The organism is Paenibacillus sp. FSL A5-0031, from assembly GCF_001956295.1.
Taxonomy (GTDB): domain Bacteria; phylum Bacillota; class Bacilli; order Paenibacillales; family Paenibacillaceae; genus Pristimantibacillus.
The window spans coordinates 2,501-60,171 of the sequence record NZ_MRTD01000002.1 but is presented as its reverse complement, the minus strand read 5'-3'; the positions used below and the strand labels follow the sequence as shown (position 1 = coordinate 60,171).

The following is a 57,671-nucleotide window of genomic DNA, read 5'->3' as shown; positions in this document are numbered from 1 at the left end:
GGTTGTTACCCAACTGCGACGCTGTTAGGGCTTCTCCCAGCTGTCAAAGAAGGCTGGATTGACCCGTCTACCATCATCATTGACGCCAAGTCAGGCGTTTCCGGTGCTGGCCGCGGTGCGTCGCTAGGTACTCATTATTCAGAACTTAATGAAAATTTAAGAGCATATAAGCTAAATCAGCATCAACATATTCCAGAAATTGAAATGGTGTTATCTCATACGGCTAACAAGCCGGTTGTGACTACCTTTACAACTCATCTCGTACCAATGACGCGCGGCATTATGTCTACGATGTATGCTGTCGTTCAAGGCGAGCGGAGCACTAGCGATTTTATTGATCTCTATCGTTCCTACTATGAAGGACGTAAGTTTGTACGTATTCGTCCAGAAGGACAATGGCCGTCTACTAAAGAAGTTTGGGGCTCCAACTATTGCGATATCGGCTTTGCCGTCGATGAGCGTACGAATCGTGTAACTATCGTTTCTGTTATCGACAACCTGGTTAAAGGCGCTGCGGGTCAAGCGATTCAAAACTTGAACCTGATGATGGGCTGGGACGAGACGCTCGGTTTGCAATTCGTTCCCGTTTATCCTTAATTAATAACGAAGACATTCCTACTGATCTTATAACCATACTCATACAGGTGAAGGAGATACGATTTTACGATGGGACAGGATAAAACAGCCTTGTTCTCGGTCGTCGCTGACGGCTCGATAACAACGCCTCAAGGCTTTAAAGCAGGTGGATTGCACTGTGGCCTCAAAAAAACGACGCGTCACGATCTTGGCGCGATCGTATGCGAGGTTCCAGCAGCAGCAGCGGGCGTATATACAACGAATGTATTTCAAGCTGCACCGCTTCAAGTAACTCGTGAGAGTATCGGCGCTGGCGGCGTCCTGCGTGCTGTGCTTGTAAATAGCGGCAATGCGAATGCGTGCACAGGCAAGCAAGGCGAAGCGGACGCATATGAAATGCGCTCTAGATTTGCGGAATCAATCGGCGTATCTTCTGAACAGGTAGCCATAGCATCTACGGGCGTTATTGGCGAGCTTTTGAAAATGGACAAAGTACGCGCAGGCATCGATGGCCTGCCTGTTAAGCTGGATGGAAATCGTACAGGCGCGGATGATTTTTGCCAAGCGATTTTAACGACAGATTTGGTTCAAAAGATGGTATGCGTCGAGCTTGAACTAGACGGCAAACGTGTATATGTCTCAGGTGCAGCCAAAGGCTCGGGCATGATTCATCCGAATATGGCGACGATGCTTGGATTCGTAACGACAGATGCAGCCATTGGAAGCGAAGCGCTTCAGAAGGTGCTGCGCCTTGCGACGGATCTGACTTTCAATATGATTACCGTTGATGGAGATACAAGCACGAACGATATGCTGGTGGCTATGGCAAGTGGACTTGCTGGCAACTCGGAACTGACAGAAGCTCACGAAGGCTGGGCAGCATTTGTAGCGGCTATTCGTCATGTATGTGAGGTGCTTGCCAAAGCGATCGCGCGTGATGGCGAAGGCGCAACTAAGCTCGTTGAGGTACAGGTAAACGGTGCAGTAAGCGAAGATTCAGCACAAGTGATTGCAAAGACGGTTATTGGATCGTCACTTGTGAAATCGGCCGTGTTTGGAGCGGACGCGAACTGGGGACGTATTATTGCGGCAGTAGGCCGTGCAGGCCAGCCGGTTAATCCGGAGACAGTGGACATTCGTCTTGGCGATATTTTGACGCTTGAGCAATCCCGTCCTGTTGTATTTGATGAAGAGGTTGCCTTGGAATATTTGAAAGGCGATACCGTTGTTATTCGCGTTGACTTACATAATGGCGAAGGATCGGCAACGGCATGGGGCTGCGATTTGACCTATGACTATGTTCGCATTAATGCGGCATATCGGACATAAGCAAAGTAGATGCTTGGAGGGTATGGAACAGTGACGGAGCAACGATTTGTAATGAAATGCGGAGGCAGTACGCTAGCGGCGCTTCCTAACAGCTTTTTTGACGAGTTGCGGGAGCTTCAGCTCTCTGGCGTTCTTCCGGTCATCGTACACGGCGGTGGTCCAGCGATATCGGAAACGCTTGGTAAGCTGGGGATCGAGACGGGATTTGTTAATGGTCTGCGTGTAACGAACGATGCTGTGCTTGACGTCGTTGAGATGGTACTTGCAGGGCGTATCAATAAAGAAATTGTGCGTAAAATTCAAATCAACGGCGCGAAGGCACTCGGACTATCCGGGGTGGACGGCAAGCTCATTCAAGCGCAGCCAGTTGCGAATGCTGCCGAGATTGGTTTTGTTGGCGACGTAACCGATGTAAATGCTGAGATTATTGAAGGTGTTATGGGCATGGGTTACATTCCGGTTATTGCACCTATCGGTATTGATGATCAAGGGCAGCGCTACAACATTAATGCGGATACGGCTGCAGGCGCTGTTGCGTCCCATCTCGGAGTAGAGCGAATGATCGTTGTAACGGATGTGCCCGGCATTCTCAAAACAGTAGATGGACAGAAGCAGGTGCTTCCTGTTGTTTCCGTTGCTGAGATCGAAGAGATGATAACGAGCGGTGAGATTTACGGCGGCATGATTCCAAAAGTTCGCGCAGCCATTCAGTGCATCCAAGGACGTGTGCGTGAAGTCGTAATCGTAAGCGGCGAGGAGCCGGGTGTGCTGACAAGGGCGGTACGCGAAGGCGGCGTCGGTACACGAATTGTTCAAATCCATGAAGGGCGGGTGTAAGGTCGATGAGTGAAACGAATGCAACAGCTGCAACTGACCAATCTCTTTTTCCAACCTATGCAAGATATCCAATGGCATTGGTAAAAGGTGAAGGCAGTTGGTTATGGGATGATAAAGGAAATAAATATCTTGATTTTATGAGCGGTATTGCCGTTACAAATCTAGGGCATGCTCCTAAACAAATCAAAGCAGCGCTTGTTAAGCAGCTCGATGAATTGTGGCATGTATCAAATCTGTTCCATATTCCGAACCAAGCGGATGCAGGCAAGCTCATTACCGACAATAGCTGCGCGGATGCTGTATTTTTCTGCAACTCGGGCGCTGAAGCGAACGAAGCGGCTATCAAGCTTGCACGACGTTACAATCAGAAGGTACTGAACAATGGTCGGTTCGAAATTATTACTTTTGAGCAATCGTTTCATGGACGTACGCTAGCTACGCTTACAGCAACTGGTCAGGATAAGGTGAAGGAAGGTTTTGCGCCGCTGCCGGCTGGCTTCAAAACCATCCCACTGAACGATCTAGCTGCGCTGGAAGCGGCTGTATCTGATCAGACTGCAGCAGTCATGCTGGAAATGGTGCAAGCGGAGGGCGGTATTTATCCGGTGGATCCAGACTATATGAAGGAGCTTGTCGCGTTATGTGAGAAGCAAGGCATCCTTCTTATTGTGGATGAGATTCAAACAGGAATGGGACGTACAGGCAAGCTGTTCGCATATGAGCATTACGGCATTGAGCCTGATATTTTCACGATGGCGAAAGGTCTTGGAAGCGGGTTTCCCGTTGGCGCGATGGCAGCAAAGGAAAAGCTTCGTGAAGGCTTTACGGCAGGCAGTCATGGCTCAACTTTCGGCGGAACGCCGATTGCAACAGCAGTTGTAAAGGCAACTCTTGAGACAATTGTTGGAGACAATTTATCGGAGCGCGCAGCGCAAAAGGGTGGTTATCTCATTTCGCAGCTTCGCGAGAAGCTTGCAGGAAATGAATTTGTTCATGAGATTCGCGGACTTGGCCTGCTAGTAGGCATTGCATGCGCAGAGCCGATTGCCGATATTTTGAACGAGGCTCAGACACGTGGTCTGATCGCGATTTCGGCAGGACCCAATGTCATCCGCCTATTGCCTAATTTACTCGTTACGGATGAAGAAATTGATATTGCTGTTGCGTTATTAGTCGAACTATTGGAAGCGAAGCGACCAGTCGTTAAATCATAAATGCTAGAACATTGTTTTAAGCTGAAGGAGGGCTCTACCATGCAAGGAATAGTAAACGAGGATTTGGCGCAAAGCTTGAAGGGGCGCGACTTTCTCATGCTGGTTGATTTTAAGCCAGAGGAAATTCGTTACTTGATCGACCTAGCGATTAATTTGAAGCAAAAACAAAAAGCAGGCGAAACTCACCATATTTTAAAAGGCAAGACGCTTGGCATGATCTTTGAAAAATCGTCTACACGTACGCGCGTTTCGTTCGAAGTTGGGATGTACCAGCTTGGCGGTCAAGGTCTATTCCTAAGTGGAAATGATCTGCAAATCGGTCGCGGTGAAACGATCTGGGATACAGCCCAAACGTTGTCCCGTTATCTAGATGGTATTATGATTCGTACATTTGCGCATCGCAAAGTGGTTGAGCTTGCTCGTGGAGCGACGATTCCGGTTATTAATGGTTTGACGGATCTTTCACATCCATGCCAAGCGCTTGCGGATTACCAAACCATTCTTGAGCAAAAGGGTCGTTTGGAAGGCTTGAAAATTGCCTATATCGGCGATGGCAACAATATGACTCATTCCCTGTTGATGGGCGCTGCGAAGCTTGGCCTTCATATGTCTGTTGCGACTCCTGAGGGTTACGAGCCGGATGCAGATATTATTCAGCAAACGAAGGATCATGCTGCTGAGACAGGCTCGCAAATTCACATTTGCCGCGATCCGAAGGAAGCTATTGCTGACGCTGATATCGTGTACACGGATGTATGGGCGAGCATGGGGCAAGAAGCAGAGCAGAAGGAACGCGAGATTGCTTTTGCGGCATATCAGGTTAATGAGGCGATTACAAAATATGCGAAGAAGGACTATCTCTTCATGCACTGCTTACCTGCACACCGCGGCGAAGAAGTGAGCGAAGGCGTAATCGACGGCGATCGTTCGATTATTTTCGACCAGGCAGAGAACCGTCTTCATGCACAAAAAGCGATTATGGCAGCAATTATGTCCTAGCTTAAACGCTATAAATATATGAATTTATTCGAAGGGAAGTAAAACAATACTATGGCAAAAGAAAAAATCGTACTCGCCTACTCCGGAGGCTTGGATACTTCGGTTATCCTCAAATGGTTGAAAGAAACTTATGACGCAGAAATCATCGCATTTACAGCAGATATCGGTCAAAAGGATGAGCTGGACGGCTTGGAAGCAAAAGCACTGGCAACTGGCGCTTCTAAAGTGTACATCGACGATCTTCGCGATGAATTTGCCAAAGACTTCATCTACCCGATGTTCCAAGCGGGAACGCTTTATGAAGGTCAATATTTGCTCGGTACTTCCATTGCCCGTCCGCTTATCGCTAAGCGTATGGTTGATATCGCTCGTGCAGAAGGCGCAGCTTATATCGCACACGGCGCTACAGGTAAAGGCAACGATCAGGTTCGTTTTGAGCTGACTGCTGCTGCACTTGCTCCTGAGATCGGCGTTATCGCGCCATGGCGCCTTGAAGCATTCCGTGAAGAATTCCCGGGTCGTGCGGAAATGATCGCTTATGCAGAGAAACACAATATTCCAGTTACAGCGTCTGCTGCGAAGCCTTATTCGACAGACCGCAACCTGCTGCATATCAGCTTTGAGAGCGGCATGCTGGAAGATCCTTGGTTCGATCCTAGCTCTGAAGAAAACGAAAGCATGTATGTGCTAAGCGTATCTCCTGAGAACGCGCCGGATAAAGCAGAATATGTTGAGCTTACTTTTGCAGAAGGCAATTGCACAGCTATTAACGGCAAAGAGCTTAGCCCGCTAGAAGTAATGGATACGCTGAATGAGCTTGGCGGCAAGCACGGCATCGGACGCGTTGATATGGTTGAGAACCGTTTCGTCGGCATGAAGAGCCGCGGCGTGTACGAAACACCGGGCGGCACAATCTTGTTCACAGCTCACCGCAAAATGGAATCATTAACAATGGACCGCGAGGTTATGCATCTTCGTGATTCGTTGATTGCAAAATATAGCCAGCTCGTATACAACGGCTTCTGGTTCGCGCCTGAGCGTCTTGCTTTGCAAGCACTTGTGACGGAATCGCAAAAAAATGTGAGCGGCGTTGTTCGCTTGAAGCTGTACAAAGGAAATGTTATCGGAGCAGGCGTACAAAGCCCAGTGAGCTTGTACAACCCTGATATTGCAACGATGGAAGCTGATCCAACGCAAGCATACGATCAAGGGGATGCGACTGGCTTCATCCGTCTGAACGCATTGCGTCTAAAAGTATCGTCGGCAGTTAGCAATAAATAAGGTTTACAAGGGAGTGTTACGAACCAGTGAGTAAATTATGGGGCGGTCGTTTTACAAAAAAAACGGACCAATTGGTAGAGGAATACACAGCATCAATCATGTTCGACAAGGAACTCGCTGAAGAGGATATTCAAGGCAGTCTGGCGCATGTAACGATGCTGGGCAAGCAAGGTATTCTTCCGCTGGATGACGTTGAGAAGATTAAGGACGGGCTGCACCGCGTCCTTCAACGCATCAAACGTGATGATATCGAGTTCTCAATCGGAGACGAAGATATCCATATGAATATCGAAAAGACGCTAATCGACGATGTTGGCTCTGTAGGCGGCAAGCTGCATACAGGACGCAGCCGGAACGATCAAGTGGCGACGGATATGCATTTATGGCTTCGCAAGCGCGTTGTCGAGTTCGTGGATATGCTTTATAAGCTTCAATCTGCACTTATCGAGCAAGCAAAAGCTAACATTGATACCATTGTACCTGGTTACACGCATTTGCAGCGTGCGCAGCCGATCCTGTTTGCACATCATTTGATGGCTTACGTATCGATGTTTGGACGCGATATTGAGCGTTTGCAGGATAGCTACAAGCGCATCAATGTACTTCCACTTGGAGCAGGCGCTTTGGCAGGGACAACCTTCCCAATCGATCGCCATTATGTGGCGAGCCAGCTAAAGTTTGACCGCGTATATGAAAACAGCTTGGATGCGGTAAGCGACCGTGACTTCATTGTTGAGTTTCTTGCGGACGCAGCGATCATTATGATGCATCTTTCGCGCCTTAGCGAGGAGCTCATCCTATGGTCGAGCACGGAATTCCACTTTGTTGAGCTGGACGATGCATTCTGCACAGGCAGCAGCATTATGCCGCAAAAGAAAAACCCAGACGTACCCGAGCTTGTTCGCGGTAAAACGGGCCGCGTTTATGGAGACCTTGTTGGCTTGTTGACGGTTCTTAAGTCACTGCCACTTGCTTACAACAAAGACATGCAGGAAGACAAAGAAGGCATGTTCGATACGGTGAAGACGCTGCAAGGCGCGCTTCAGCTGTTCGCTCCAATGATCGCAACGATGAAAGTGAACAAGGAACGGATGCGTCAAGCCGTTAATCAGGACTTCTCGAACGCAACAGATATTGCGGACTTCCTTGTTGGCAAAGGCTTGCCTTTCCGCCAAGCGCATGAGGTTATCGGCAAAACGGTATTGTATTGCATCGAGCAAAACAAATACTTGCTGGACCTGACGCTGGAAGAGTTCAAAAAGTTCTCATCGTTGTTCGATGATCGCATTTATGCCGTGCTTCAACCAGAACAGGTTGTTAATGCACGTAACGTTTATGGCGGCACAGCAAAAACACAAGTGCAAGATGCGATTGGTCGCGCAGAGGTGGCTCTAGAGCAAACTGCAGCTTGGGTGACCGAGTATCTTGAACGCAGCAGATAATGGACTTCGCTCTTTAGCGAATTTAGGTTTATAAAATAAAAAGCAGTTCAGCGTTGCCTTGGAGGCAGCGATCTGAACTGCTTTTTTTTGCTGTATTCGTTAGCAGCCCGCACTTTGCTTGCACCGTTCTCCTAAAAAACGCCGTCCTCAAGCAGCGGCTCTGTCGTTTGCTGTGGCGGAGTTGGCGTTGCCGACGGCCCCTGGCCGCCTTTCATTGGACCAACCTCGATGATGGTTGGCTGAGCCTTGTACGTATCGCGCGACAAGCGGTCACGGGAGATAACCTTGCCGTCACGCGTAAATGTACGGTATGTTTCTACCACAAAACCTTGTTTTCCTGATTCTACAGTAACCTTCTGGCCTGGCGATAGGCGAGAATTTGTTTTCTCCTGAATGGCAGGGGCAATCGTTTTGAGCGTTACCGATTCGATATCGTATTTTTCGTTTTCTTTCATCGTACCGAACAGCTTGATCGTCAGTTTGCGATCATCTACTGAGGTGCGAATGATGAGATATTTGCCCGTTGTGTTTTTGAAACGAAAGTTAATCGCACCACCTGCATAAGTAGCATCTTGGCCAATAGGCAAATAAGCAACCGGCAAAGAGTGATTGCGCCGCTCAACAATTTCTAGCCCTGCTCGAAGAATAGCGTTATAAAGTGTACTTGAGACTTGGCAAATACCGCCGCCAATACCTGGAACAAGCTTGCCGTTCAAAATAACGGGCGCCTCGCGATACTCATATAATTCCTCTGCTCTCGTAATGAGCTTGTCATAATCAAATATTTCATCTGGCGCAAGCACCCAATCATTGAGCGTTTTTGCCGTTACAGTCACGTTATGGGCACGTCCTTCTGCGCTCGTCCTGAAATCAGTGGAAAATGATATGATTTTTCGCTCAATGCCTTCAGCCTTCAATTTCTCAAGCGTCACTTCCGGATGAATGACGGTAATTGGCAGCTCAGCTTCAAAAGCCTTCTCAACAGGTGCTCCGATATTCTCCCTTTTTATGATAACCCAATCATTTACCTGATCGGTAAGCTTTCCAGTATCCAAGCGAAAAGCATCAACATGCGGCTCGTAGATGACTTGGTCGGTATCTGTGATCCTTCGGACAGCATTTTTGGTAGCACTCTTTTCAATCCAGCTCCACTGCTTGCGAAGTGCGGCATCAAAGGCGTCTGAATTCCAAGCTTGCGAGAGCTCATATTGCTTGGGGAACTGATAGCGGTAAACGGCACGATCCCATATTTCACCTTCGTCCAGTTTCAATAATGCCTCGCGAATGGTTTTGAATTCCGCTTTATACCCAAGCTCGTTTACGGTCCACTGCTTGCTGTCGCCAGCATTAGCAGCCGCATGAATGGTGATGGTGCGCTGCTGCAGCGAGCTCTCATATTCCTCAAGCAGCTTAAGGGCATCTGTTACTTGCATGCCGCCAACAACGATGCCGCCGGCATCAACCCCATCAGGAACTGTTTTTTGCTGTGCATAATTCCAAATAAAGCCCCAACCTACTGCTGCAATAAGAAGCAGCGATGCTGCGATGATAATGCCAATATGGATACGTTTTATGATACGAATCACTCCTTTCTGCGTGTCAAGCAAAAACGCCTTCGGCGACCTCAGGACGCTGAAGCGGTTTTGACGGTGAAATATAAGCCCTTTATAAGCTAACAAACTTATAAATGCTTATATGTTAAAAAAGCAGTCTTATATGTATATGCGGCTTACTCTGCAATTTTGTCTAATACGTACTAGGAGGTTGATTCGACAATTGCTTCGATTATGAGATTTGTGAAAAATGAGGAAAGCGAGCTCCTTATGAAGGAATTCAGCACAAACTGTCGAAATAGTAGTACTGACTATAAACAGGATGTGATAATGTGATTGAGATGCAAGACATATGGAAAACGTACACCGACGGAACGCATGCGTTAAAAGGCGTCTCTGTTCGTATAGATCGCAACGAGTTTGTTTATCTAGTAGGACCATCTGGTGCAGGTAAGTCAACATTTATGAAGTTGATCTATCGCGAGGAAGTACCAACAAAAGGACAGATTTCTGTTAATGGATTTAATATAGGAAAGTTGAAGCCGCGAAAAATCCCATTTGTTCGACGAAATATTGGCGTTATTTTTCAGGACTTTAGACTATTACCCAAATTAACCGTATTTGAAAACGTTGCATTTGCCATGGAGGTTATAGAAGCCCCAACCCGCGTCATTAAGAGGCGAACGATGGAGGTGCTTGAGCTCGTAGGACTGAAGCATAAGCATGCAAGCCTGCCGGCACAGTTGTCGGGCGGTGAGCAGCAGCGTGTATCGATTGCACGAGCGATTGTAAATAACCCATCTGTTATCGTAGCGGACGAGCCCACAGGTAACTTGGATCCTGAAACGTCGCTGGGCATCATGAACTTGCTTGAGGAAATCAACTTCCGCGGTGCAACCATCGTAATGGCTACCCACAATAAAGATATCGTTAACTCCATACGCAAGCGCGTCATTGCAATCGAGAACGGCAATATCGTACGTGACGAGGCTAGAGGGGAGTACGGCTATGAAGCTTAGAACTATACTCCGTCATCTGCGAGAAGGCGCCAAAAACATCATTAGAAATGGCTGGATGTCGTTTGCTTCAGTAAGCTCGATATTTATATCCTTGTTCATTCTTGGCGTGTTTTTATTGCTCGCACTCAACGTCAATTCCATGGCGGCACAGATCGAGAGTCAAGTGCAAATTCGCGTGTTCCTACAGCTAAATGTAGACAAAGCGAAGATAACAGAGCTTCAGAACAAAATCGGCAATTTAACAGAGGTAAAGCAAGTAACATTTGTGTCTAAAGCAGAGGGACTAGAGCTGCTTCGTAAAAACCTTGGTGATGAGAACAAGGATTTGCTGGATGGTTATGAGAAGGAAAAAAATCCGCTGCCGGATTCGTTTACGGTAGAGGTTTATGAGCCGCAATCGATCGAGGATGCAGCAAAACAGATCGATGCGATCAATAAAGCAGATGAGCTTATACCGATTGCCAAAATCAAATATGGACAAGGCACGGTGGAGACTCTTTTCAAAATTACAAATGCTTTGCGTTACATAGGTATCGTCGTTGTTGTAGGTCTATCCGTAACAGCAATGTTCTTGATCTCGAACACGATCAAAATGACCATTATCGCAAGACGCAGAGAAATTGGCATTATGAAGCTGGTTGGCGCGACGAATTCTTTTATTCGCTGGCCGTTTTTCATTGAAGGTGCACTGATTGGAATTATTAGCTCGGTTATTACAACGGTAGCTGTGCTTGCAGGTTACTCACAGCTTGTGAAATTTACGCAAATGGAATTATCGCTAATGATGATTAAGCTCGTCACGGTAGAGGAGTCAGGAATGCTGACTGCCACGCTGCTCATCGTACTCGGAACATTAATCGGCATTTGGGGCAGCACGATCTCGATACGCAAGTATTTGAAAGTGTAGGAGGATGCGAAAGTGAAGAAGAGGAAATGGCTGTTATTCACAGTTACGATGATGCTTGCGGTATTTGTTATGCAACCAACAGGAGGAGAAGCTGCTTCTCTTAGCGAAATAAAGAAACAAATAGCGGCCGCTAAGGCGGAAATGAAGGAAGCGGAGCAACGCGCAGCTAAAGCTGAGCGCCAAGCCGCTAATGCTCATAATCAGGCTAAGACAGCAGAGAATGAGAAGGTAACTATCCTTGGGAAAAAAACAGAAGCGGAAGCTTCTATCGCTAATTTGATGGCAGAGATCGATAATGTCGTCATCAACAAAACAAAGATGCAAGCACAAAGCGATGCGAAGGAAGAAGAACTGCTGCAAACCGGCCTTGAGCTGGAGCAAGCTGAAGAGCGTGTAGTGACACGCGATGAGCTGCTGCAATCTCGCATGCGTCTTATGTATACGAACGGTTTTGTATCATATATGGACGTACTACTGAGTGCGACTAGCTTTACAGATTTTATTGATCGATTCGATGCTCTTCAATCGATTCTGTCGCAGGATCGGGATATTTTGGCGGAGCAAAGAGAAGAGAAGGAGCTTGTTGCTCAGAAGAAAATAGAAGTAGAGAAGCAATTTGCTGAAGTGAAAAAGATTTATGAGAAGCTGGAGCAGTACGAAGCTCATTTAGTGAAGAAAGAGCAAGAGAAAGAAGTTATGATAGCCAGCTACAATACTAATATCAAACAACTGGATAATAAGCTGGTACAAATCGACTCCACGCTAGAGGAGCTCGAGGGCATCAGCAAGGAGCAAGAGGAGCTGCTTATGGCGCTTGCTGCGAAAGTATCGAAGTTGAATGCAGAGAAAAACAAAATATCGAATCCGTATACGGGCGGTAAGCTGGGTATGCCGATTAGAGATAACTATCGCGTAAGCTCAAGCTTTGGCACACGGGTTCATCCGATTACAGGTAAAACACACACCCATACAGGAACGGATTTTGCAGCACCGCAGGGAACAGATATTTTCGCAGCGGAAGACGGTGTTGTACTCGTTGCCCAAAAGTGGAGCACTTACGGAAATTGTGTCATTATTGACCATGGTAATGGCTTGTGGACGCTTTACGGACATATTCGTAATGGTGGAATCAAAGTTGAAAAAGGCGAAACCGTCAAGAAAGGCCAGAAAATTGCTGAGGTTGGTAGTACAGGCAATTCAACGGGGCCACATTTACATTTTGAAGTGCGTAAAAACCAAACTCCTGTTAATCCAGGCGGATATTTAAAATAGGCAATCTTTCATAAAATACATCAAGAGGCAGCCCCTGTGGCTGCCTTGTTTAAAATCAAACATAAAATAAATGATAAAGTGATCATTTTTACCGAATAATGCAAATAATTGTAAGCGGCTTGTCATATACTAGTGTGGTCTTAAATCTAAGACCGTGTAAGATGAGAAGGTGGTGTAGACAGGTGCATTTCAAAGGACGGACAGTATTCGCGTTCGTTATGCTAACGATGATTGCATCCGTACTCGTTACGCTAACGATCGCGGACCAAATGATTAAACCGGACAAGCCAGCAGCGCCTGCTCTTTCAGCAGCGGCAGCTGATGACGGTGATCGCTTCAGGCTTAAAAAAGAAGAGCTGACGAAGCTTAATGCGGTGCTGGAATTAATTGAAACAAAATATTATCAGAAGGTCGATCGCATGGAGCTGCTTGATGGTGCTGTAAGCGGAATGATGTCGTCGCTGGATGATCCCTATTCCGTTTACATGGAGAAGGACGTAGCTAAGCACTTTTCGGAATCGATCGAAGGCTCGTTTACAGGTATCGGAGCAGAGGTTACGCTTGAAAATGGACGTGTTGTCGTCGTTTCTCCGATTAAAGGCTCGCCGGCAGAACGTTCCGGCCTATTAGCGAAGGATATTTTGCTTTCGGTTAACGGCGCGAAGCTCGATGGACTGAATTTGCAGGATGCGGTAGCGAAGATTCGTGGTCCAAAAGGAACCAAAGCGAAAATTCAAGTACAGCGTGTCGGTTTTTCTGATCCGATCCAGCTCGTGCTCATTCGCGACGATATCGATGTGGAAACGGTATATGGCAGCCTGCAGCCGGACGGTACAGGCGTCATTGAAATCAGACAATTTTCACTGCATACGGCAGAGCGGTTTAAGCAGGAGCTCGCGAAGCTGGAGGAGCAAGGGATGAAGGGGCTTGTTCTTGATGTACGCAACAATCCTGGGGGCGTTCTTCCTGTTGTTGTAGAGATAGCCCAAACCTTCCTAGCCAAAGGTACGACAGTCGTACAGGTAGAGGATCGTGAAGGAAACCGGGAAAAAACGCTGTCGAAGGGACAAGAAAAAACGTACCCCATAGCGGTTCTTATGAATAAAGGGAGCGCAAGCGCATCGGAAATATTGGCAGGAGCTTTGCAGGAAAGCGCGGGAGCGAAGCTCGTTGGCGAAACCTCCTTTGGCAAAGGCACTGTGCAAGTAAGCTACAACAAAGCGCTTGGCGATGGAAGCCTGCTCAAGATGACCATAGCCAAATGGTTAACGCCTAAGGGCAATTGGATTCATGAAAATGGCATAAAACCCGATCTTACAGTGCAGCCGCCGGATTTGTATACCGTTGCAAGACTTACCCTTTCCGAAACGTTAAAGCAGGATATGCTGGGCGAACAAGTACGGAGCGTTCAAATTATGCTGCATGGTCTTGGATACCAACCAAAGCGTGAGGATGGTTACTTCGGAGCGGAGACGGCAGAGGCCGTTAAGAAATTCCAATCCGAGCATAGCTTGCCGGCCACGGGACAGGTCGATAAGCAAACGGGTGAAACGCTGGAGAAGGAAGTCATTAAATGGATTCAGGATAAAAAGAATGATAAGCAGCTGCTTGAAGCAATTAAGGCTGTAGGCAGGAAATAATACGCGCATGTCGAATGAATAAGAGGTTGACTCTGTTTAACAGGGTCGGCCTTTTATTTTTTTATGTTTATAAGGATATGGGGAACGAGCGAAGGAGTGTTAGCTTTGGAAACGGCGATCGAGTTATTGGAAATGCTCGGGCAAGCGGCTGTCCAATTAGTTGCACAGCCATTTTATTATATTGCGGTGTTATTCATCATTTTACAGTATACAAGGCAAATACGAGTGGAGAGGCAGATGTTTGCAGTAAAGCTGCATCATTGGCCAAGCTTGGTTTTTAAGGCGATGTTAACGGGTCTTTTGATTGGTGTGGCGGTTTCCATTGCAGGAGCATTCGTTGGCGTATCGTTGACTGGAGAAGCTGTTCTATGGCTTTGGGCAGTTGCGGCTATCTTAATGCTGATTCGAATTAGATACTTATGTTTTGCGTACAGTGCAGGGGTCATTACTCTTCTTCAGTGGCTGCTCGGGTGGACAACGCTTACGGAGCGGACGGATTGGCTCGGGTCATTGGCTGTCTCCCTTGCAGGTATTGATGCTGCTGGTTTGCTTGTGCTCGTTGCGCTGCTTCATCTTGCAGAAGCCGTTCTTGTTCGCTGGCAAGGTGATCGATTATCGACGCCATTATTTCTTGAGGGTAAACGTGGAAAGCTCGTTGGCGGCTATATGCTGCAGGGCTTTTGGCCAGTTCCGCTGCTTATGCTGGTACCGACAGGGGCGAGCGGATCATCTATGACGGCATTGCCGTGGACACCATTATTTGGAGCAGATTGGTCGCAAGGCTGGTCGTTTGTAGCGTTGCCTATGATTATCGGATTTACGGAAATGACACGTTCTTTATTGCCGCGTGAGAAAGCGAAGCATGCCTCGAAAGGGCTGCTGCTGTACAGCATATGCTTAGCTGGCGCAGCAATTCTGGCTTGGTGGCAGCCTATGCTGCTGCCGCTTGCTGCACTGGTTTCACTGCTTTTGCATGAGGCCATTATATGGAGAAGCCGGGCGAGAGAAGCGGCTTTATCGCCATTATATGTGCATGACTCACGCGGGCTGCGAATATTAGGAATCGTGCCTGGCACTCCAGCGGCATTAATGGGGCTTTTGACAGGCGAGATTTTGCACAAGGTTAATGGTGTGCGTGTGCGGACAAAAGAAGACCTTTATGAAGCGCTTGTTCAAAACTCCGCATTTTGCAAGCTGGAAGTATTAAATCTTGAAGGCGAATTAAAATTTGCGCAACGGGCGCGATTTGCTGGTGAGCACCATCAGCTCGGGGTCATTCTAGCTCCCGATGAACAAGCCAACTATTATGCATCGGCTGGGCCAGCGTCCTTGCTGCAGCTGCTGCGCAGCTATCATGCTTCTAATCGGCGCGATGCGCAGGCGGAGAGAATGGACAGCTAGTTATAGCTCGAAATAAAAAGGCTCGAAATAACAAAAAGGTGAATCAGGATGTTCCTGATTCACCTTTTTTGCATCGTTTTAGTCACTTAGCGTCTTGTTCTTCTTTTGACCACAATTGTCGATACACCAACAACGATCATTGCTAGGCCGAGCAGCTGCATAAGCAGGTAGCTGTTCTCGCCTGTTTTAGGCAATACCGGTACGTCTGGTGTTGTGATTCCGCCGCGAGGCGGTTCCTCTACATCGATTTCGAAGAAGATTTCTTCTTCATTGCCATCTTTATCTTTAACGATGATAGAGAATGTATCTTTTCCTTTAAATCCAGGGTCAGGAGTGTAAACCCATTTTCCATCTGGTGTAATGACAACTTTACCATGATCAGGCTTTACGCCTCCAACAGGCACGCTGCCATCAGGGACTTCCACTTCACCTTCAACTGGTTTGTCTACTTCCGTAACTTCCTTTTCTGTAGAAGTAGTCGGCGCAGGCGTCGCAACTGGTGTTGTTGTCGGCTTCGGCGTAGTTGTTGGTTTTGGTGTCGGTGTCGGTGCTATCGTTGGCGTCGGTGTTGGCACGATTACTTTGTTGTTTTTAACCGTGACCGAATTTCCCGATATAGAATTAATGGTGACACTTACTTCGCCGCTGCCGATTATGCTGTAACCAGCAGGTGCTGAGATTTCCTTCAATACATAGTTTCCAAGAGGAAGTCCGGTGAAGGTTACTTTGCCATTTGCAGCCGTCGTTTGTTTGCCGTAGCTCACATTAGAGCTGCTGTACAATTCAAAGGTAGCGCCAGCAAGAACGATTGTTATATTCGCACTGTCTACTTTGGTTACTTCCAACCTGCCAAGAGGATCTCTTGTATTTTTGATCTCTTTTGATACAGCAGGCGCATTGATCGTAACGTTTACTTCGCCATTGCCAATCATGCTGTAGCCGGATGGAGCTGAGATTTCCTTCAGCACATAGCTGCCGTAAGGAAGATCTGTGAACGATATTTTACCGCTAGAAGACGTTGTTTGTTTGCCTAAGCTTACATTAGCGCTGTTGAATAGCTCAAACGTAGCACCAGCAAGAACGACCGTAGTATTATCGTAATCTACTTTAGTGACTTCCAAGGTTCCGAGCAGCTTAGCATTTTTCACTTCTTTGCTTACAATAGAGGCATTAATCACAACGCTTAATTCACCGCTGCCGATGATGCCATAGTTGACAGGCGCTGAGATTTCTTTCAGCACGTAGCTGCCATAAGGAAGACCAGTGAAAGATAGTTTGCCGGTTGAATCCGTTGTCTTTTTGCCTAGGCTGACATTGGCGTTGTTGAATAGCTCAAATGTAGCTCCAGCAAGGACAATGGCAGTATTATCATTGTCTACTTTCGTTAACTCCAAGGTTCCGAGCAGCTGAATATTTTTAACTTCTTTTGATACAGTAGACGCATTAATCGTAACATTTACTTCACCGTTGCCGATGATGCTGTAGCCATAGGGTGCCGAGATTTCCTTCAGCACGTAGCTGCCGTAAGGAAGAGCCGTGAATACTGCTTTTCCGTTTGCAGCCGTCGTTTGTTTGCCCATGCTTACATTAGCGCTATTGAAAAGCTCGAACGTAGCTCCGGCAAGAACAGTTGACGTATGATCATTGTCTACCTTGGTTACTTCAAGGCTGCCTTCTAGCTTTTCATTTTTCACTTTTTCAGATACTACAGCTGCATTAATGGTCACATTCACTTCGCCGCTGCCCATTATTTTGTAGTCTGAAGGTGCTGAAACTTCTTTAAGTACATAAGTGCCGTAAGAAAGGCCAGTAAAAGATACTTTGCCGCTAGTGTCTGTCGTCTTTTGACCCAAGCTTACATTGGCACTGTTGAACAGCTCGAATGTTGCTCCTGAAAGAACGATTGCAGGATTTGCGCTGTCTACTTTAGTGACTTCCAAAGTACCAAATAGCTTTGTATTTCCCACTTGTTTCGTAACAACAGAAGCATTAATCGTAACATTCACTTCACCGTTTCCGATGATGCTATAGCCGGCAGGTGCTGAAACTTCTTTCAGTACATAGCTGCCATATGGAAGGCCAGTGAAAGTTGCTTTGCCGTTTGCGGCTGTTGTTTGCGTACCTTGGCTTACATTCGCGCTATTGAAAAGCTCGAACGTCGCACCGGCCAGAACAGTTGCTGCATTAGCAGAGTCAACTTTCGTTACTTCCAAGCTGCCTAAAAGCTTCGCATTTTTGATTTCCTTCACGACAGGAACGGTCGTTGAATTGATCGTTACCTCGTAGATGCCTGTACCATCAATTGCGTAGCCAGCTGGTGCACTTTTCTCTTTCAAAGTGTATTTACCGTAACGCAAGCCGTTATATTCAAGCTCGCCATTAGCGTTTTTAGATGGTGCGATTACGCCGCCGGTCGAATTGCGAGTTAGTTCAAAAACAGCGCCGGACAGCTTGAGCGTTGGATCATCTTTGTCAACTTTAACTACCTTTAAATCGCCTTTATAGATACTGCCAGTGCCTTCTCCGCCGGATAATGCTATTTTCACCTCTGTCGCATTGTCAACGGGCTTGGAAATACCTCCAGCACCAGTGAAAGTAACCGTATTTGAAATGGTTTCTTTGTCTTTAGCATCAATAATGGATTGGTATTCAAGAATATAAGGCTTGGATATTTCATTGTTGAAGCTGAGCTCAAATGTCTCATCGCTTGAAATAGCTGGATCCGTATTTTCCTTGAAGGTTAGTTTATAGCCATGAACCGGATCTGTAGGGCTAATAGCCGAACCGGTTTTGGTTACATTGCCGTTGCTATTTACGCTTGTAAGATAGAGCTTAAATGATTCTTTGACAAGCGTTTGTTTTTTGCTAGGCACATCATAAATTTTTGCTTCGTCAACAGTGGACTGACCGCGGTTAATATAAATCGTCCAATTGACGGAGTCATCGTTTTGCTGACCTTCTTTGAAAACATATTCACCGGCTTTTGGTATCGTCACGGAAGCAGTAAGATCCTTCGTTGTATAACCAGTACCGCTTAAATAAGCATGATTGTTAATTGTTTTTTCCGTTGCGCCAAGCACTTTTCCATCCACATCCGTTTTGAATGTGATGAGGTAAGGCTCAGTAATTGGATTAGTAAATGCAATCTGCCATTGGTTATTGTTGGCGGTCGTTGGAAGTACAACGCTGTAATTGCCTGTTGGAACAACGAGTGCACCAGGGGTCGTAGAGCCATTGCTGTTGACAGTCAGCTTGCGTACTTCAATCGATCCAGCCACGAGCTGTTGTACCGATTCCAGCGTATCTGTTACGACGGCATTGGCAATCGTTTTGCTATTGTAGTTAATGCCAATGTTCCATGTAATTTTTTTGTCTGTGGCATTATAGCTGCCATTCTTATAGCCGTTATCCTGTGTGTTCTTATTAGGCGTAAAAGTTGACGTTTCGGATTGATTTTTCTCTGATCCAACAGCAGTCTCTTTCCAGATCAGTTTGCCCGTATTTTTGAAAGAGAAATTTGTATTAGAGAAATATGCTCCATCTGTATAGTCATACTTTGTTGTATATGTGATAGTGTAGGTAGCATCGCCATCTGGAAAATTGATTTTGAAGCCGTTTGTAGTGTCAGTTGCACCGGCTGGATCATACGTGATGGTATAAAGCGGACTATTCACGACAATACCATTTTGCTTGACGACCAAGGTGCCAGGTACAAGCTTTAAGCCGCCGCTGACGAAAGTATCTTCAAATTTCAGACCAAACAAATTATATTTGTCTCTATTGATTTCAACATTCCAGTCTATCGTTCTATCTTTGTAGTTAGCATTACTATTTGTTTTATGCAAAAAGTGCTGCTTAACATCTACGGTGACCGTATTGGATTCTTTACTATCCGAATAAACCGTATTTTTAATTGCTTTATCGTCATACAAATTGCCAGCTGGCTTGGTTTGGTACGTTATTTTATAAGCGCCAGTGATTGGGTTATTGAAGGACAGCTTAAAACCGTTCTTGGTGTTTTGATTTTTGGGATGACTGCTTACATCATAGTCCAGAGTATAGTCAGTCGACGGTATTTCAGTTCCTGGCGTGCCAGCAACCGGATCGGCCACAGGGAATACTTTAATGGAACCTGGTACAAGCTCATGGCCTTTATCGAACAAATCAGTCAAAACAGCGCTTGCTATCGTATCTTCGCCAAAATTGTATTTAATGGTCCAATCGATGACTTGAGCAGCTTCATTATATGTACCTGATTTCTCAAGCAGTTTGCCGCGGCTGTTCGTTATCGTGTCTGAAGCAGAAACATCGGTAATATTGCTGCCCTTTAATGTAGCGGTATTTTTGAAGTTTGCTTTTGTAATGTCGGTAACTGCTGTATCAAATACAATGCGATAAACCGAATTTATATTTCCTAAGTCTAGCTGCAATTTATTATCAGGTGAAGCGGGTGCAGTCACTTGATAGTCAGCAGGTGCATTTTGTAGTATTGGATTAGACAGGACACCATCGGTGTCTGAAGTCATTTTGTAAACCTTCAGCGAGCCTGGCGTGAAAGTCAGACCAGCAGGAATCGTATCGGTGACAACGGCTCCTTTAACTTTTTTGAGATCCTTGTTCACATCAACTGTCCAAGTGATATTCTCAGCATTAAAGCTCTTATCCGGTGTTCCCTTTTTGCTAATTGGAGATGTCACACCTTTAGGTGCAATCGGAATGGTGATGGTATCGCCGATATTAAATTTAATAGGTACTTCTGTTTGGTTGCCGACGCTTTGTTTCGTAAAATAGTTCCAAAAGCTTAGGGAACCAGAAACAGGTGTGCCGTCGTTAATCTCCTCGTTAAACTTAAGCGTAACGGTTTTTCCAGTTACCTTATATGTTCCTACGCTAGGATCAGCGCCTTGCAGCGGTCTTTCAGTAAGATTGCCGCTGTACATTTCAAATTGAGCGGGCAGTTCGAACTCAAACACATCGTCTTTTTGATAGGTATGACCTGCAGGAAGCTCCCAATCGTAGTTTAAAGTGAGTACCTGACCAAGCTCTACACGAATATCAGGGTTAACATAGTATACTGAATTATAAACAGATGCGATGACTGTACTTGGCTTTTCTTTATCCGTCAGCTGCATTTTGGTAATAAGGTTGGTAGAAATAGCAGCTGCCTCTACCGGCTTCAAAACACCGGCAAAGTTTACGTATTGAAAAATTAGCAAAAAAGCGATCATGAGTGCGGTTGTCTTTTTTCTCATTTCTTGGTATCCTCCATCTTAAAATGCTCGAGTATTCATTTATTTCTAGTTATTTGGAGCTAGCAGCAAAACATCATTCCTTTCTTTATTAAAATGAGCTTCATGTAGTGATCGGCCTGCTGTTAGTTGGGGGAGTTATGTATATAAGGGTGCTTTGCGAGAAAAGCGCCGACCTGACAGAGAGGTAGGAGTGCTTGATGGCATTTTTGGTTAAAAATGCATGATAACCGTACACGATTTCGGCATATTACGATCTATTCCAACATAGTTCTTATTCTATAGAACAGTACTATACAATTTCTGAACAAGTTAGGTCTTTTTACTCATATATAGTTACAAAAGCATGAATGATTTTGGGAAAAAAGCCGATATGAAAATAGATAAACGAAAATTTCTAATTGTAAACAAATTTGGATGATTGTGAACGTGATAGGAGTGTAGAAAAATGAGGGTTCTTGTAATTGATGATGAAAGACTGGCTCTCGTTCAACTGGAGCGGGTGCTCCGCCAATCGATGGAAATTACGAGCATTGATGTGTTTCAAAATCCAAAACAAGCAGTGGAGCAGGCGATTGAGCTGCAGCCTGATGTTGTTTTTCTAGATATCCATATGCCTGAATTATCTGGCATTCAAGCAGCAGAGCTTATTCAAGAGACATGTCCGCAAGCAGATATCGTTTTTGTCACGGCGCATGATGAATACGCGATAAAGGCATTTGAGCTGAATGCAGTTGATTATTTGTTAAAACCGCTTCAGAAATCGCGCGTGGAGATAACAATTGAACGTTTATTGAAGCGCAGGAGCACAAAACCGTTGTCGAAAGAAATCGAGAAGCAGGAGCAGACCGTTTATTGTTTTAAAACGCTGCGATTTCAATCCTCCCATGGACAGCCTCCAGAGCTGCCGAAATGGCGAACGGCTAAAGCCCAGGAGCTTTTTTGTTATCTGCTGCATCACCGCGGGCAAATTGTACACAAGTCGATACTGCTCGATTTATTTTTTCCGGAGATGGATATGAAGCGTGCGATGACACAACTGTACACGGCTATCTATCAAATTAGGCAATGTCTTCAGAAAATGAACATGAACATAACGATTCATAATTCCAGTATTCAAGAAGGTTATATTCTCGATTTGGGACAAGTCGTTCTAGATTTGGAGCAGTGGGAGCAAGGAATGGTTAAGCTTAGCGGTTCGATTTCTGAGGATCAGGATCAGGCATTGCGGCTGCTGGGTGAATATGAGGGCGACTATTTACAGGATTATGGATATCTATGGGCGGAGTATGAGCGAGAGCGTTTGCGTCAGTTATGGCTGAGTTTGGCGAGGATGTTAGCTGCTTATTATTTGGAGCGCGGCGATCCAACAAGCGATGCATTGCAATTGTATGAAAGAATACAAACGTTGGACCCTTACGAGGTGGAGGAGGGGCTGATCGTGATGAGGCTTTATGATGAGCTGGGCTGTTACGATAAGGTGACTTTCCACTATGAGCGTCTTCTTCAAACGATAGAAAATGATTTGGGACTTACCGTTCCTTTGCAGGTGACGGAGTGGTACAAGCAATGGCAGGAGAAGAAAAACGGCAAGGAAATGCTTTTATGAAAGAGGAACAACAGCATAAATGAGAATACATCAGCACAGGAGAGCAACTGACTATGCTGTACGTATTCTTTTTTTGTTTTCCGACGTTGCGCGACTTTAAGGATAACGTTATAATAGATGGGAACAAACATTCTTATTTTGAAATATCAGATGAAATGAAATGACTATATTTGACTATAATGATAAGAGCATATATTTCGGAATGATGGGGGTGGATGATAGGCGTGAGTGAGCTCGCAAAAGAAACAAGGCTGTTTGAGTTAAAATCGGATTATACGCCGCAAGGCGATCAACCAAAGGCAATCGAACAGCTTCTAGAAGGTATTCATGCAGGAAAGAGACATCAGACGCTTCTGGGAGCAACGGGTACAGGCAAGACGTACACAATTGCGAACATGATCGAGAAGCTAAACCGACCAACGCTTGTAATTGCCCATAATAAGACGCTGGCAGCACAGCTGTGCAGTGAGTTCAAAACTTTTTTCCCTGACAATGCAGTAGAGTATTTTGTGAGCTACTATGATTACTATCAGCCGGAAGCATACATCCCCTCAACCGATACGTTTATTGAGAAGGACTCCAGCATAAACGATGAGATCGATAAGCTTCGACATTCAGCGACGAGCTCTTTGTTTGAACGCCGTGATGTGATCATCGTAGCGAGCGTTTCCTGTATTTACGGTCTCGGATCTCCGACGGAATACGGAGGCCTCGTGCTTTCGCTCCGTGTAGGGATGGAGAAGTCGCGGGATGCGATTCTGCATAAGCTGGTCGATATTCAATATCAACGCAACGATATCAGCTTTACGCGCGGAACGTTCCGTGTTCGCGGCGACATTGTTGAGATCTTCCCAGTCGCCAATAATGAGCGGGCTATTCGTGTAGAGCTCTTTGGTGATGAGATTGAGCGCATTTCAGAAATTGATGTGCTCACCGGCGAAATCATTGGCGAACGCGATCATATTGCCATTTTCCCTGCTTCTCACTTCGTTACTCAAGAAGAGACGATGAAGGTAGCACTCGTCAATATTGAGAGGGAGCTGGAGGAACGACTCGCCGAGCTCCGCGAAGCAGGCAAGCTGCTCGAAGCGCAGCGGCTGGAGCAGCGAACGCGCTATGACTTGGAAATGATGGCGGAGATGGGCTTTTGCTCAGGCATTGAGAACTATTCAGGACCGCTCACTTTCAGAGAGCGAGGGGCAACGCCTTATACGCTGCTTGATTATTTCCCTGATGATATGGTTATTGTTATTGATGAGTCCCATGTATCGCTGCCACAGATTCGAGCGATGTATAATGGTGACCGGGCGCGTAAAGAGATGCTTGTTAATCACGGCTTCCGCCTTCCGTCAGCGATGGATAACAGGCCGCTGCGCTTCGAGGAGTTCGAGGCGAAGGCCAAGCAGCTCGTTTATGTATCCGCAACGCCAGGTCCTTATGAGATTGAGCATACCGACAAAATGATTGAACAAATTATTCGTCCTACAGGTCTAATTGATCCGATTATTGATGTCCGCCCAACGAAGGGACAAATCGATGACTTGCTGAACGAGATTCGGGATCGCATTGCGAAGGATGAACGGGTTCTTGTTACAACGCTGACGAAGAAGATGTCAGAGGATTTAACCGATTATATGAAGGAGATAGGCATTAAGGTAAGGTATCTCCATTCCGATATTAAGACGTTGGAGCGATTGGCCATATTGCGTGACCTTAGGCTCGGCGTTTTCCACGTGCTCATTGGAATCAACCTGCTTCGAGAGGGCCTCGATTTGCCTGAGGTATCGCTCGTTACGATTCTCGATGCGGACAAAGAAGGGTTTCTTCGCTCGGATCGCGCGCTTATTCAAACCATTGGACGTGCGGCGAGAAACAGTGAAGGGCGCGTCATCATGTATGGTGATAAGATTACCGATTCTATGGATCGCGCGATCAAAGAAACGGAGCGTCGTCGTACCATTCAGCTGGCATACAACGAGAAACACGGCGTTACGCCACAAACGATAAAGAAAAAGGTTCACGATGTAATTGAAGCGACGAAGGTAGCCGAGCAGAAAGCCGACTACTTAACCGGTGCTGGCGTGGACAAAATGACCAAGAAAGACCGTCTGGCGCTTGTTCAAAGGCTGGAAGCGGAAATGAAAGACGCAGCAAAAAACTTGCAGTTCGAACGTGCAGCAGAACTGCGGGATGCGCTGCTTGAACTGCGTGCCGAGATGGGCTAAGAAGTAGGAGGAGAAACGATTGGCTAGCGATAAAATAATTGTGAAGGGCGCTCGCGCCCATAATCTAAAAAACATTGACGTCACGATACCGCGCGACAAATTTGTGGTACTGACGGGGTTAAGCGGCTCCGGTAAATCTTCACTTGCATTTGATACCATCTATGCAGAGGGACAGCGTCGTTACGTTGAATCATTATCCGCTTATGCACGCCAATTTCTTGGGCAAATGGAAAAGCCGGATGTTGATTCTATTGATGGGCTTTCACCAGCTATATCTATTGATCAGAAGACAACAAGCCGCAATCCGCGTTCTACGGTCGGAACGGTTACTGAAATTTATGATTATTTGCGGCTCTTATTTGCCCGTATCGGCAAGCCGCATTGTCCAGAGCATGGGATCGAAATAACGTCGCAGACCGTTGAACAAATGGTTGACCGAATTATGGAATACCCGGAGAAGACGAAGCTGCAAATTTTGGCTCCGCTTATTTCAGGCCGCAAAGGCGAGCATACCAAGCTGCTCGCAGACATTCAGAAGCAAGGTTTTGTTCGTGTACGCGTGAATGGTGAATTGCGAGAGCTCAGCGAGAAGATTGAGCTGGAAAAAAATAAAAAGCACAGTATTGAAGTGGTTGTCGATCGTATCGTCGTGAAATCAGATATTCAAACGAGGCTGGCGGATTCAATCGAAACTGCACTGAAAATATCTGAGGGCCGCGTGCTCGTTGATATCATCGATCAGGAGGAGCTTCTATTCAGCTCGAATCTGGCTTGTCCAGAATGCGGTTTTAGTATCGAAGAGCTGGAGCCGCGCATGTTCTCGTTCAATAGTCCTTACGGGGCATGCCCGGATTGTGATGGATTAGGCATGAAAATGATCGTTGATCCAGATTTGCTCGTACCTGATATGAGCAAGTCGATTGCGGATGCTGCTTTCCTTGCTTGGGCGGGCAGTACGTCAAATTATTATCCGCAGTTTCTAAGTGCGGTTTGCGTGCATTATGGCATACCGCAGGATGTTCCGGTATCCGAGCTTGAGCCGGAGCAGATGAAGAAGATATTATATGGAACAGGCGGAGAGCGTGTTCGTTTCCTATATGAGAACGATTTTGGTCATCGTAAAGAGGCCTATGTTCCATTCGAAGGTATCGTTCATAACCTTGAGCGGCGTTATAGAGACACCGCATCGGATATGATGCGCGAGCATATTGAGAACTATATGAGTGCTAAGCCATGTGCAGGCTGTAAGGGACAACGTCTTCGCAAGGAAACATTAGCGGTCACGATCAACGCGCAGCATATTTCCCAAGTTACCTCCTTATCTATTGGAGACGCACAGCGGTACTTTGATTCGTTAAAATTGTCTCAGAAGGAAATAGCAATCGCAAACTTAATCTTGAAAGAGATCAACAGCCGACTAGGTTTCCTTGTGAATGTAGGATTAGAGTATTTGTCATTAAGCCGCGCAGCGGGTACACTGTCGGGCGGAGAAGCACAGCGTATTCGATTGGCAACGCAAATCGGCTCAAGCCTTATGGGCGTCCTTTATATATTGGACGAGCCAAGCATTGGGCTGCACCAAAGAGATAATGATCGCTTGATTGAGACGCTTGAGCATATGCGCAACCTTGGAAATACGCTCATCGTCGTTGAGCATGACGAGGATACGATGCTGGCAGCCGATTATATTATCGACATCGGGCCTGGAGCGGGTATACACGGAGGCATGGTCATTGCAGAAGGTACGCCAGAGGAAGTGATGGCGAATGAAAACTCATTGACGGGTCAATATTTGAGTGGACGCAGGTTTATTGAAGTGCCTTCCGAGCGCCGCAAGACGAGCGACAAATGGTTAGAGGTTCGTGGCGCGAAGGAAAACAATTTAAGAAACGTAAATGTAAAGATTCCACTTGGTGTATTCTCAGCGGTAACCGGTGTTTCGGGTTCTGGGAAGTCGACCTTCGTTAATGAAATTTTGTACAAAACGTTAGCGCGTGATTTGAACAAAGCGAAGACGCGTCCTGGACAGTACAAGGAAATGCGAGGCATCGAGCATTTGGAGAAGGTCATTGATATTGATCAATCGCCAATCGGCCGAACGCCAAGATCTAATCCAGCTACGTATACCGGGGTATTTGATGATATCCGTGATTTGTATGCGAGTACGACGGAATCGAAAGTACGCGGCTACAAGAAGGGAAGATTCAGCTTCAATGTGAAGGGCGGACGCTGTGAAGCCTGTCGTGGAGATGGAATCATTAAGATTGAGATGCATTTCCTTCCTGATGTCTATGTGCCTTGTGAGATTTGCAAAGGTAAACGATATAATCGAGAGACGCTGGAAGTGAAATACAAAGGTAAAAATATTGCGGAAGTGCTGGAAATGACCATTGAGGACGGCTGTTCATTCTTCGAGAACATTCCTCGTATTCATCGGAAAGTACAGACGCTGCTTGATGTTGGTCTTGGTTATATGAAGCTGGGTCAACCAGCTACCACATTATCAGGTGGTGAAGCGCAGCGCGTTAAGCTGGCTGCTGAGCTTTATCGTCGTTCCACGGGCAAGACGCTTTACATTTTGGATGAACCAACAACGGGCTTGCACGTGCATGACATCGACAGATTGTTGACCGTTCTTCACCGCTTGGTTGATTCAGGTGAATCCGTACTCGTTATTGAGCATAACTTGGACGTCATTAAGACGGCGGATTATTTGATAGATCTAGGTCCAGAAGGCGGCAATGGCGGCGGTATGATTGTGGCAACAGGCACGCCGGAACAGGTTATCAAAGTTGAGCAATCGTATACGGGCAAATATTTAAAACCGATCCTTGAGCGTGACCGCGAACGTACAACAGCACGTCATAAAGAGAATCTAAAGGTTGCTGCGGCAGCCGAATAATGAAGTGAATAGAGGGAGCAAGCTGAGTATTTACTCAGTTTGCTCCCTCTTTTTTTTTGCATATTTTCAACCTAAATTTAATGAAACAACGATTAAGAATAAACGAAAGAAATTCTGCTTAAAAAACGTGTGAACAGATAAAAAGTAAAATATGTTCCAAAATACAAAGATCTAATTCTTATGAGCCTCCCGTTTTTTTTCTAAAATGAAGCATATAAACAAAGTTTGAAGGAGGAGCTTCATGAGACAGAAAAAAACGTTAGTCCAGCTCAGTATGGGAGCAAGGGAGCAAATTGCAGGCTATTTATTCGTTGCTCCTTTAATGATCGGACTCGTTGTACTTACATTGATTCCTGTATTAGGATCACTGCTGCTCAGCTTTACGAGTTGGAATTTTGTTGCGGGAATTGATGCAATAAAATTTGTAGGTTTTGATAATTTTGAACGGCTGTTTAATGACTCTGTTTTTATGAAAAGTTTAGTAAACAATCTCATCTTCATTATTACGGTGCCCATTACGATCGTACTGGCATTGGTGCTGTCGATCATTATTGATAAGCATGTGTACTTGAAGGATATGTTTAAAGTCGTTTACTTTTTACCGTACATTTCAAGTGTTGTGGCTGTAGCTATGGTATGGCAGGTGCTCTTCCATCCTTCGTATGGACCGGTAAACAATTTCTTAATTTCGATCGGATTCGAGAATCCACCGAAGTGGCTGGCCGATATCGACTATGCGATGCCATCGTTGATGATGATTCAAATTTGGATTCTGCTCGGCTATAACATTATTATTTTCATAGCTGGCTTGCAGGGCATACCGAAAGATCTTTATGAAGCAGCTGACATTGACGGTGCGAATACATGGACTAAATTCCGTAAAATTACAGTGCCTTGCATATCGCCAACTACGTTCTTCCTGCTCGTAACTGGTATTATTGGTACTTTCAAAATTTTCGATTTGATTCAAGTGTTAACACAGGGTGGTCCCGCTAACTCAACGACCGTTATCGTATATGAATTATATGACACGGCATTCAATCAATTAAAAACAGGCTACGCATCGAGTATGGCTCTCGTACTTTTTGTCATTTGCCTAGCTATAACGGGCTTGCAGATGCTCGCACAAAAAAAATGGGTGAATTATTAATTCAGGAAGGAGGAATTGGCAATGAAAAATGTGAATGTGTCCAAAATCGTATGGACAATTATTATGGCAGCCTTCGGCATGATGTCGCTGCTCCCATTCTTGTGGATGCTGACCACCTCATTCAAGCCGGAAGCAGATGTTTTCAACTTTCCAATTGAATGGATTCCAACGAAGTGGCATCTGATCGAGAATTACAAACAAGTGTGGACAGGAGGGTTTCTCCGGTATTACACGAACTCCATATACATTACTTTAACGACAACCGTGATCAATGTATTCGTATGTGCACTGGCAGCGTTCGGCTTCTCTAAACTGCGTTTCCGAGGCAGAGACACGATGTTCCTTCTTGTTCTTGCCTTATATATGGTGCCGCCACAAGCGTCGTTGGTACCGCAATTCTTATTGTTTAACTGGTTGAACCTCATCGATACGCATATTGGTCTTATTCTTATTAACAGCTTTAGTATTATTGGAGCGTTTATGCTCAGACAATTTTTTATGGGCGTAAATAATGAATATATGGAATCAGCGCGTATGGATGGTGCAGGCCATTTCCGTTCCTTTTTTCAAATTGCGCTGCCGCTCATTCGTCCGGGTCTAGCGACCTACGCGATTCTGCGATTTATATGGACATGGAATGATTACCAGTATCCGCTTATCTTTTTGAAGTCGAAGGATCTATTTACGATTCAGCAGGGCATTAGGCTTTTTGGAGACCAATATGGTGATATTTACTCCCTTATGATGGCTGGCGCTGTATCAGCGATTGTTCCTTTGCTCATTATTTTTGCGATTGGTCAAAAACAGGTTATCGAAGGCATTTCTCTTGGCGGTGTAAAAGGGTAACAAAGTCAAAATAGTTTCTCTTCAGTAAAATATGGGAACTTCGAATCAGAAATGAACGTGGTAGGATTTGTTTGTAGACGTTTTCATAACTAGTCGTGTTATAAATATTAGGAGGGTTACGATGAAAAAGAGATTATCGATGATGTTATTGGGGTTAGCAGTATTCGCATCGGCTTGTTCCGGGGGCAATAATGGTGGAAATTCAAATGCTGGCGGCGCGACAAACGCGACTAATGCTCCAAAAGAGCCAGCAGCAGAGCAAGTAACACTGAAGCTAAGCACGTGGCAAACGGACGGCAAGGCAAAGTGGACGGAAGTTATTTCGGCTTTTGAAGAAAAACATCCGAATATTAAGGTAGAACTTGACCTCTTGAATGAAAAAGGCGATTCCATTGCTTCCATGCAAAAGCTGGATCTAATGGCTGCATCCAATGATCAGCTTGATATTATCGAATTGCCTTACACGAACTATTCACAGCGCGCCGATATTGGATTGCTCGAGCCTTTGGATAGCTATATCGAAAAGGATGGCTATAAATACGAAGACGAGTACCTTGTAGACACGAAGGTAAACGATAAAATTTACGCTTTGCCTTCCTCCATGCAACGTTGGTTCGTGCTACTAAATAAAGAAATGCTCGACGAGGCTGGATTGCCTGTTCCAACGGACTGGACTTGGAAAGAGTTTATGGAATATGCGCAAAAACTAACGAAGGGCGAAGGAACAACGAAACGTTATGGAGCTTATTTGCATAACTGGCCGGATTACTTCCAGCTGCAAATGATGAGCAAGCCTTCGGAAAATACATTCCTGAAAGCGGACGGCACATCCAATGCGACGGACCCTGTGCTTAAAGCTAACTTGGAAATGATGAAAAAAATGATGTACGAAGACAAGAGCGCTAATATGTACGAGGATATTATTTCGCAAAAGCTTGCTTACCGTAACCAATATTTCAACGGTCTAGCTGCAATGCTGCCGATGGGTGACTGGATGGTAGCTGAGTCCGGAGGTACGGATGCCATTCCAGCTAATTTCGTAACTGCATTCGCACCGCTTCCGAAATTGGATGGCGAAAGCAAACATTATTCCCCAGTACAACCGACTTATATGGGAGTTGCGGCGAAATCGAAAAATAAAGAAGCGGCTTATACCTTTGTAAGATGGTATACCTCTGAAGGTCTTGCTGTCAGCGGCCGTGTATTCTCCGGCTGGGCGAAGTCTGATTCCAGCAAGCTTATCGATACCATTGTGGCGGCTGCAAAAGATCCTTCAAAAATCGATGTAGAGTCATTGAAATACACGATGAGCACTACGGTTCCAGGAAATGCGCCAGTACCTGCCAAATATGCAGATGAAGCGAAAAATACAGTTATTCCAGAAGCGGAATTGTATATCTTAGGCAAACAAGACGTGGATACAACGATTGCGAACATTGATAAAAATATCGCAGAGGTTGTTAAGAATAACGGAAATTAATGACGAGTTTTATTGAAATTGATCTTTCGTATTAAAGGGCTTACAATGTTTTGGGACAGAAAGAGCATCAATTTCTGTCCCTATTCTATTCAGATATGAGGCCTGCACTTGTGTTAAATCGACAAGATTCATTACGGATGAAATTAGTTTGGTCAGCGTTGATTTGTTTTGTCATTCCGCTAGCGGTTATTTACCTCGTCACCAACTATTTAACAAAAGATATTATTTTGGACAAAGTGGTCATGAATGCGGAAGATTCGCTCAAGGTTGCTAAATCAGAAATTAACAGCGTGTTTGAGCAGACATTGAATTTATCGAATTTTGTGTTAATGAACGCTGAAATACGTCAAATGCTAATGGTCAACAAAGCTGAGTTAACGCTGCAGGAGCAAAAGCAGGAATATGCGGTTAATTTCAGTAAGCTGTCACGAATTTTGGATGATCTTTTTATTCAGAAAAATGATTTTCAAGTTACGATTTTAGGGGTGAAGGAACCCTTTTATACAAACTATTCACACAGTGATTTGAACCCGAGATTGTGGTATGAGAGAAAATGGTTTCATCAATTAAATGAGCTGCCGATATTTTCTACCTATTGGCTTGGCGAACAAATTCAAACAGACAAGATGACGACAAATTACGTAACGATGGGAAGACCGATCAAGAAGACGGCAAGTATTCCAATTGGCTATATGATCGTTAATATAAATGAGCGCTTAATACGCCCCTATCTTACAACAAACGAAAATCAGGAAATGTTTTTGTTAGACTCAAGCGGCGTCGTGATCTCGCAAGCGAACCCATCCAAAATAGGAGAAAAGCTGCTTTGGTGGAAGCCGGAGGGAATGGGCCGGACGATCGAAATCGAAAGAAAAAAATATGTTTATGTCGAGCAAAAATTAGAGAGCAACGATTGGCGAGTCGTTAGCCTTATTCCAATGTCTGCGGCCATTGATAAGAACAAACAGGTGTTGTTCGTTAGCTTCATCGTTCAAGCCTTGTTCTTCTCGTTATTTTTTGTGCTGTTGACGATCCGAATATCTGCGTTAACGAAGCCTATTCGTGATTTAAGCGTGTTTGTTACGAAAATTGGACGTGGTCAGCTCGACGAGCGCAATAATATACGCGGGCATAACGAGGTCGGTCATTTAGCGAAAACGATAGATTTTATGCTGGATCGCATTCAAGAGATGTTCGAGCAAATTACATTAGAGCAGGCGAAGAAACGAAAAGCGGAGCTAGAAATGCTTCAGGCTCAAATTAATCCGCATTTTATGTTCAATCTGCTCAATTCAATAAGGCTCAATATATTGATTCAAGGGGATCAGGAGAATGCGGAATTAATCAAATCGCTTTCCTCTTTATTGCGAATGACGATTAATCGGGATAACGAGTTTATTCCTCTGGAGGAAGAGGGAGACACCGTGCTCCATTATGTGAAGCTTATGAATTTCCGACATGCCAATCAAGTAAGAGTCGCTTATAACTTTGAGGCTGGCTGCGAGCAAGCATTGGTTCCGCGATTCATGATTCAACCGTTAATAGAGAATGCGATCATTCATGGATTCGAACAATTTGACGGTGAAATATTTATCGATGCGAACAAAGAGCATGACAATGGACGTGAGCTGCTTCGAATTGTGGTGCGAGATAACGGAATTGGAATGACTAAAGATAAGCTGAAAGAGCTTCAAGCGAAAAGTGAGGATGTACGCGACCCGCAGGAAAGCGAAAATAAAAGCTTTTCGGGCATCGGCGTAAAAAATGTGTTTCAGAGGCTGCGGCTCGTTTATGGAGAGTATGTCAAAACCACAATTGAAAGCGAGTCAGGTGTCGGAACGAAGATAACATTAATATTCCCATTCGAGTGTAAGAGAGCAGGTGCGCAGCATGTTGACGGCAATTCTAGTGGATGATGATTATCCGGTAGTACGTTATCTCTCTCAAACTGTTTTGTGGCATGAACTTGATATCCATTTGATCGGCTGTTATTCAAACGGTCTTGAGGCTTGGGAGGCAGCATGCCAGAGTCCGCCCGATATTATACTAACCGATATTGGCATGCCAAAAATGAGCGGGCTTGAGATGCTTGAGAAGTTTTGTGAAATTAATCCAAAAGGCAGAGCCGTTGTTCTGTCCTGCCATAATGAATTTAAATATGCACAGCAAGCGCTGAAATTGAATGTGAAAGATTATATTTTGAAAGAAAGCTTGGATGTCGAGCAATTACAAGCCATATTGAAAAATATCGTGACCGATTTGCAATTAGAGAACAAAAAAGCGACGGATATGGTGTTGTACAAGCAAAAGAATCAATCCGCGTTTAAAGAAAAGTTTTTGAAAGACACCTTGTTTCAATCCTATTGGACAAAGGAAGCATGGTTGGAGCAAGCTCGGACGAACGGTATTTCACTCGATGCCAAAAGCTATATTCCACTAGTCGTTATTATTGATCGCATGTCGACCGTTGCAAGCAACAGGAAGTTGAACGATTATACGATTGCATTCTCCGTTGAAAACGTCCTGCACGACTTATTGGATGCTTCACGTTGGGTGACCTTTCGTTATAGTAATAAGCAGTTAGTTATTTTGTACGGCAGCAATGATCCAGCCAAAGAGCAGCAAGAGATTTATTATGCGATGCAGGAAGCTATTGCTGTTATCTACAAGTATTTAAAAATATCCGTCTCCTGTATACAAGGAAGAGAAACGAGAGGGCCAAAAGAAATGCAAGGGGTCCTGCTTCCGATGCTGAAAGAGCCGGAGCATTGCTTTTATCTCAAAGAATCGGCAGTACACAATTTCGGGGTGGTGTCATTCTCCAAAGATGATATGTATACAGAGTATTCTCAATTGTTTGCGAGCATCAATCAAAGCATCGCTTTAAATGAACCAGACGAGCTGCGGAAAAAGATTGTGGAGTGGACGCATGAGGTTCGAGCAAGAAGGTTTCATCCGAGCAACGTAAAGGAATTAGTGCTGCAGCTGCTTATGGATCTGCAAATGAAAACAAAAGTTACACTGCAGTATCACCCATTCTTATCGGAAGAGAAGCTGTACGATGCGGTGAATGCGATTGAGACATTAGATCATTTGGAAGAATGGATGATCCAGCATTTAAATGAGTTATCCAGAAGGCTAAGTATATATGCGATCAGCTCTAAACGTACGGAAGTGATCAAGGCACAGCAATTTGTTGTGTCGCATGTAACGGAGAAAATGACGCTGGAGGATATGGCCAACCATTTGAACTTGAATTCCAGTTATTTTAGCCGCTTGTTTAAAAAAGAGACAAATCAAAATTTCATCGAATATGTCAATATGGTCAAGCTTCAGAAAGCGAAGGAGCTTCTCCAGCAATCCAGCAAAAGTGTTGAAGAGATTTCCGATTATTTGGGTTATGCCAACAAAAGTTATTTCATTAAGTTGTTCAAACGTGAGATGGGCATGAGACCTAGCGAATATTCGGTTTGGAGCAAAGGTCATTTTGAGTGAAACGGAGAGAGCTTTTATGGCAGCAACGAGAGAATTAGATCAGGTGAGATTACAATCGAAAGCAGATTTGCAGCAAACGGTTAGCGAGGCTTTTGAACCGTTGAAGGAGCGATTCACTCCCGGATACGCAGGTTTGGATCTCGGTGCGACAGGAGCGATTCATAGTGAGGCTATTGCCTTGATGGAAGCTTTTGCCCGTCCATTATGGGGACTAGTTCCGCATGCCTGCGGCGGGGGAGAATCAGATCTGTGGCCGATGTATGTACAGGGCATTATTCACGGAACCGATCCGGATCATGAGGAGTATTGGGGCAGTTTCGGAACGAAAGACCAGAGAATGGTAGAGCAATCTATTCTTGGCTTAGGACTCGCGCTTGCTCCCCATAAAATATGGGAACCGCTAACTGACAAGCAAAAAGACAATGTATACCGCTGGCTTAATCAAATAAATCTCGTTGATCGTTCCAATCCGAATAACTGGCTGATGTTTACGGTACTAGTGAATGTGGGCTTCCAAAAAGTAGGTTTGCCGCATGATCAGGACATAATGGACAACTACCTGGACACTATTGATTCCTATTACTTAAGCGACGGCTGGTATTCGGATGGGAAGACGGATCAGCGGGACTATTATATTCCGTTCGCCATGCATTATTATGGACTCCTCTATGCCAAGCTGATGGAGAAAGAGGATGCTGAGCGGGCTGCGCGTTACCGTGAGCGCGCAAGCCTATTCGCTCAGGATTTCATACATTGGTTCGCGGAGGATGGAAGCAGCATCCCATTCGGGCGCAGCCTCACGTATCGTTTTGCACAAGTTTCTTTCTGGAGTGCGTTAGTATTTGCGGATGTGCTGCCTTACTCCATGGGAGTGATGAAAGGCATTATTATGCGCCATTTGCGCTGGTGGTTCTCACAGCCGATCTTTACGCCTGATGGTTTGCTAAGTATCGGATATGCTTATCCGAATTTACTGATGGGCGAAGGCTATAATGCGCCAGGATCTCCTTATTGGTCGTATAAAGCATTTCTTATTTTAGCTTTGCCGGATGAGCATCCCTTCTGGCAGGCAGAGGAAGAGGTATTGCCTGAGCTTAAGCCTCTTGTCGCTCAGCCGCATGCACGTATGACCATTAGCCGTCCGGAAGGTCATAAGCATGTCATTGCCTATGGCTCAGGCCAAATGGCTAACTTCGATATGTCGCATAGCGCGGCAAAATATTCGAAATTCGCCTACTCGACTTTATTCGGCTTCAGTGTGCCAAAAGGTTACTACGGGCTTACGCAGGGGGCATATGATTCGACGCTTGCGCTAAGTGAATGCGATGAGCATTACCGTGTCCGGCGATTTTGTGAGGAGTTTCGAATTCAGGAGCAATCGGTCTACTCCCGCTGGCTGCCATGGGCAAATGTGGAGGTACAGACATGGATTATACCGGCGGGCTTGTGGCATGTTCGTGTACATCGAATCAAGACGGAGCGCGAGCTTGATGTCGCCGAGGGCGGATTTGCGATTCAGACGTTGGCAGGAGACGCAAAGGAACAAGCTGATGTCCTAACGATAACGGGAGCCGTGCTGGCAAAAATGCCAGACGGGATGAGCGGAATGATTAACATTTCCGGCTTCGAACAAGCGATGATGCTTTATCCAGAGGCGAATACGAATGTGCTTAAGCCTCGAACGATGATACCAACGCTAACCGCTCGTTTGACACAAGGTGAGCATATACTCATATCCGCTGTCTTTGGTGCGACGAACAGCAAAGAGAACGAGCTGGAGTGGTTAAACCCTCCTAGCGTTGAGCAGGATAGCTCGGGGAAAATGATAATCGGAAATATAATTCATAATGACATTTTTCTGAGGTGATTAATAGTGATGTGGCAAACAGCAATTGACGATGCGATAGTTAAAGTGAAGCAAAATATAGGTAAACATCCCGGCAAGCTGCCGCATATTTCGGAGGGGCAGCGTTATGAGTGGGGAGAAAATGATGACTGGATCGAAGGCTTTTATATTGGCATGATGTGGCTTGCCTATGAATCTAGTGAAGATGTTTTCTATAAGGAAGCAGCTGAGTCCTTTTTGCCGAACTTTAAAGACCGGCTTGATCGCCATGTGGCGCTCGATCATCATGATATTGGTTTCCTATATTCGTTGTCAGCCGTTGCAGAGTGGCGAGTGACAGGAAGCGAAGAGGCCCGGATGGTGGCGCTTGAAGCTGCTGAAAGGCTCTATTCACGCTGGCGGCCGAGGATAGGGATCATTCAAGCCTGGGGCAAAGAGGATGACCCGGAAAACGGGGGACGAATGATCATTGATTGTTTAATGAATCTTCCACTGTTGTTCTGGGCTTACGAACAGACCGGCGAACAAAAATATTATGATATTGCCTACAAACATGCTTGTGCCAGTCAAAAATTTCTAGTTCGTGGCGACCGATCATCGTATCATACGTTTTACTTCGATCCTAAGACGGGTCATGCGCTTCGAGGCGGGACTCATCAAGGTTATGAGGATGGCTCGACTTGGACAAGAGGGCAAGCTTGGGGCATTTATGGATTTGCACTCGCATACCGCTATACAAAGGATGCCGCTTTTTTGGAGACATCCAAACGGCTGGCTCATTACTTTATTGAGCATTTGCCCGAGGATCATGTCGCTTATTGGGATTTTGATGTACCGATGGAATGGGATACGCCTCGTGACAGCTCAGCATCGGCTATTGCAGTATGCGGCATGTTGGAGCTGATGGAGCTGCTTGCTGAAGGGGATGCCGATCTTGCTATATTCGAAAAGGCCATTCATAGCAGCATGAATTCATTAGCTCAGCATTATGCAACAACAGATCTTCCGAATGCGGAGGGGCTGCTGAAGCATGGCTCTTATCATGTGCGGGGCGATCGTGCGCCGGATGATTATATGATTTGGGGCGATTATTATTATTTAGAAGCGTTAATTCGCATGAACAAAGGCATTAAAGGGTATTGGTAGCCTATGTAGATGCTTAGAAACAAGCTTAGCTGAATGATCTTGTCCACCCCTATAAGAAGAGGCTGTCACTTTAGGTTTATAACCTTTAGCGGCAGCCTCTTTTCTGTGTAGGGTGTCAAGATTCATCTGCATTGCTAGTTTGGCAAAGAGGTTTAGCTGCATTTTTTGCAATAGGTAAAAATTATACGATATCAGTCAAATCAGTTCATTATAGCGAAGTTTGGTTTCTGTCTATAATAGTACAAAGTTTAATTGTAAGTGCTTACATAGAGGGAGGAGGCAAGGACAACGTGAAAGGGAAAAAGCTGTTATTCGTCGTATGCAGCATGCTTATTGTACTTATTGCTGGAGCATTATCGCTGGGTAACATGCCTGCTCTAAACCCTGCGGATAAGACAGCGTTTACGATCGATAATTACGATGTATCGGAAAGTGAATTTCAAGCCTTTTTACAAAGCAACAAGGCTTTAACGACAAGTTATTTTAAGCGAACTTACAATGCCGATTATGACAAGGATTTTTGGGCAGCTTCTTTCAACGGTGAAAACCCGCTGGAGTATGCGAAGCAAAAAGCTATGGATGAGCTTGTGAAGGTGAAAATAGAGCAAATCATTTTGAAGGAGAATGGTATCCTCAGTGACATTTCTTACGAAGCATTCTTGAAGAGCTATGATCACGAAAATAAGGATAGAGCAAAAAAAGCAGCTAACAATCAGCCTATCTACGGCCCCAAGAAGTATGGGAAAGCAGAGTACTACTCCTATTATCAAAGCATGAACGTTCAGAAGCTCATCGATAAATGGGCGAAAGAAGCGCAAAGTACGCTGCCCGACCAAGAGCTTAAACTTTATTATGACAAGGTGAAGCAGCAGTATTTTCACAAAGGGTATGAATTTGATTACGAGAAAATTTCCTTGGATAGCAAAGCGGGTATGAAGGAGGAGCTGACACTGAATCTGGCGGAAACCTCCAAAGAGGATACACTATCGCAAAATCTTTACACCCTATTTCTTGGCCTCTCGGAAGGCGAGTATAGCGATATCGTTCAATCAGGCGAGGGAATGTATAGGTATAGGCTTCTAGCAAAGCGAGATAAAGGTATTGAAAAGTATGAGGATGTTAAGAACGCCGTCATTCAACTGTATGTGCAGGAGCGGCTAGAAGAAGAAGTGAGCAAGCGTTTGAAACAGACGAAGATTGAATTTAATAAGGAGGTGTTTCCAAAAATAACGTTCATGTCGTAAGTCTATCAAAAATAATAGGAGGATGATTTTTTTGAAGCATTATATGCAGCAAAAGCTTGTATCCATGGTTCTATTAGTCGCACTCTTAACGACAATAGCGATTCCCGCTGTTTCAGCACAGGAAACGGGCGTACCGCTGGAGGATTCGCAGCCGCTTGCTATAGCAGAGCAGTCGGTAACAGGCTCGACATATTATGTCAGCAATGAGGGCAATGACGATAATGATGGCAAATCGGAGGATAAAGCTTGGGCATCGCTAGAGAAGGTTAATAGCGTAGGCTGGAAGCCTGGCGATCGCATTTTATTCAAGGCTGGCGATGTATGGAATGGTTCATTGAAGCTAAGAGGAATATCAGGCACCAAAGAAGCACCGATCATCTTCGATAAATATGGCAGTGATGATCCTTCTGTAAGGCCGATCATTAACGGCAATGGAACAACAACGACAGAGAAATCAGCTATTATTCAAAATTATACAGGCGTGAAGGATAAAACATTATCCGCTACGATCGACGTTGTGGACGGCAGCTACCTGCAGTTTCACAACTTTGAATTAACGAATAAAAACCCTGACGTTGTCTCGCAGCGGGCAGGCATTAACATTAGAACAGCTTCAACCAATGTAACGGAATGGGAAGCTAACCCACACCGAGGAATCGTTGTTAAGAACAACTATATCCACGATGTCGATGGCAACCCTACGGGCTGGAAGGTAGGCAGCGGCGGCATTCTGATCCTTGGCAATATTGAGGATGTGCTCGTTGAAGGAAATACGGTGGAGCGGGTCGATATTGAAGGCATTCGAAATGCGGGTCTTTACCGAGAAGGCGATACGAAAGCCAATTTCCCGAGAGTTCTGCGAAATGTAGTGTTCAATAACAACTATGTTGCCGATGTGCAAGGTGACGGCTTCGTTATGAGCAACGTGGGCAGCAACGGCAGAATGGAATACAATACGGTCGTCAGGCATTCGGCGAAAAATGTAGGCAACGTCAATTATGCCGGCCTATGGGTCATTGGCGTTAAGGATATGGTCATTCAATACAATGAAGTGTATGGCGGTATTTATGGCTATAATGATGGGCAGGCCTTTGACGTAGATATGTTTTGCGAAGGAACTCTCTATCAATATAACTACAGCCACAGCAACCGTGGTGGATTCATATTATTTATGAGCGGCTCAACAAACTCTCTCGTTCGCTATAATATTAGTGTAAATGATGGAGATGGTCGATATATATTCCATTATCTTCCTACTACACTTGGAGATGCTCCATTAATTCATAACAATACTTTCTTTACCGATGCGCAGGTGCAGACGAAGCTGATCAGCGATCCTGGAAAATACTTAAGAATGTACAATAATATCTTTTACTCCAAGGCTAATACAACGATTGGACAAGACCGCTTTGCTGGCGGCGAAGTGAAAAATAATATTTTTTATCCGGGCAGCGAGTACAAGGATTTGAAGCTGACTGGATTATCATTGGATCAAAACTTGTTTGCAAGTCCGCAATTCGCAAGAGCGGGTGAAGAGCCCAAAGATATCATTAATGCTAGCCAAAGCACATTTGATGTAGAGATATTGAACGGATACAAATTGCTGCCAGGCTCACCGGCAATCGATGCAGGGATGGATATGACAGCATTGACGCCATCGGTATGGGCACCTGCAACAAAAGACTTCTTTAATAATGCGATCACATCTGCTGCTAAAGTGGATATTGGAGCGCATGAATATTCGAATGATGCGCCAAGCGAGCAGGCACCAGAGGTAATGCCGCAAACGATTGTCTTTGACAAGCCTGTGCTGGAGCTTCATGCAAAGCATAGAGGCGAGAAGATGACGGCTACGGTTGGTCCAGACAACGCATGGTTTAAAGGAATCAAATGGTCGAGCAGCAATCCTGCAGTGGCCGCCATTAATGCGCAAGGTTTTGTATCCCCGCTGCTTGAGGGCGAAACGATCATTACAGCTGAAAGCACTATTAATCCGAATGTGAAAGCTGAAGCGCGAGTCATTGTTCATGCGCCTTCAAAGGTTGTATCCTACCTTGTTGCTTCAGACGAAACGGAGTTATCGGAGGAGAAGACTACGCTGCAGCTAAGAATTGACGGCGTGACAGAGGATCAAAATGCGATTGAATATGCGGATTATCATCAAGTAGAATATGCAACGAATAATGAGAATGTCGTTGTAGACTCGTTGACAGGCAAGCTTGAGGTGATCGGCGATCTAACAGGTGTCACTGAGGTTGAGGTTTCTGCTAAGGTGCAGGAATACAAGGACTTAGTCTACTCTGAAAGCTTCGAGAACGGTTGGAATGACTTCTTGCCAGAGACCGGTACGAGTATTACGACGGGCAGCATTTCGGATAAGGTCGCTTATCATGGCGATCAAAGTGCGCTATTTGTTGTTGGAAACGGCAGCAATGCCATTCAAAAGGTGTTTGGCGGCAAGCAGCAGGGCGTCGTATCGATGATGCTTTATGATGACGGCTCCGAAAGCTCGAAGACGCGGGTTGTCGCGCATGTCGGAAATGCAAGAAGCAGCCTACTTGCAGGCATGGGCTTATTGTATGACGGCGGCACTTATGGATCGCTGGAGTATTATTCAGTAAGGGCAAGCGGATCTTCAACCGCATGGGAAGCCACTCCGGTGAAACGAAGCGTCGGATGGCATGAACTGAAGTGGGATTACACATCAGGTACAGATTTAAAGATGTATATCGATGGGCAATTGGTGAAAACAACGACAGCGATTGCAAGCTTCGACAGAATCGTACTCGGTTATTTATGGGATAGTGCAAATGGACGTACATTTGCTTTCGACAATATTAAATATTCTTCGACTGGCGAATTAGTTTCATCGCGGGCAAAAGCGCTGACTCTTTCCGTAAAACAACCAGAGCCAGAGGCGCCAGCATGGGAAAACGCAGTAGTGACGGCTTCGAATGTGACGCATACGGGAGTAACATTAAACTGGACACCGGCTGTTGATGCGCCAAGCATTGCAGAATATGCCATTTACAAGGATGGCGTCAAACTGGCGAGCGTTGCAGGCAGTGTGTATAGCTACCAAGCTAGCGGACTATCTGCGGATACGTCTTACACGTTCAAGATTGAAGCGGGCAACGCATGCGGCAAGTGGAGTGAGGATGGTCCAAGTGTTGTCGTGAAAACAAATGTGGATACACCATCGCCTGGTGGTACACCTGAAGGCGGTACAACCAATCCTGATCCGGTGAATCCAGGTGGAAAAGATCCTGAGAAACCGACAACGGATATTGTACTAACGGACATTGAAGGACACTGGGCATCGGATGCCATTCAGCAAGCGGTTAAGCTTAAATTCATTAATGGCTATACGGACAATTCCTTCCGTCCAAATGCAAGCGTAACGCGCGGAGAGTTTGCTGCAATGCTGGCAAGAGCTCTGCATCTAGAAGAACAAAGCGATGCTGATTTTGCAGATATCGACATGATTCCTGCATGGGCAAGACCTTATATTGCGAGTGTAGTGAACGCAGGTATCGCAAGCGGGTTCGAGGATAATACGTATCGTCCGGCTCAAGCAATTACGCGCGCAGAGGTGGCAGCTATGATCGTACGTGTGAAGAAGCTGCCTTTAGAGAACAATGCCGAGCTATCGTTTAAAGACGCTGATCAAATCCCAAATTGGGCAAAACCTTATGTGGCAGCAGCATTCAAAGCGGGACTACTTCAAGGTAGGGATGGCGGCATATTCGCTCCTGCGGATCAGGCAACAAGGGCAGAAGCGGTAACTTTAATTTTAGCATTGCTGAATAGCAAGTAGCTCGTTAGGGATCGGGAAGAGTGAAATACTTCCCGATTCCTAATTTAGTTATTTTATTATTTCATCAAGAGCGTAGACTCATTCAGCACCGTCAAAATGCTGTTATAGATCTTGGTAGAGATGGACAATTTATAGATGAGGGCTTATTAGTAAAATGCCGGCTCTAAGCTAAAGATTCATTTTTTTTAGTAAATCGTGACAAACTTGTTACGAATGAAGATTCGGACTTGCGCCTTGAGCCACAAAAAGCTAACATATAGTAAAATAGGTTACGTGCGAAAAAAAGGAGGTCCCTTCATGTTTTTGGCAGAAGCAGCAGCTCAAACAGCAAGTAAAATTGGAACTTTCGATTGGTTTATGTTGGCCTTTACCGTATTGATCGCAATCGGACTGGTTCGACTACTGACCGCTCGTCCGAAGAAAAACATTTTTGCAATCGGTTTTACAACCGTTTCACTCGCATTGTTTTTGTTGATTGATTTCATTATGATCACAAAGGTTTGGATGGCGTAACAGCATACATAGAAAAAAGGTCTGCCGGACAAGTCCGGCAGACCTTTTTCTTTGTTGCTAGAAATTAAACCCACCACATCTCGCCAAGCGGCTCGCGGATAAGAATTTGTTGAAGATTTTGAACAGCTTTTGTGAAGCCTTCATCAACGGACATTAAGCCGTCTTCATGCTCGATGCTCACAACATAGTCGTAGCCGACTAGACGAAGCGCGCTAAGGATGTCTGCCCATGTTTTGAGGTCATGGCCATAACCAACTGTACGGAACTGCCAAGCACGGTCAAGCATAAGGGCATACGATTGCATGTCCGTTACGCCGTGGTGATTTACGTTAATCGGATCGATTGTCGTATCCTTAGCATGGAAGTGATGGATAGCTCCAGCGCGTCCAAGGATATGTACCGCTTGAACAGGGTCAATTCCTTGCCACCACATGTGGCTTGGATCTAGGTTGGCGCCGATTGCATTGCCAGCCGCTTCGCGAAGGCGAAGCATAGTAGCTGGGCTGTGAACGGAGAAACCGCCATGCAGCTCAAGGCCCATCTTCACACCGCTAGCTGTAGCAAGCTTGCCGATCTCAGACCAATATGGAATAACTTTTGCTTCCCATTGCCAGTTCAAAATTTCTTGGAAATCGTTTGGCCAAGGAGCAACCGGCCAGTTCGGATATTTTGCATCCTCGTGATCGCCAGGGCAGCCAGAGAAAGTATTTACAACGGAAACTTCAAGACGGTTAGCAAGTTCAATCGTTTTACGAATAACTTCATCATGCTCAGACGAAATGGCTTTCTGAGGGTGCAATGGGTTACCGTGACAGCTAAGTGCGCTGATCATCAAACCACGTGATTCTACCGCATGTTTAAACGCTTTCAGTTTTCCTTCATCCGCAAGCAAACCATCAAGGTCGCAGTGTGCGTTTCCAGGGTATCCGCCAGTTCCGATTTCAATGGCATCAAGTCCTTTGGATGCGATGTAGTCAAGTGCTTCCTCGAACGGCTTTTGTGCAAAAAGTACGCTAAATACTCCTAATTTCATTTGTTCATTTACCTCCCGAATCCATCGATATGGATTGATTTAGTAGTCCCGTCTAGTATAACACTTCTATTCTTAGAACACATAACCGAAATCATATTTGACAAAATCGCATAATAACTAAACAAAACAAGCGCAGTACGAGGAAGCGAGAGTAATAATTAGTATTTTTTTGGGAGAACAATTCTATCGATTTTCATTGTTGTATATGGGAAATTATGCTATATTACAACGGATTACTACTATTTCATGCATCATAGTTTCTTCATTAAGAGATTGGTATGCATGAACAAAAATTAGGAGAGTGGCTTCATGAAAAGCAGCTTGCTACGTGTCTGCAGCTTCATTGTATTAGGAGCGATTGTTGCAGCAGGAACGGTATGGGGTGCTGGTGCAGGCAACACAGCTACACATACGCTGAATGCTGCGAAAATTAATGGCGAGGTTTATGTCAAAGCGAGCTCATTAACAAGCGTGCTAGGCGGAACGGGTACGTTTGATTCCAAAACAAACACGTATGCGTATACGCCAGTCGACATTCCATCGGTTGTAAAGAAGGTATCGCCTTCCGTCGTCGCGATTATCGGTAAGCCGAAGGATATCGGCTCGGCAGATCCAAGGTATGCATTGGCGCATGGAACCGGCGTTATTATTCGCACAGATGGCTGGATCGTGACGAATGCGCATGTTGTTGAGGATATGACCAATCTGGTTGTCGTTACAGCAGACGGCAAGAAATACGATGCAGAACGCACGCATCACGATGAGGCGAGTGATCTTGCATTAGTTAAGATTAAGGCATCGAAGCTCCCGATCGCGAAGCTTGCCCCATCACCGCTCAAGGTTCAAGTAGGCGAGACGGTTGTAGCGATCGGCACACCTGTATCGTTCTCCCTTCGCAATACGGCAACAAGCGGTATCCTGAGCGGTATGAATCGGAGTGTTTCTTCGGCATACAACCTGCTCCAAACGGATGCATCGATAAATCCAGGCAACAGCGGTGGGCCGCTTGTTAACATGAAAGGCGAGGTCATCGGCATTAATTCTTTAAAATTTGTAGAGGTAGGAGTCGATAATCTCGGATTCTCTATTCCTGCGGATACCGTGCAGTACGTAACGAGTCATTTTTTCAAATACGGACATGTGAAACGCGCCTCGCTTGGCCTTGGACTTGAGGAAAGCTGGTCTGCGCTTATCGGAATCCCGACCTCCGACCCGTTAACAGTCAAATCGGTGACATCGGCAGCCGCCAAAAAAGCAGGTATCCAAGCTGGCGACTTGCTTTATAAAGTTGCAGGCAAGCAAGTATCCGCAAAGGTGGAGCTTAATGAGCTGCTAAAAAGTTATTTGCCGGGTCAACAAGTGGAGGTAATGCTGCAGATCGACGGTGACCTTGTTACCCGCAAGCTGACATTAGTAGAAGGTTAGACAGCAAAGTTAAATTAAGATCAAAGTTATCATTTAATTATAAGGGGATATAGATGATGAGATTAAATATGTTTAAAAGAATGTTAACCATGCTTTTGCCGGTTTTGCTTGTTTTAGCGATGCTGCCGGTAGCTGCATTCGCAGCAGAGGCAGACAATAAGGTTGAAGTACGCTTGAAGGCGGGCAGCAAAACGGTCAAAATTAATGGGAAAGCTACTACGGTAGAGGCTCCATTTGTAAGCAACGGAACAACGATGGTTCCGCTAAAAGTCATTACAAATGCTTTTGGCGCAGGACTTAAATTGGAAAACGGCAATGTGATCACACTTACTTACAATGACCGCAAGATTGTTTTAACTTTTGGCAGCAAGACGGTAAAAGTAAACGGTGCAGCCAAAGCGGTGGCTGTTGCTCCAGTTGCAGTTAAAGGCTCAACAATGGTGCCGCTGCGCGTTATTGTAGAAGCTTTTGGCGCAAAAATTACAGCTGACAATGCGACTAAAGAAACCATTATTATTGGTGTGCGTGCACAATCGTCTGGTACTGGCGGCACATCTATTGATTCCGAATTTGGCAAAACAAAAATTGGTGACAGCTACCATGGCTGGTCATTAAATTATCCAGCAGGCTTGATTCAAGTGGATCAAAGCGATAACGGCGAATTTATTACTTGGGCAGATACTGCCGATGATTCCAAGGTTGCTGCGCAAGTGAATGTGATTACGGAACGTGTAGGCGATGACAAGCTGTCTGTCGAAGAGCAGAGAGAGCTTATGATTTCCTATTATGATCAAGATGAGATTACAGTAGACAAACGCACGATCACAGTAGGCGGTTTAACCTTCGAGAAGGTGATAAGCTACGCTAAACAAACAAAAATGAACTACGAGTATCGCGGTATTCAAAAAGGCGATAAGTATTACATTGTTATTGTAGGCGCTAAGGGTGCGAATAAGTCCGTTTTGAATAGCTATGATACATTCTTAAATAGCTTTACTCCTTCCTTTAATACAGCAGATAAATCGCTTAAGGATGTTACGAAGGTAAAAGATGGCGTAATCACCTTCAAAGATGAGGATTATGGGCTAACGGTTAAGCTTCCAACGGATTGGAACAAAGATTATGAGAGCACGACACCATCGTTCCAAAACGATAAGGAACTTTTCTTCTTTTCTCTTACTTCATTAACAGCAGGCGTTACGATGGACAATTGGGCACAAAAGAGGGAAGCGAGAATTCGTGAGGATTTTGTTAACTCAAGTGTTCGCAACTTCGTTACTACACCAGTAACTTTGATTGATGGCAAGGCGGTAGCGCTGAGCTATGAGCTTTCGTTAGGTGAGGACGCATGGTTTACCTATAATGAAATTGCTTTGTTTTCAGGAAATTACCGTTATTCATTAGTATATATGTATCCTACCGCTAATAGCGCGAAGAGCAAGCTTACGTACAACCAAGTTTTGGCTTCGGTCGATATTGATACTGCTTTAATTGAGAAAAACTTTGGCAATGTTGAGGAAAGTTATGATTTGGCTGATCGCAGCACAAAAACAACAAAACGCAGCTCTACGTATGGTTATTCTATTGAACTCCCAACCTACTGGTATGGAATTCAGAAAAACTTTAACGAAGATGATGTTTTGTATACGTTTAGTGCAGGCAGCTTAAATATCTTCGAGTCGGATACAGCAGCGGCTACCGTTGTAAACTCGCTTTTGCAATATGTGAATTCAGCGGAAGGCAGCGCGCAAGGAAGCACGACGAAGCAATCCAAAACGGTTACGATTAATGGAAAAACGGCACAGCATGTCGTGATCCATACATCCAAGCCACAAGATGATATTCCATATACAGAAGAATTTTATATTTTTGACTCTGCACAAGGAAATATAGTATTTAACTTCAACTATTACGATGTGCGTGCTACGGACAGCAACCTCAAAATCATCAACGACGCAGCGCAATCGATTCGTTTTAATTAGTAGAAGGCCGGTTCCCTTATTGGGGAATCGGTCTTTTTTTCATTTAAATGAGGCGTCAACCGTGGATGCTTGCGCGATGCCAGTATTGTGTAGTGGTATAGATGTCCGTGGTTTGTTAAGATAGTGGAAGCAGGTTTCAAGAATGAGAGGGATTGATAGTTAATATGACAGATACAATAATGAGATCGGACATAGAACTGCTGGCTCCGGCTGGCGATTGGGATTGCATGAGAGCGGCTGTTGCAAATGGCGCGGATGCAATATTTTTTGGTGTGGAGAAATTTAATGCCCGCGCACGCGCAAACAATTTCCGCAGTGAGGAACTGCCGGAAATTATGGCATTTTTGCATACGTACGGGGTAAAAGGTTTCCTCACATTTAATATTCTCGTATTTGAGGATGAGCTGAGAGACGCACAGAAGTTAATCGAAATGTGTATCGATGCAGGCGTGGATGCGGTAATCGTACAGGATTTGGGACTTGTGAAGCTGATTCGCGAGCTGTCGCCAGACTTTCCAATTCACGGCTCTACTCAGATGACGATCACATCGCCAGAGGCTGTCGAGTTTACGAAGCCGTTTGGTCTTGAGCGGGTCGTGCTAGGCCGTGAAAATAATTTGAAGCAAATTCGTACCATTGGCGAGCAAGCAAAGCTGCCAATGGAGGTATTCGTGCATGGTGCGCTATGCGTATCGTATTCGGGTCAGTGTCTCACGTCCGAGATGTGGGGAGGACGCTCGGCCAATCGCGGTGAATGCGCGCAGGCTTGCCGGCTGCCGTATGATTTGATGGTCGATGGCGAGGTACAGCCGATGGGAGACATTGCGTATTTGCTGTCGCCGAAGGATTTGGCGGCGATTGATATTGTGCCGGAGCTCATCCAAGCGGGCGTAACCTCGTTTAAAATTGAAGGACGTCTCAAAAGTCCGGAATATGTCGCGAATGTCGTGAGCAAGTATCGGCGCGCGATCGATAAATATTTTGACGGCGACATGTCGAAGCCGTCGGTGGAGGATGTGCGTGAGCTGCAGCAAAGCTTCTCGCGCGGCTTCACGCATGGTTTCCTGTCGGGAACAAACAACAAGATGCTTGTTGAGGGTACGTTCCCGAAAAGCCGCGGTGTCTACCTCGGCAAAGTAGAGCGCATTATGCGCGATGCGGTTACGCTGAAGATCGAAGCGCCGCTTAAGCGCGGAGATGGCATTGTGTTTGACGCAGGCGACCCGACGAAAAAGGAAGAGGGCGGCCGCGTTTACGATATTCGCCGTCAAGGCGTGAAAATCGAGGGCGAAGCGCAGGAAGGCATATTGATCGAGCTGGTAGCTGGACGCAATGATGTTGATTTGCGCAAGGTTCATGTAGGCGACCGTGTGTGGAAAACGAACGATCCGGCGCTGGACAGACGCCTCAGAGCTTCTTTTGAAACAGAAAAGCCATATCGCGTATTCCCGCTTCATGTTCGAGTGACGGGCGCGCTTGGCCAGCCGATGCGTACATGGTGGACAGATGTGCAGAAGGGGACGACGGTTGAAGTCGCGTCAGAGATTGATTTGGAGCAGGCACAGAAGCGTCCGATGGACGCAGCGCTGCTTGAGGATCAACTGGGCCGTCTGGGCGGCACGGTTTATCAGCTTGAGAAGCTCGAGGTAGAGCTGCAAGGCGATTTGATCGTACCGATCCGTGAACTGAACAGACTGCGCCGTGAAGCGGTCGAGCTGCTTGCAGGCGAGCGTCCGAAGCCGCCTGTCTATGTGAAGAATGCGATATACGCAAGCGAGGACGCTGTTTTGGCTGATGTAGCGAAAAAAGATATTTTGGCTCCTCAGAGCGGAAAAGATGCAAACTTGATCGCACTATGCCGTACTTTGGAGCAGGTGCAGGCAGCAGTCAAAACCGACGTCGCTTATGTATACGCTGATTTTGAATTTATTAAACAATTCCCTGCAGCGGTAGCCGCTGCCCGTGAAGCAGGCAAGCCGATTGCTCTGGCTACGCCGCGCATTCACATGCCTGGCGAAAATGGCTACCATGCGAATATATTGAAGCTGCAGCCCGATGCCGTACTTGTTCGGAACACTGGAGCGCTTTATTACTACTTGCGCGCGCGTGCAGCTAATCCGGACAAGCCATTTCCGAAGCTGATTGGCGATTTCTCACTGAACGTAGCCAATCATAAGGCAGTGAAGCTGTTTACCGAGGTTGGTCTTGATCTGATTACACCGTCGTATGATTTGAACATTCAGCAGATGGTTGACTTGCTGGAAAACTCAGATACGTCGATGCTGGAAATGGTTATTCATCAGCATTTGCCGATGTTCCACACGGAGCATTGCGTATATTGCACCTTTATGAGTGAAGGAACTGACTTCACAAACTGCGGACGTCCTTGTGAGGAGAAGCGTGCTTCCCTGCAGGATCGTATTGGCATGGCGCATCCTGTTCGCGTAGATGAAGGCTGCCGCAACACCGTATACAATGCAATCGAGCAATCGGGCGCTGAGTACATTCGCAATTTTGTAGGAATGGGCGTATCCAATTTCCGTGTCGAGTTTCTAGAAGAAACGCCGGAGAAAGTGCTTGAAGTGTTGTCTCTTTACCGTGATGCGCTTGATGGCCGTATTAGCGGCACGCAAGTATGGCGCAGCCTGAAAGCCATTAACCAGCTTGGCGTGACGCGTGGTCAACTGGTCAAATAAATCTAACGAGTATTCAAGCGATACCGTCTTCTCTGCGAATGGGAGGGCGGTATTTTTTTTGCTGTGCAATTTTAAAAAGGCGCATTTGCAACCTTTTGCGCTTCAAACCGCATCTTTACTTATAGAGAGAGCAGGTGAATGGATGAGTGCGGAGCAACAAGCGATTGAACGACTGAAAGGCGGTGACGGCTCCGCCCTGAAGTGGCTGATGGAGCAGTACGGCAACGATATTTTGCGGACAGCCGCCTTGCTGCTAAAGGATCATCACTTGGCAGAGGATGTGAGCCAGGAGGTATTTATAACCGCTTTTCAAAAAATAAAACAATACCGCGGCGATGGAAGCCTGCGCGGCTGGCTGCTGCAAATGACGATTAATCGCTGCCGCAGCAAGATGCGGCTCGCTTCATGGAAAAGGCTGCTGTTTCGAGCGGAAACAGGAGAAGAAATGAGCATACATAATATGATGTTTAAATCGCCGAGCGATACGGGAGTTGAACAATGGCTGCTGGCCTCATCGCTTCGTGAATCCATAGAGGTTATGCCTTTCAAATATCGTGAGGTCATCGTTCTTTATTATTATCAAGAGCTGACCATTAAAGAAATCGCGCAGGTGCTCGGTGAGCCGGAAAGTACCATTAAGAGTAAGCTGCTGCGAGGACGGCGACAGCTCAGGCAGCAATTAGAGGAAGGAGACTGGCAGGATGAAACATGAGCATGATTCAAAAAGCATTCGTAAAGATTTGGAAATAGAGCTGGCGGGTATTCAGTTCACTGAACAGCTTCAAAAGACTGTTTTAGACCGAGCATGCCCTCCTTCATTTTGGAATCGGGAGCTGCGTATACCTGGGATTGCTGTCGTTTTAGTCCTATGCCTGTGTATCGCTGTACCCGTAATCGGCTGGCAGCGTTTATCGTCATCCGTATATTCTCCGCAAACGATGGATGCCAAGCCCCAGTCTGAAAGCAGCGATCGGTTAATTATGATTGCAGGCGGCGTTTATTATGAATCAGAGCTGCTTGAAGGGTGGGCGAAGGAAAAATGATACGAATGAAAGTGAAAACGATGGCCATGCTGCTCGCTTTTCTTATGATTGTAGCGGGAGCTTGCTATTTTCTAATTCCTTTTTTCCTTTTTCATACGGAGAAATACGATGTTTTGTGGAAGTGGTTTCCTAGAACCGAGAGCGCGGAATCTGCACTTTTATTAGCGTCTGAGGCGTCTGAGCTGGTTACGGATTCGAGCGGCGACGATCGTATATTTATTTTCCCGAGCAGCAGCTCCTCCAGCGGAGGAGAACGAACGGGAGAGGAACGTATGCGCGAGATAAACCGACTCGAACATTTGGTGGAGCAATATTCAACGTCGTCATATATTTATGGGGTTAAATTTAATTTGGGCAAGCTTTATATGTGGAACAAGGAGTGGGATAAAGCAGAACGGCTTTTTGCAGAGCTTGAAGCAAATGTGAATACCGGTACATTCCATGCGGATGAGGAGCTGCGAACCTATCAAGCGATTTTGAGTACAAGAACGGCGATACCTGATAAGCAGGCTACTATAACAGGGAAAGTTAAGATTGGCGAAAAACCGGCTGCGAATGTGTTTGTTATATTGCACCGCAAGGATGCACGCGGATGGAGCACGCCGCCTTATCTTCATTACCCGGTAGCCATTACAGATGAGCATGGTGTTTATCGTTTTTATGACGTGGATGCTAATGTGTATGAGGTTGGAGTCGGTGTCACCCCTGCTGAGGTAAATGGCTATTACTTAACGCAGTCTGACCGAGAGTATGTGGGCGCTCTAGAAGGCAAAACAGAAACATACGATTTTCAATTTGTACCGCTAGTAAGTGTTATATCACCAGTTAATAAAGAGCAGCTAACCGGGGATAAATTGTTATTCGAATGGAATGCCTATCCGGGTGCGGATTACTATACGCTTTCGATCACGTCCATTTTCCGCATTAAAGATGGGAATACTGTTGGCGCTAATACGGTACAGCTCTCGGATGAGCGCTTTAGAGGAACAACAGCGGAGTACAGCTTGAAGGAATTGAGAGGAAATACGCTGGGATTTGGCAAAAGCACGGACTCGGGAGGAAATGTTGCTTTGTCTAATATCGGAGTGCTTGGCGCGGTTTATCCTGGGGGAGATTTCATATGGTCAGTTGATGCTTATGATGCGGGCGGGCGCAAAATATCGAGCTCTAGCGGCTATTACACGTCTCTAGTCCGGAAAACCCCGTTTTTCACAATGCCAGAGGAAGGGATGCTTGCTGGAGACAGGCTGGTCATTAAAGGGGAATATGAGGAAGCCATCGCGTCTTACAAGTCAGAAGGGGATAACGATGACGCACTGCGTCCGCTAGCTAGACTGATTTATTACGGCATTACGAAGGCAGACGGCGATCCAGCGGAAGCTTTGACTTATTTAGAGCGGGTAAGAGTTCCCAATGCTAGCGACAAGGACCTGATGAAGCAAATGAAAGAGAAGCTTGAAGGAGAGTAACTGTTTGACACGGATTTCTCGCTGACATAGCATAGAAGGAAAGCAATTATGCGACAATTGATTTATGACAAAGCGAGGCGTGATCATTCATGAATGAGGTTTGGTTTTCAAGCTGGAGGCATGTGTTTAAGCTCGACCCTGATCGAGAAATTTCCGATGAGCAGCTTGACGCGATTTGTACCTCGGGTACCGATGCGATTATTGTTGGAGGCTCCAGCGGCGTTACTTTTGAGAATACAGTGGATCTTATGGCACGAATTCGCAGGTATGCGGTGGACTGTGCATTAGAGGTTTCTACTTTAGAGGGAGCGGTTCCCGGCTTCGACGGCTATTTTGTACCGCTTGTCCTTAATACGAGCAGAGCAGAGTGGATTACCGGACGGCAAACCGAAGGGCTAATAGAATATGGCTCCTTCGTTCCTTGGGAGGAAACGGCGGCGCAAGGCTATATTATTTTGAATGAAGAGGCTACTGCTGCAAAAGTTACGGGTGCGCAAACGGAGCTGACAGAAGCAGAGCTCACCGCACATGTGAGAATGGCTGATCGGCTGATGCGCCTGCCGGTTGTTTATTTGGAATACAGCGGACGATTCGGCGATATGCAGCTGGTGAAGCGGGCAAGAATGACAGCCACGCAAGCACGGGTATTTTATGGCGGCGGAATTGACAATGCAGACAAAGCTCGTCAAGCGGCGGAAGCTGCTCATACCGTCGTTGTAGGAAACATTATTTACAGCGATCTTGAAGCAGCGTTATCGACAGTGGCAGCTGTTAAGATTGTCTGATTTGCTCCTGTTTTGCCTATAGCCATGGTCTCAATGGAAAAAAGCATTCGCTGTATCTGATCCTGTTGCACTTAATTGACAATGGGACAGAACGGCAGATGCTTTTATTTGGTTATAGCGTTGACATACTTTCTGTCATAATTCAAGCTAATTCCTATATTCTCAAATTGACACAGCGGTAGCCGTTGTCTACACTGGTGAGAGGCGAACATATGCGAACAAAGGAGTCTGAGCATGTTGAATTATATGAGTATCGAGCAGGCGGTACAGAAGCTGAACCCGCCGCAGCGTGATGCTGTTCAAGCGACTGACGGGCCGCTTTTGATTATGGCGGGAGCGGGCAGCGGCAAGACTCGCGTTCTGACACATCGAATTGCTTACTTAATAGAAAAGAAGCGTGTGGCGCCATGGAGTATTTTGGCCATCACCTTTACGAATAAAGCATCACGAGAGATGCAGGACCGGGTCAGTGCGCTTGTTGGACCATCTGGGCGGGACATTTGGGTATCTACCTTCCACTCGATGTGCGTGCGTATCCTCAGAAGAGATATCGATCGGATCGGTTTTACATCCAGCTTCTCTATTTTGGACTCTTCAGACCAGTTGTCGGTTATCCGCGGCTGTATGAAGGACATGAACATCGATACGAAGAAGGTTGAGCCGAAGGCGGTTCAAGCTGCAATAAGCGGAGCGAAAAATGAGCTGATCACGCCGGAGCAATTCGAGCAAAAGGTCGGCGACTATTTTGAGGGCATCGTTGCCCAAGTGTTTACAAAATACCAGAAAAAGCTGAGAAGTAATAACTCACTTGATTTTGATGATCTTATCATGATGACGATTCAGCTGTTTAAAGATGTACCAGAGGTGCTTGAATTTTATCAGAACAAGTTCAGATACATTCATGTCGATGAGTATCAGGATACGAACAGAGCACAATATATGCTGACCCGCATGCTTGCGGATAAACATCATAATATATGCGTAGTAGGCGACAGCGATCAGTCTATCTACCGCTGGCGTGGAGCGGACATTACGAACATCTTGAATTTTGAGGGCGATTATCCAGAGGCGCGGACGATCATGCTGGAGCAAAACTATCGTTCAACAGCAAATATTCTCGATGCCGCAAATGCAGTTATCAAGCTAAATACAGGGCGCAAGCCGAAGAAGCTGTGGACGGATCAAGGAGCGGGCGATCTCATTGCACTCTATCAGGCAGATACTGAACATGATGAAGGATATTTTGTAACTGGAGAAATTCGCAAAAACGTGAATAACGGCTACAAATTTGCCAATCATGCGATATTATACCGTACCAATGCTCAGTCGCGGGTTATAGAGGAAATTTTGATTAAATCGGATATTCCTTATCAAATCGTTGGCGGCATTAAGTTCTATGATCGCAAAGAGATTAAAGATTTGCTCGGATATTTGAAGCTCGTTTCCAACCCGGATGACGATATAAGCTTGGTGCGTATCATTAATGTGCCGAAGCGGGGAATCGGGGATACAACGGTTGGCAAGCTTGCGGATGAAGCGGCGAGAAGGGGCACTTCCATCTACCGTGTATTGAACAACCTCGGCGAGGTTGAGGTAAACGCCCGGACACGGACGCTATTGCGCGAGTTTTATGAGATTATCGACAATCTTACACGGATGGTTGAATATTTATCGGTAACGGAGCTTACAGAGAAGGTGCTGGAGCTGTCGCAGTACCGGATGGAGCTGCATCAAGAGAACACGCTGGAATCGAAGGCGCGTCTTGAGAATATCGATGAGTTTCTGTCGGTGACGATGGATTTTGAGAAGCGCAATGAGGATCGGACGCTCGTGGCGTTCCTAACTGATTTGGCACTCATAGCCGACATCGATTCCTTGAACAAGGATGAAGAAGAAGCAGAGAAGAATAAAGATGCAATCACACTGATGACCATGCATAGTGCTAAGGGACTTGAGTTCCCTGTCGTTTTCATTATCGGCATGGAGGAGAGCGTATTCCCGCATAGCCGTGCTCTTGCTGACAATGAAGAGCTTGAAGAGGAGCGGCGCCTTGCATATGTAGGGATTACCCGCGCGGAGAAACGGCTTTATCTGACATGTGCGCGGATGCGGACTTTGTTTGGCCGTACGAGCAGCAACATGCCTTCGCGTTTTCTGCAGGAAATACCAGAGAGCGTAAGAGAAGGCGCTTCTAGCGGCAGCGGCGGTTATTCACGTGGAAGCGTGGGCAGTCGCAGCGGCGTTAGCGTCACGGGCGGTACTGGTGCGGCTGCGCAAGGCGCGAGCCGCGGGTTTGCCGGTCGCGCGCCAGCTGGCGGTGCGCCCGGTGCAGGCGGCCGTTCCCCAGGTATAGGGGGAACGGGCCCGGCCGCGATGGGCGGCAGAGGAGGCGGCGTGCGTGTCAGCACGCCGCTGCAGGAAGCCGCTCGGGCGGCTCAGGGCAGCAGCGCGGCGGGCGATGCCGCGCCTGGAACATTTGCGTCAGGCGATCGCGTGTCGCATGGCAAATGGGGAATTGGCGTGATCGTCTCCGTCAAAGGGACGGGCAAGGATATGGAGCTTAACATTGCATTCCCGGCTCCGGTCGGCATCAAGCGATTGCTTGCCGGCTTTGCCCCGATAACAAAAGTATAAGGTTGATCAGCCATTTTTGACGATTAGAAGGAGGAGCCTTCCGTGAACGCTCAATTAGAGAGAATGCAGCAGCTTGTTGCGATCATTGCAGAGCATAATTATCGCTACTACACGCTTGATCAGCCTACAATAAATGATACGGATTATGACAAGCTCTATGATGAGCTTGTCGCTTTGGAGAAGGAGACGGGCGTGCTTTTGCCTGAGTCGCCGACACAGCGAGTAGGCGGCGATTTGCTCAAAGGTTTTGAGCCGTACAAACACCGTGCTCGTTTATGGAGTTTGGACAAAGCTCAAAATACGGAAGACCTGATTTCGTGGAATACGAGATTGCTTAAAGCAGTCGCCGATTATAATGCAAAACATCCGGAAGAAGAGCCTTTACCGCAGCCTACTTATGTCGTTGAGCTGAAGTTTGACGGCTTGACCCTGAATCTGACCTACGAAGATGGACAGCTGGTTCAAGCAGCTACGCGCGGAAACGGTGCGATTGGCGAAGGGATATTGCAGCAGGTTCGAACGATACGTTCTGTTCCGCTCACCATTCCATGGGCTGACGGTATAGTTGAAGTGCAGGGAGAAGGCATTATGCAGCTTTCCGTGCTCGCCAAATATAATGAAACGGCAGCTGAACCGCTCAAAAATGCACGGAATGCCGCAGCAGGCGCACTGCGCAATCTTAATCCGCGGGTTACAGCCGAGCGGAAGCTGAACGCATTTTTCTATAATGTCGGCTACGCTGACGGAGTTTCTTTTGCAGATCATCATGAAATGCAGAAGTTTCTTAACGACAACCGCTTTAAGGTGAATCCATATGTAACGTATCAAAATACGATCGAAGAGGTTCAAGAAGAGCTGCTGCGTGTAACAGAAAAACGGGAGCAGCTGGATTTCCTCATTGATGGTGCTGTAATCAAGGTTGTAGATATGCGGACGCGGGAAGCACTCGGTTATACGGATAAATTCCCTCGCTGGGCGGTTGCCTTTAAGTTCGAAGCGGAGGAAGCAGCAACAGTACTCGAAGCCGTGTCTTGGGAGGTTGGCCGTACCGGCAAAATAACGCCAGTTGCACGCGTCGAGGCTGTTGAACTCGCTGGTGTTACTGTACAAAACTGTACGCTCAATAATATCGGCGATATTGAACGCAAAAACCTCAAGTTCGCACTAGGGACACTCGTTACGATTCGCCGCTCAAATGATGTTATTCCAGAAATATTGGGCAAGGCCGATGATGTGCCTGGTGATGAAATTGTGTTTCCAACCGTATGTCCATCATGCGGAACGGAGCTCGAGCAGCGGGGAGCTCATCTATTCTGCAATAATAAGCTGGGCTGCCAGCCGCAAATTATCGGCCGGATCACTCATTTCGCGTCTCGGGATGCAATGGATATCGATACGTTCAGCGTCATGACAGCAGAACAGCTTTACAAAGATTGCGGAGTACGTGATCCTGCTGATCTGTACGCACTTACTTACGATGATCTGATTGGACTCGAACGATTCGGTGAGAAGAAGGCACTGAAGCTGCTTGCCGCATTTGAAAAGTCCAAGGATAGAGAGCTAGCATCATTCTTATTTGCTCTAGGCATTCCGAACACGGGCAAAGCAACAA

At 46.0% G+C, this 57,671-nt stretch carries 37 protein-coding genes (2 of these 37 running past the window's edge); 34 read left to right on the top strand and 3 right to left on the bottom strand.

Features of this window, described 5'->3' with window-relative positions; translation table 11 throughout:
* The 7 genes from argC to argH all read left to right on the top strand — a co-directional run.
* Positions 1-597, top strand: partial view of an N-acetyl-gamma-glutamyl-phosphate reductase gene (gene argC / locus BK120_RS03795; RefSeq protein WP_076266174.1) — the 3' portion only. Its footprint begins 453 nt before the window's first position; 597 of the gene's 1,050 nt are visible here — the last part of the coding sequence; its start codon lies off the left edge, out of view; it ends in the stop codon at positions 595-597.
* A 69-nt stretch (positions 598-666) separates the two neighbouring features.
* Positions 667-1,905: a bifunctional ornithine acetyltransferase/N-acetylglutamate synthase gene (gene argJ / locus BK120_RS03790; RefSeq protein ID WP_076266173.1), complete on the top strand. Its 1,239-nt coding sequence runs from the start codon at positions 667-669 to the stop codon at positions 1,903-1,905.
* A 51-nt stretch (positions 1,906-1,956) separates the two neighbouring features.
* Positions 1,957-2,742 (top strand): acetylglutamate kinase, encoded by a 786-nt coding sequence (gene argB / locus BK120_RS03785; protein ID WP_256710813.1) that lies wholly within the window; start codon positions 1,957-1,959, stop codon positions 2,740-2,742.
* 5 nt (positions 2,743-2,747) lie between these two features.
* Positions 2,748-3,956, top strand: coding sequence for an acetylornithine transaminase (locus tag BK120_RS03780; protein WP_076266171.1), 1,209 nt, complete (start codon positions 2,748-2,750; stop codon positions 3,954-3,956).
* Between the two features lie 39 nt (positions 3,957-3,995).
* Positions 3,996-4,955, top strand: coding sequence for an ornithine carbamoyltransferase (gene argF, locus BK120_RS03775; protein WP_076266170.1), 960 nt, complete (start codon positions 3,996-3,998; stop codon positions 4,953-4,955).
* A gap of 51 nt (positions 4,956-5,006) precedes the next feature.
* Positions 5,007-6,236 carry an argininosuccinate synthase gene (locus BK120_RS03770; RefSeq protein ID WP_076266169.1) on the top strand — a complete coding sequence of 410 codons (1,230 nt, stop codon included), beginning with the start codon at positions 5,007-5,009 and terminating at the stop codon, positions 6,234-6,236.
* A gap of 26 nt (positions 6,237-6,262) precedes the next feature.
* Positions 6,263-7,678 carry an argininosuccinate lyase gene (argH, locus tag BK120_RS03765; protein ID WP_076266168.1) on the top strand — a complete coding sequence of 472 codons (1,416 nt, stop codon included), beginning with the start codon at positions 6,263-6,265 and terminating at the stop codon, positions 7,676-7,678.
* 131 nt (positions 7,679-7,809) lie between these two features.
* Here argH and BK120_RS03760 read toward each other — a convergent pair whose 3' ends face one another.
* A complete protein-coding gene (locus tag BK120_RS03760; RefSeq protein WP_179089741.1) occupies positions 7,810-9,285 on the bottom strand; it encodes a VanW family protein in 1,476 nt (491 codons plus the stop codon).
* 278 nt (positions 9,286-9,563) lie between these two features.
* On the opposite strand from BK120_RS03760, the gene ftsE reads away from it, so the two are divergent.
* The 5 genes from ftsE (at position 9,564) to BK120_RS03735 (ending at position 15,470) form a co-directional block, all read left to right on the top strand.
* The gene (ftsE, locus tag BK120_RS03755) at positions 9,564-10,250 is read left to right on the top strand and encodes a cell division ATP-binding protein FtsE (protein ID WP_076266167.1); all 687 of its coding nucleotides are present in this window, start codon (positions 9,564-9,566) and stop codon (positions 10,248-10,250) included.
* Entirely contained in the window at positions 10,240-11,157 is a 918-nt protein-coding gene (gene ftsX / locus BK120_RS03750; RefSeq protein WP_076266166.1) for a permease-like cell division protein FtsX, read from the top strand. Before ftsE ends, ftsX begins: the two co-directional genes overlap by 11 nt.
* Before the next feature lie 12 nt (positions 11,158-11,169).
* Positions 11,170-12,429 carry a murein hydrolase activator EnvC family protein gene (locus BK120_RS03745; RefSeq protein ID WP_256710788.1) on the top strand — a complete coding sequence of 420 codons (1,260 nt, stop codon included), beginning with the start codon at positions 11,170-11,172 and terminating at the stop codon, positions 12,427-12,429.
* Positions 12,430-12,611: 182 nt separating this feature from the next.
* Entirely contained in the window at positions 12,612-14,069 is a 1,458-nt protein-coding gene (locus BK120_RS03740) for a S41 family peptidase (RefSeq protein WP_256710787.1), read from the top strand.
* Positions 14,070-14,174: 105 nt separating this feature from the next.
* The gene (locus tag BK120_RS03735) at positions 14,175-15,470 is read left to right on the top strand and encodes a PDZ domain-containing protein (protein WP_076266164.1); all 1,296 of its coding nucleotides are present in this window, start codon (positions 14,175-14,177) and stop codon (positions 15,468-15,470) included.
* 86 nt (positions 15,471-15,556) lie between these two features.
* Here the strand turns inward: BK120_RS03735 and BK120_RS03730 are convergent, their stop codons facing one another.
* Positions 15,557-20,722, bottom strand: coding sequence for a SpaA isopeptide-forming pilin-related protein (locus BK120_RS03730; protein WP_076266163.1), 5,166 nt, complete (start codon positions 20,720-20,722; stop codon positions 15,557-15,559).
* 445 nt (positions 20,723-21,167) lie between these two features.
* Here BK120_RS03730 and BK120_RS03725 point away from each other — a divergent pair, with 445 nt between their 5' ends.
* The 13 genes from BK120_RS03725 (at position 21,168) to BK120_RS03665 (ending at position 42,992) form a co-directional block, all read left to right on the top strand.
* Positions 21,168-22,328 carry a response regulator gene (locus BK120_RS03725; protein ID WP_076266162.1) on the top strand — a complete coding sequence of 387 codons (1,161 nt, stop codon included), beginning with the start codon at positions 21,168-21,170 and terminating at the stop codon, positions 22,326-22,328.
* A gap of 224 nt (positions 22,329-22,552) precedes the next feature.
* The gene (uvrB, locus tag BK120_RS03720; RefSeq protein ID WP_076266604.1) at positions 22,553-24,553 is read left to right on the top strand and encodes an excinuclease ABC subunit UvrB; all 2,001 of its coding nucleotides are present in this window, start codon (positions 22,553-22,555) and stop codon (positions 24,551-24,553) included.
* 19 nt (positions 24,554-24,572) lie between these two features.
* Entirely contained in the window at positions 24,573-27,455 is a 2,883-nt protein-coding gene (gene uvrA / locus BK120_RS03715) for an excinuclease ABC subunit UvrA (protein ID WP_076266161.1), read from the top strand.
* 241 nt (positions 27,456-27,696) lie between these two features.
* The gene (locus BK120_RS03710) at positions 27,697-28,605 is read left to right on the top strand and encodes a carbohydrate ABC transporter permease (RefSeq protein WP_076266160.1); all 909 of its coding nucleotides are present in this window, start codon (positions 27,697-27,699) and stop codon (positions 28,603-28,605) included.
* Between the two features lie 21 nt (positions 28,606-28,626).
* Complete coding sequence (locus BK120_RS03705) at positions 28,627-29,451, top strand: carbohydrate ABC transporter permease (RefSeq protein WP_076266159.1); 825 nt, start codon at positions 28,627-28,629, stop codon at positions 29,449-29,451.
* Positions 29,452-29,572: 121 nt separating this feature from the next.
* Positions 29,573-30,931 (top strand): ABC transporter substrate-binding protein, encoded by a 1,359-nt coding sequence (locus BK120_RS03700; RefSeq protein WP_076266158.1) that lies wholly within the window; start codon positions 29,573-29,575, stop codon positions 30,929-30,931.
* 110 nt (positions 30,932-31,041) lie between these two features.
* Positions 31,042-32,847 (top strand): sensor histidine kinase, encoded by a 1,806-nt coding sequence (locus BK120_RS03695; protein ID WP_076266157.1) that lies wholly within the window; start codon positions 31,042-31,044, stop codon positions 32,845-32,847.
* Positions 32,822-34,426, top strand: coding sequence for a response regulator transcription factor (locus BK120_RS03690; protein ID WP_076266156.1), 1,605 nt, complete (start codon positions 32,822-32,824; stop codon positions 34,424-34,426). Before BK120_RS03695 ends, BK120_RS03690 begins: the two co-directional genes overlap by 26 nt.
* Positions 34,427-34,442: 16 nt before the next feature.
* The gene (locus tag BK120_RS03685; RefSeq protein ID WP_076266155.1) at positions 34,443-36,293 is read left to right on the top strand and encodes a DUF2264 domain-containing protein; all 1,851 of its coding nucleotides are present in this window, start codon (positions 34,443-34,445) and stop codon (positions 36,291-36,293) included.
* 9 nt (positions 36,294-36,302) lie between these two features.
* Complete coding sequence (locus tag BK120_RS03680; protein ID WP_179089751.1) at positions 36,303-37,418, top strand: glycoside hydrolase family 88 protein; 1,116 nt, start codon at positions 36,303-36,305, stop codon at positions 37,416-37,418.
* 290 nt (positions 37,419-37,708) lie between these two features.
* Positions 37,709-38,662: a peptidylprolyl isomerase gene (locus tag BK120_RS03675; protein ID WP_076266153.1), complete on the top strand. Its 954-nt coding sequence runs from the start codon at positions 37,709-37,711 to the stop codon at positions 38,660-38,662.
* A gap of 31 nt (positions 38,663-38,693) precedes the next feature.
* Positions 38,694-42,479, top strand: a complete 3,786-nt coding sequence (locus BK120_RS03670) for an S-layer homology domain-containing protein (protein WP_076266152.1) — start codon at positions 38,694-38,696, stop codon at positions 42,477-42,479.
* 297 nt (positions 42,480-42,776) lie between these two features.
* Positions 42,777-42,992 carry a hypothetical protein gene (locus BK120_RS03665; RefSeq protein ID WP_076266151.1) on the top strand — a complete coding sequence of 72 codons (216 nt, stop codon included), beginning with the start codon at positions 42,777-42,779 and terminating at the stop codon, positions 42,990-42,992.
* 64 nt (positions 42,993-43,056) lie between these two features.
* Here the strand turns inward: BK120_RS03665 and BK120_RS03660 are convergent, their stop codons facing one another.
* Positions 43,057-44,025, bottom strand: a complete 969-nt coding sequence (locus BK120_RS03660; RefSeq protein ID WP_076266150.1) for a sugar phosphate isomerase/epimerase family protein — start codon at positions 44,023-44,025, stop codon at positions 43,057-43,059.
* A gap of 309 nt (positions 44,026-44,334) precedes the next feature.
* Here BK120_RS03660 and BK120_RS03655 point away from each other — a divergent pair, with 309 nt between their 5' ends.
* The 9 genes from BK120_RS03655 to ligA all read left to right on the top strand — a co-directional run.
* A complete protein-coding gene (locus tag BK120_RS03655) occupies positions 44,335-45,450 on the top strand; it encodes a S1C family serine protease (protein ID WP_076266149.1) in 1,116 nt (371 codons plus the stop codon).
* Positions 45,451-45,503: 53 nt separating this feature from the next.
* Positions 45,504-47,432, top strand: a complete 1,929-nt coding sequence (locus BK120_RS03650; RefSeq protein ID WP_083681596.1) for a stalk domain-containing protein — start codon at positions 45,504-45,506, stop codon at positions 47,430-47,432.
* 164 nt (positions 47,433-47,596) lie between these two features.
* Entirely contained in the window at positions 47,597-50,128 is a 2,532-nt protein-coding gene (locus BK120_RS03645; protein ID WP_076266147.1) for a U32 family peptidase, read from the top strand.
* A 142-nt stretch (positions 50,129-50,270) separates the two neighbouring features.
* The gene (locus BK120_RS03640; RefSeq protein WP_076266603.1) at positions 50,271-50,840 is read left to right on the top strand and encodes an RNA polymerase sigma factor; all 570 of its coding nucleotides are present in this window, start codon (positions 50,271-50,273) and stop codon (positions 50,838-50,840) included.
* On the top strand, positions 50,830-51,171 hold the full coding sequence (locus tag BK120_RS03635; protein WP_076266146.1) for a hypothetical protein: 342 nt from the start codon (positions 50,830-50,832) through the stop codon (positions 51,169-51,171). The genes BK120_RS03640 and BK120_RS03635 overlap by 11 nt, the downstream gene beginning before the upstream one ends.
* Positions 51,168-52,640, top strand: coding sequence for a tetratricopeptide repeat protein (locus BK120_RS03630; protein WP_076266145.1), 1,473 nt, complete (start codon positions 51,168-51,170; stop codon positions 52,638-52,640). The genes BK120_RS03635 and BK120_RS03630 overlap by 4 nt, the downstream gene beginning before the upstream one ends.
* Before the next feature lie 89 nt (positions 52,641-52,729).
* Entirely contained in the window at positions 52,730-53,425 is a 696-nt protein-coding gene (gene pcrB / locus BK120_RS03625; protein ID WP_076266144.1) for a heptaprenylglyceryl phosphate synthase, read from the top strand.
* A 234-nt stretch (positions 53,426-53,659) separates the two neighbouring features.
* Entirely contained in the window at positions 53,660-56,059 is a 2,400-nt protein-coding gene (pcrA, locus tag BK120_RS03620; RefSeq protein WP_076266143.1) for a DNA helicase PcrA, read from the top strand.
* Between the two features lie 63 nt (positions 56,060-56,122).
* Positions 56,123-57,671: the 5' portion of an NAD-dependent DNA ligase LigA gene (gene ligA / locus BK120_RS03615; protein ID WP_076266602.1), read on the top strand. Its footprint extends 452 nt past the window's final position; only the first 1,549 of its 2,001 coding nucleotides appear in the window; the start codon lies at positions 56,123-56,125; the stop codon falls past the right edge of the window.

What these genes read in the sequence shown, in the direction of transcription:
- argJ (WP_076266173.1), top strand. Translation starts at nt 667, where the DNA reads ATGGGACAGGATAAAACAGCCTTGTTCTCGGTCGTCGCTGACGGCTCG.
- argB (WP_256710813.1), top strand. Translation starts at nt 1,957, where the DNA reads ATGAAATGCGGAGGCAGTACGCTAGCGGCGCTTCCTAACAGCTTTTTT.
- BK120_RS03780 (WP_076266171.1), top strand. Translation starts at nt 2,748, where the DNA reads ATGAGTGAAACGAATGCAACAGCTGCAACTGACCAATCTCTTTTTCCA.
- argF (WP_076266170.1), top strand. Translation starts at nt 3,996, where the DNA reads ATGCAAGGAATAGTAAACGAGGATTTGGCGCAAAGCTTGAAGGGGCGC.
- BK120_RS03770 (WP_076266169.1), top strand. Translation starts at nt 5,007, where the DNA reads ATGGCAAAAGAAAAAATCGTACTCGCCTACTCCGGAGGCTTGGATACT.
- ftsX (WP_076266166.1), top strand. Translation starts at nt 10,240, where the DNA reads ATGAAGCTTAGAACTATACTCCGTCATCTGCGAGAAGGCGCCAAAAAC.
- BK120_RS03730 (WP_076266163.1), bottom strand. Translation starts at nt 20,722, where the DNA reads ATGAGAAAAAAGACAACCGCACTCATGATCGCTTTTTTGCTAATTTTT.
- BK120_RS03725 (WP_076266162.1), top strand. Translation starts at nt 21,168, where the DNA reads ATGAGGGTTCTTGTAATTGATGATGAAAGACTGGCTCTCGTTCAACTG.
- BK120_RS03710 (WP_076266160.1), top strand. Translation starts at nt 27,697, where the DNA reads ATGAGACAGAAAAAAACGTTAGTCCAGCTCAGTATGGGAGCAAGGGAG.
- BK120_RS03705 (WP_076266159.1), top strand. Translation starts at nt 28,627, where the DNA reads ATGAAAAATGTGAATGTGTCCAAAATCGTATGGACAATTATTATGGCA.
- BK120_RS03700 (WP_076266158.1), top strand. Translation starts at nt 29,573, where the DNA reads ATGAAAAAGAGATTATCGATGATGTTATTGGGGTTAGCAGTATTCGCA.
- BK120_RS03690 (WP_076266156.1), top strand. Translation starts at nt 32,822, where the DNA reads ATGTTGACGGCAATTCTAGTGGATGATGATTATCCGGTAGTACGTTAT.
- BK120_RS03685 (WP_076266155.1), top strand. Translation starts at nt 34,443, where the DNA reads ATGGCAGCAACGAGAGAATTAGATCAGGTGAGATTACAATCGAAAGCA.
- BK120_RS03680 (WP_179089751.1), top strand. Translation starts at nt 36,303, where the DNA reads ATGTGGCAAACAGCAATTGACGATGCGATAGTTAAAGTGAAGCAAAAT.
- BK120_RS03665 (WP_076266151.1), top strand. Translation starts at nt 42,777, where the DNA reads ATGTTTTTGGCAGAAGCAGCAGCTCAAACAGCAAGTAAAATTGGAACT.
- BK120_RS03660 (WP_076266150.1), bottom strand. Translation starts at nt 44,025, where the DNA reads ATGAAATTAGGAGTATTTAGCGTACTTTTTGCACAAAAGCCGTTCGAG.
- BK120_RS03655 (WP_076266149.1), top strand. Translation starts at nt 44,335, where the DNA reads ATGAAAAGCAGCTTGCTACGTGTCTGCAGCTTCATTGTATTAGGAGCG.
- BK120_RS03650 (WP_083681596.1), top strand. Translation starts at nt 45,504, where the DNA reads ATGATGAGATTAAATATGTTTAAAAGAATGTTAACCATGCTTTTGCCG.
- BK120_RS03645 (WP_076266147.1), top strand. Translation starts at nt 47,597, where the DNA reads ATGACAGATACAATAATGAGATCGGACATAGAACTGCTGGCTCCGGCT.
- BK120_RS03640 (WP_076266603.1), top strand. Translation starts at nt 50,271, where the DNA reads ATGAGTGCGGAGCAACAAGCGATTGAACGACTGAAAGGCGGTGACGGC.
- BK120_RS03635 (WP_076266146.1), top strand. Translation starts at nt 50,830, where the DNA reads ATGAAACATGAGCATGATTCAAAAAGCATTCGTAAAGATTTGGAAATA.
- BK120_RS03630 (WP_076266145.1), top strand. Translation starts at nt 51,168, where the DNA reads ATGATACGAATGAAAGTGAAAACGATGGCCATGCTGCTCGCTTTTCTT.
- pcrB (WP_076266144.1), top strand. Translation starts at nt 52,730, where the DNA reads ATGAATGAGGTTTGGTTTTCAAGCTGGAGGCATGTGTTTAAGCTCGAC.
- pcrA (WP_076266143.1), top strand. Translation starts at nt 53,660, where the DNA reads ATGTTGAATTATATGAGTATCGAGCAGGCGGTACAGAAGCTGAACCCG.